Annotated in this window: 48 protein-coding genes (2 of these 48 cut by a window edge); 28 read left to right on the top strand and 20 right to left on the bottom strand. The window is 60.2% G+C overall.

The features are described from left to right. Positions 1-878, bottom strand: the 5' portion of a protein-coding gene (locus tag AC2A6O_RS23610; RefSeq protein ID WP_148581999.1) for an ABC transporter substrate-binding protein. The gene continues 358 nt to the left of window position 1, outside the view; 878 of the gene's 1236 nt are visible here — the first part of the coding sequence; the start codon lies at positions 876-878; its stop codon lies beyond the left edge, outside the window. Between the two features lie 230 nt (positions 879-1108). Here AC2A6O_RS23610 and AC2A6O_RS23605 point away from each other — a divergent pair, with 230 nt between their 5' ends. The 3 genes from AC2A6O_RS23605 (at position 1109) to AC2A6O_RS23595 (ending at position 6294) form a co-directional block, all read left to right on the top strand. Further along, positions 1109-2143 carry a LacI family DNA-binding transcriptional regulator gene (locus AC2A6O_RS23605; protein WP_498930759.1) on the top strand — a complete coding sequence of 345 codons (1035 nt, stop codon included), beginning with the start codon at positions 1109-1111 and terminating at the stop codon, positions 2141-2143. A 441-nt stretch (positions 2144-2584) separates the two neighbouring features. Next, entirely contained in the window at positions 2585-3388 is an 804-nt protein-coding gene (locus AC2A6O_RS23600) for a PstS family phosphate ABC transporter substrate-binding protein (protein WP_498930757.1), read from the top strand. Between the two features lie 14 nt (positions 3389-3402). Next, entirely contained in the window at positions 3403-6294 is a 2892-nt protein-coding gene (locus AC2A6O_RS23595; RefSeq protein ID WP_498930755.1) for a bifunctional diguanylate cyclase/phosphodiesterase, read from the top strand. Positions 6295-6442: 148 nt separating this feature from the next. Here the strand turns inward: AC2A6O_RS23595 and AC2A6O_RS23590 are convergent, their stop codons facing one another. After that, positions 6443-7459: a 2Fe-2S iron-sulfur cluster-binding protein gene (locus AC2A6O_RS23590; RefSeq protein WP_498930753.1), complete on the bottom strand. Its 1017-nt coding sequence runs from the start codon at positions 7457-7459 to the stop codon at positions 6443-6445. Positions 7460-7512: 53 nt separating this feature from the next. Then, the gene (locus AC2A6O_RS23585; RefSeq protein WP_498930751.1) at positions 7513-9291 is read right to left on the bottom strand and encodes an ethylbenzene dehydrogenase-related protein; all 1779 of its coding nucleotides are present in this window, start codon (positions 9289-9291) and stop codon (positions 7513-7515) included. Positions 9292-9964: 673 nt separating this feature from the next. Between AC2A6O_RS23585 and AC2A6O_RS23580 the strand changes: the two genes are divergently transcribed. The 7 genes from AC2A6O_RS23580 to AC2A6O_RS23550 are packed head-to-tail and all read left to right on the top strand — an operon-like array spanning position 9965 to position 17512. Next, a complete protein-coding gene (locus tag AC2A6O_RS23580; protein WP_498930749.1) occupies positions 9965-11332 on the top strand; it encodes a V-type ATP synthase subunit B in 1368 nt (455 codons plus the stop codon). Further along, positions 11332-11955, top strand: a complete 624-nt coding sequence (locus AC2A6O_RS23575; RefSeq protein ID WP_498930747.1) for a V-type ATP synthase subunit D — start codon at positions 11332-11334, stop codon at positions 11953-11955. Before AC2A6O_RS23580 ends, AC2A6O_RS23575 begins: the two co-directional genes overlap by 1 nt. Next, positions 11952-13745 carry a V-type ATP synthase subunit I gene (locus tag AC2A6O_RS23570; protein WP_498930745.1) on the top strand — a complete coding sequence of 598 codons (1794 nt, stop codon included), beginning with the start codon at positions 11952-11954 and terminating at the stop codon, positions 13743-13745. The genes AC2A6O_RS23575 and AC2A6O_RS23570 overlap by 4 nt, the downstream gene beginning before the upstream one ends. Next, positions 13742-14191: an ATP synthase subunit C gene (locus tag AC2A6O_RS23565; protein ID WP_498930743.1), complete on the top strand. Its 450-nt coding sequence runs from the start codon at positions 13742-13744 to the stop codon at positions 14189-14191. The genes AC2A6O_RS23570 and AC2A6O_RS23565 overlap by 4 nt, the downstream gene beginning before the upstream one ends. Positions 14192-14215: 24 nt before the next feature. Further along, positions 14216-14917: a hypothetical protein gene (locus AC2A6O_RS23560; protein ID WP_148582008.1), complete on the top strand. Its 702-nt coding sequence runs from the start codon at positions 14216-14218 to the stop codon at positions 14915-14917. A gap of 1 nt (position 14918) precedes the next feature. Beyond that, positions 14919-15680, top strand: coding sequence for a hypothetical protein (locus tag AC2A6O_RS23555; RefSeq protein WP_498930741.1), 762 nt, complete (start codon positions 14919-14921; stop codon positions 15678-15680). Then, positions 15677-17512, top strand: coding sequence for a V-type ATP synthase subunit A (locus AC2A6O_RS23550; RefSeq protein WP_498930739.1), 1836 nt, complete (start codon positions 15677-15679; stop codon positions 17510-17512). The genes AC2A6O_RS23555 and AC2A6O_RS23550 overlap by 4 nt, the downstream gene beginning before the upstream one ends. Positions 17513-17930: 418 nt before the next feature. Here AC2A6O_RS23550 and AC2A6O_RS23545 read toward each other — a convergent pair whose 3' ends face one another. After that, on the bottom strand, positions 17931-18632 hold the full coding sequence (locus AC2A6O_RS23545; RefSeq protein WP_498930737.1) for a nitroreductase family protein: 702 nt from the start codon (positions 18630-18632) through the stop codon (positions 17931-17933). A gap of 421 nt (positions 18633-19053) precedes the next feature. Between AC2A6O_RS23545 and AC2A6O_RS23540 the strand changes: the two genes are divergently transcribed. Next, positions 19054-20043, top strand: a complete 990-nt coding sequence (locus AC2A6O_RS23540; protein WP_148582012.1) for an ABC transporter substrate-binding protein — start codon at positions 19054-19056, stop codon at positions 20041-20043. A gap of 130 nt (positions 20044-20173) precedes the next feature. Then, positions 20174-22465 carry a putative bifunctional diguanylate cyclase/phosphodiesterase gene (locus tag AC2A6O_RS23535; protein WP_498930735.1) on the top strand — a complete coding sequence of 764 codons (2292 nt, stop codon included), beginning with the start codon at positions 20174-20176 and terminating at the stop codon, positions 22463-22465. Between the two features lie 84 nt (positions 22466-22549). Here the strand turns inward: AC2A6O_RS23535 and preA are convergent, their stop codons facing one another. From preA to AC2A6O_RS23520, 3 genes are all read right to left on the bottom strand, one after another. Further along, complete coding sequence (gene preA / locus AC2A6O_RS23530) at positions 22550-23863, bottom strand: NAD-dependent dihydropyrimidine dehydrogenase subunit PreA (RefSeq protein WP_498930733.1); 1314 nt, start codon at positions 23861-23863, stop codon at positions 22550-22552. Positions 23864-23938: 75 nt separating this feature from the next. Continuing rightward, a complete protein-coding gene (locus AC2A6O_RS23525; protein WP_498930858.1) occupies positions 23939-25285 on the bottom strand; it encodes an NAD(P)-dependent oxidoreductase in 1347 nt (448 codons plus the stop codon). Positions 25286-25658: 373 nt separating this feature from the next. After that, positions 25659-25913: a hypothetical protein gene (locus AC2A6O_RS23520; RefSeq protein WP_498930731.1), complete on the bottom strand. Its 255-nt coding sequence runs from the start codon at positions 25911-25913 to the stop codon at positions 25659-25661. A gap of 504 nt (positions 25914-26417) precedes the next feature. Here AC2A6O_RS23520 and AC2A6O_RS23515 point away from each other — a divergent pair. Further along, positions 26418-27215: a creatininase family protein gene (locus tag AC2A6O_RS23515; protein WP_498930729.1), complete on the top strand. Its 798-nt coding sequence runs from the start codon at positions 26418-26420 to the stop codon at positions 27213-27215. Between the two features lie 14 nt (positions 27216-27229). Here AC2A6O_RS23515 and AC2A6O_RS23510 read toward each other — a convergent pair whose 3' ends face one another. Further along, on the bottom strand, positions 27230-28165 hold the full coding sequence (locus AC2A6O_RS23510) for a LysR family transcriptional regulator (protein ID WP_498930856.1): 936 nt from the start codon (positions 28163-28165) through the stop codon (positions 27230-27232). A gap of 179 nt (positions 28166-28344) precedes the next feature. Here AC2A6O_RS23510 and AC2A6O_RS23505 point away from each other — a divergent pair, with 179 nt between their 5' ends. From AC2A6O_RS23505 to AC2A6O_RS23480, 6 genes are all read left to right on the top strand, one after another. Further along, on the top strand, positions 28345-29355 hold the full coding sequence (locus tag AC2A6O_RS23505; protein ID WP_148582017.1) for an ABC transporter substrate-binding protein: 1011 nt from the start codon (positions 28345-28347) through the stop codon (positions 29353-29355). 73 nt (positions 29356-29428) lie between these two features. Further along, positions 29429-30268 carry an ABC transporter ATP-binding protein gene (locus AC2A6O_RS23500; RefSeq protein WP_498930727.1) on the top strand — a complete coding sequence of 280 codons (840 nt, stop codon included), beginning with the start codon at positions 29429-29431 and terminating at the stop codon, positions 30266-30268. Next, positions 30268-31188: an ABC transporter permease gene (locus tag AC2A6O_RS23495; RefSeq protein WP_205513767.1), complete on the top strand. Its 921-nt coding sequence runs from the start codon at positions 30268-30270 to the stop codon at positions 31186-31188. Before AC2A6O_RS23500 ends, AC2A6O_RS23495 begins: the two co-directional genes overlap by 1 nt. Further along, on the top strand, positions 31188-32492 hold the full coding sequence (locus tag AC2A6O_RS23490; RefSeq protein WP_498930725.1) for a cytosine deaminase: 1305 nt from the start codon (positions 31188-31190) through the stop codon (positions 32490-32492). Before AC2A6O_RS23495 ends, AC2A6O_RS23490 begins: the two co-directional genes overlap by 1 nt. Before the next feature lie 2 nt (positions 32493-32494). Then, entirely contained in the window at positions 32495-33901 is a 1407-nt protein-coding gene (locus tag AC2A6O_RS23485) for an FAD-binding oxidoreductase (RefSeq protein ID WP_498930723.1), read from the top strand. Positions 33902-33905: 4 nt separating this feature from the next. Beyond that, positions 33906-34487 (top strand): NAD(P)H-dependent oxidoreductase, encoded by a 582-nt coding sequence (locus tag AC2A6O_RS23480; RefSeq protein WP_498930721.1) that lies wholly within the window; start codon positions 33906-33908, stop codon positions 34485-34487. A gap of 21 nt (positions 34488-34508) precedes the next feature. On the opposite strand, the gene AC2A6O_RS23475 is transcribed toward AC2A6O_RS23480, so the two are convergent. From AC2A6O_RS23475 to AC2A6O_RS23460, 4 genes are all read right to left on the bottom strand, one after another. Continuing rightward, a complete protein-coding gene (locus tag AC2A6O_RS23475; RefSeq protein WP_498930719.1) occupies positions 34509-34913 on the bottom strand; it encodes a RidA family protein in 405 nt (134 codons plus the stop codon). Between the two features lie 143 nt (positions 34914-35056). Continuing rightward, positions 35057-36715, bottom strand: a complete 1659-nt coding sequence (locus AC2A6O_RS23470) for a CRTAC1 family protein (RefSeq protein WP_498930717.1) — start codon at positions 36713-36715, stop codon at positions 35057-35059. Further along, positions 36712-38145 carry a di-heme oxidoredictase family protein gene (locus tag AC2A6O_RS23465; protein WP_498930715.1) on the bottom strand — a complete coding sequence of 478 codons (1434 nt, stop codon included), beginning with the start codon at positions 38143-38145 and terminating at the stop codon, positions 36712-36714. Before AC2A6O_RS23465 ends, AC2A6O_RS23470 begins: the two co-directional genes overlap by 4 nt. After that, on the bottom strand, positions 38142-39407 hold the full coding sequence (locus AC2A6O_RS23460) for an ROK family protein (RefSeq protein ID WP_498930713.1): 1266 nt from the start codon (positions 39405-39407) through the stop codon (positions 38142-38144). The genes AC2A6O_RS23465 and AC2A6O_RS23460 overlap by 4 nt, the downstream gene beginning before the upstream one ends. 269 nt (positions 39408-39676) lie before the next feature. Here AC2A6O_RS23460 and xylF point away from each other — a divergent pair, with 269 nt between their 5' ends. From xylF to xylA, 5 genes are all read left to right on the top strand, one after another. Further along, positions 39677-40708 (top strand): D-xylose ABC transporter substrate-binding protein, encoded by a 1032-nt coding sequence (xylF, locus tag AC2A6O_RS23455; RefSeq protein ID WP_148582025.1) that lies wholly within the window; start codon positions 39677-39679, stop codon positions 40706-40708. Positions 40709-40845: 137 nt separating this feature from the next. After that, positions 40846-42135 carry a sugar ABC transporter permease gene (locus AC2A6O_RS23450; RefSeq protein WP_498930710.1) on the top strand — a complete coding sequence of 430 codons (1290 nt, stop codon included), beginning with the start codon at positions 40846-40848 and terminating at the stop codon, positions 42133-42135. Between the two features lie 24 nt (positions 42136-42159). Continuing rightward, complete coding sequence (locus tag AC2A6O_RS23445) at positions 42160-42927, top strand: ATP-binding cassette domain-containing protein (protein WP_148582381.1); 768 nt, start codon at positions 42160-42162, stop codon at positions 42925-42927. A 150-nt stretch (positions 42928-43077) separates the two neighbouring features. After that, complete coding sequence (gene xylB, locus AC2A6O_RS23440; RefSeq protein WP_498930708.1) at positions 43078-44529, top strand: xylulokinase; 1452 nt, start codon at positions 43078-43080, stop codon at positions 44527-44529. A gap of 25 nt (positions 44530-44554) precedes the next feature. Next, a complete protein-coding gene (xylA, locus tag AC2A6O_RS23435; RefSeq protein WP_498930706.1) occupies positions 44555-45874 on the top strand; it encodes a xylose isomerase in 1320 nt (439 codons plus the stop codon). Between the two features lie 105 nt (positions 45875-45979). On the opposite strand, the gene AC2A6O_RS23430 is transcribed toward xylA, so the two are convergent. Continuing rightward, complete coding sequence (locus tag AC2A6O_RS23430) at positions 45980-46942, bottom strand: GlxA family transcriptional regulator (protein ID WP_498930704.1); 963 nt, start codon at positions 46940-46942, stop codon at positions 45980-45982. Between the two features lie 84 nt (positions 46943-47026). On the opposite strand from AC2A6O_RS23430, the gene AC2A6O_RS23425 reads away from it, so the two are divergent. Then, complete coding sequence (locus AC2A6O_RS23425) at positions 47027-48205, top strand: MFS transporter (RefSeq protein ID WP_498930702.1); 1179 nt, start codon at positions 47027-47029, stop codon at positions 48203-48205. A 14-nt stretch (positions 48206-48219) separates the two neighbouring features. Here the strand turns inward: AC2A6O_RS23425 and AC2A6O_RS23420 are convergent, their stop codons facing one another. Beyond that, positions 48220-48729, bottom strand: coding sequence for an MmcB family DNA repair protein (locus AC2A6O_RS23420; RefSeq protein ID WP_498930701.1), 510 nt, complete (start codon positions 48727-48729; stop codon positions 48220-48222). Positions 48730-48865: 136 nt separating this feature from the next. Between AC2A6O_RS23420 and AC2A6O_RS23415 the strand changes: the two genes are divergently transcribed. Then, entirely contained in the window at positions 48866-49348 is a 483-nt protein-coding gene (locus AC2A6O_RS23415) for a hypothetical protein (protein WP_498930699.1), read from the top strand. 225 nt (positions 49349-49573) lie between these two features. On the opposite strand, the gene AC2A6O_RS23410 is transcribed toward AC2A6O_RS23415, so the two are convergent. From AC2A6O_RS23410 to AC2A6O_RS23390, 5 genes are all read right to left on the bottom strand, one after another. After that, entirely contained in the window at positions 49574-51358 is a 1785-nt protein-coding gene (locus AC2A6O_RS23410) for a SulP family inorganic anion transporter (protein ID WP_498930697.1), read from the bottom strand. Between the two features lie 93 nt (positions 51359-51451). Continuing rightward, entirely contained in the window at positions 51452-53122 is a 1671-nt protein-coding gene (locus AC2A6O_RS23405; protein ID WP_498930695.1) for a bifunctional protein tyrosine phosphatase family protein/NAD(P)/FAD-dependent oxidoreductase, read from the bottom strand. 138 nt (positions 53123-53260) lie between these two features. Beyond that, positions 53261-54154, bottom strand: a complete 894-nt coding sequence (locus AC2A6O_RS23400; RefSeq protein WP_498930693.1) for an MBL fold metallo-hydrolase — start codon at positions 54152-54154, stop codon at positions 53261-53263. Between the two features lie 36 nt (positions 54155-54190). Beyond that, the gene (locus AC2A6O_RS23395) at positions 54191-54625 is read right to left on the bottom strand and encodes a DUF6691 family protein (protein WP_148582036.1); all 435 of its coding nucleotides are present in this window, start codon (positions 54623-54625) and stop codon (positions 54191-54193) included. A gap of 4 nt (positions 54626-54629) precedes the next feature. Continuing rightward, positions 54630-55058, bottom strand: a complete 429-nt coding sequence (locus tag AC2A6O_RS23390; RefSeq protein ID WP_498930690.1) for a YeeE/YedE family protein — start codon at positions 55056-55058, stop codon at positions 54630-54632. Positions 55059-55090: 32 nt separating this feature from the next. Between AC2A6O_RS23390 and AC2A6O_RS23385 the strand changes: the two genes are divergently transcribed. Beyond that, positions 55091-55339: a hypothetical protein gene (locus AC2A6O_RS23385; protein WP_498930688.1), complete on the top strand. Its 249-nt coding sequence runs from the start codon at positions 55091-55093 to the stop codon at positions 55337-55339. Between the two features lie 23 nt (positions 55340-55362). On the opposite strand, the gene AC2A6O_RS23380 is transcribed toward AC2A6O_RS23385, so the two are convergent. After that, entirely contained in the window at positions 55363-57441 is a 2079-nt protein-coding gene (locus AC2A6O_RS23380; RefSeq protein WP_498930686.1) for a bifunctional DedA family/phosphatase PAP2 family protein, read from the bottom strand. A 221-nt stretch (positions 57442-57662) separates the two neighbouring features. Here AC2A6O_RS23380 and pap point away from each other — a divergent pair, with 221 nt between their 5' ends. Further along, on the top strand, positions 57663-57671 hold the start of the coding sequence (pap, locus tag AC2A6O_RS23375) for a polyphosphate:AMP phosphotransferase (RefSeq protein ID WP_148582039.1). The gene runs 1458 nt beyond the window's last position; 9 of the gene's 1467 nt are visible here — the first part of the coding sequence; its start codon is at positions 57663-57665; the stop codon falls past the right edge of the window.

Below are 57671 nucleotides of genomic sequence, written 5' to 3'. Positions count from 1 at the left end.
ACCTCGTTGACACCGAGGCCGGGCAGGCAGGTGTAGTCCTTGCCGGCAACCTGATTGGCGACCTGGAACTCGCCCTGCGCCCAGTCACCCATGATCTGGCCTGCGGCCTTGCCGGTGATGACCATGGTTGTGGCATCGTTCCAGCCCTGGACGTTGGAGTCCTTGGACATGTCGCGCGCGGTCGCAGCGGCCTGGAAAACCTTTGCCAGTTCCTCGCTGCCGGCAAGTTCGGCATCTTTCTCGCCGAAGATCTTGGTATAGGCCTCCGGTCCGGCGAGCGCGGTGAGAAGCACCTGGAACGCCAGCGTCGTCTGCCAGGGTTGCTGGCCCATCGCGAGCGGAATGATGCCCGCCTCTTCAAGCTTCGGTGCGGCAGCAGCGTATTCGTCCCAGGTGGTTGGAACCGCCAGGCCGTTGTCCTCGAACACCTTGTTGTTGAGCCATAGCCACTGCTGCGAGTGGATGTTCACCGGCACGCAAAAGATCCGGCCGTCCAGCGTACAACTGTCGAGCAGACTGGAGGGATGGATGACTTCTTTCCAGTTGCCTTCCTCCGCAATGTCCGTGAGGTCGCGCATCAGGCCGGCTTCCACCAGTTCCTCGGCCTGGCGGCCGTGGTTGAACTGAGTTGCGCCCATCGGGTCGCCGCCGGTGATGCGGCTGATCATGATCGGCCGGGCCGTGCCGCCGGAGCCCGCAATGGCGCCGTCGACCCACTTGTTGCCGGTCGCGTCGAACGCCTTTGCAAATTCAGCAACCGCGGCCGCTTCGCCGCCGGAAGTCCACCAATGAGTGACTTCCAGGTCTGTCGCATTGGCGGCCGTTGCTGCGCAAAGGGCGGTGGTTGCTGCAAAAACTGCACGTAGTGCTTTCATCATTTCCTCCCATCGAACGTGGCGTGTTCGATTGTCCTCGTCATGCGGCCTCCACCGCATTTTTGTAATCGATTACATCTTGTTGTGTGCTATATGTAATCGATTACATTTCATCATTCTCGGGAAATGGTCTTGTGTCAACCCGGAATGTAGGGCCTGACAGCCTCAAGGATGAACAAGAGACGGCGGCGGAAACGGTCCAGGCGCTGACATGAGAAAAACCGGAGCAGGCCTTGGCCCAGAAAATTGCGCGAATTCAGGATGTTGCCCGCGAGGCGGGCGTATCGACGGCAACTGTAAGTCGTGCGCTCAGCAATCCCGAACTTTTGACGGAGGCTACCCGGCAAACCGTCTTTGCGGCGATCCGGTCGACAGGATACCGGGTCAACCGGGCAGCCCGCAATCTGCGCACCCAGCAGGCAGGCGCCATTCTCGTCCTGGTGCCGAACCTCGGTAATCCCTTCTTTTCCCAGATCCTGGCCGGCATCAGCGCGGAGTTTGGCAGCCGGGACTATTCCGTTCTGATTGCAGATACGAAGGATCACACCACCGGAGGCAAACACGTGGTCGACTACTTTCTGGATGCCCAGATCGACGGCATGATCTGTCTGGACGGCGCAATTTCGTCTGAGGAACTCCAGCTATTCGAGGACAACGGCGTTTCGGGAAAGATCGTTTTTGCCTGCGAATGGGTGCAGGATGTGGCGTTACCATCGGTGCGCAGCGACAATCTCCACGGCGCTCAGTTGGCCGTTCGGCATCTTTATGATCTCGGTCACCGCAAGATCGCCCATATCACGGGCCCGCAGGAAAATGTTCTCACCCACGCACGGCGCGAAGGCATGATGGCCGAGCGGACACGGCTGGAACTGCCTGCGCGGGAAGAATGGATCATCCGCGGCGACTTTTCATTGGAATCCGGCCGGATGGCAGGCCAGCGGATTCTGGCAATGAACGATCGCCCAACCGCGGTTTTCTGCGCCTCGGACCAGGTCGCCTTTGGCCTTATCTCCACCCTGACTGCAAACGGCTTGCGCGTCCCGGAGGACATTTCTGTCGTCGGTTTCGATGACATCGAACTTTCCGAGTTTTATGTCCCGGCTCTTACAACCGTGCGTCAGGACAGGCGGGCGCTTGGTGCCAGGGCTGTGTCCTTGCTGCTGGAGTGTCTGGAGGCGTCCACCGCCTCGCAGGCCTGTGCTGCCGAGCCTGTCATCGTTGATGTGGAACTGGTCGTGCGCACCAGTGCAGCCGCGCCAAATTGCTGATTCCCGGCGAATTCACGGGGGTCAGAGACGCGGAGAGATCACCCTGCCGCAAGCGGGTTGATCTCGGTTGTTCAGACGCGACCTTCGCGATTTAAGTGTAAGGAGCAGCCATACTTGAAATGTGTTTGCAGCTTTATTGGTACAACTTGACGTCGATGTAGGCGCAAAACCTAAGAGTAGACTGAATACATCTTGCCAGCTTTCAGTTGGGTTATCTGAACCCTTCACTTTGCTAGTCAAGTGAATGTGTTTGGTCGGTAAAATTTGCATACTAGGCAAATATTTCCCGGATGCGCCCTATGTTTGATTTCAAAATTATTTTATTTCTATTTGGAAAACATGATTTACTTACACTTTTATTGTAAATTATCGCGGAGGTTTAGCGATTAGTTAACTTCAGGATGTCACTCTAGATAGTATCGTCAATTTTGGGTGATAAAAATGCGTAGACTGGCGTTTGCCTTGGCGTTGTCCATTTGCACTTTCTTTCTACAGACGGGTGCGTCTTCGGCGCAATCTTCGCTCAAGGTTGTGGGTACGGGCGATGGACTTGAAATGCTTCAGGAAATTGGGGCTGGCTTCGCCGAAAAATACTCCGATATCGATCTTGAGATTCCACCGAGCATCGGCTCTGGTGGCGGCATCGCAGCCGTCAGCTCGGGCACGGAACGCCTGGGCCGGGTTGCGCGTCCGCTGAAGGACAGCGAGGTGGAATACGGCCTCGTGTATCTGCCGATTGCAAAAATCCCCAGCGCAATCTTCACCCATCCGTCAACCGGCGTGAAAGCTTTGACCAGCGAGGAGCTGGTCAGGCTGTATTCCGGCGACATCACGAACTGGTCTGAACTGGGCGGAGCGGATCTGCGCGTTCGCCTGGTTCGGCGTGAAGATGCCGACAGCACATTACAAGTTATGAAAGCCACGATGCCGGGCTGGTCGGAAATGGAATTCTCGCCACGCACCAAAACGGCCCTGACCACCCAGGACGCAATTTCCAGTGCCCGCGACGTCGAGGGAGCGATTGCTTTCGGTCCCTATTCCAAGCCACTGGAAGACGGTTTGAACATCGTGAAAATCGACGGTCACCATCCGACCGACCCGGGATACCCGAGTTCGGTGATCCTGGCGCTGATCTACAAGGAAGGCACGCTCGATGAGGACATGAAAGCCTTCATCGACTACGCGCAGTCCGATCAGGCTCACACTTTGATCAGCAATTACGGTGGCGTACCCGTCAGTAACTAACGCAATTGGTCCACATGATCCGTCACTCGTCCCTTCTCTGGCATTACACATATGGCGCCGTTTTCACGGCGGTGTGTGCTTTTGCCGGTTTTATCGGACTGGTTGCGTTTCAGCTTGAAGACAGCATGCAGCGGCAGGAAACCGAACTGCTCGAGCTGTCCCGGGCCCGGCTTCTGGAAACGCTGAATGCGGATGTGGAGCTTGCCGGAACCCGTATGGAGTTCCTGTTTCAGGACCGATTGCGCCGGATAGACGCCCTCTCGGAAAGGGTCGATACCGCCAAGGCTGTTCAGTCCCGTAACGTTGTGGCGATGTCGGAACTGCTCGGTCCGGCAGCGGAACTGGCGGATATGGACGGCATTGTCGTTCTGGATGAAGAGGGCCACGTGATCGGGGCGTCCTCATATTCAGCGGACCTTGTCGAGCTGGGCTCGACGATGCAGAACCTGAGCTTCTTCGACGAGGTTGCCAGATCGCTGAAAGACAGTTTTCCGGGACAGAAACTGACCTATTCCGGCGTTTTGCCACGGTCCGAAACGGGTGTCTTTGTGCCTGGTGACCAGGTCAATGAAGTATCGCAGATCGTGTTCGTCCCCGTTTTCGATGACTTCGGTTATGTGATCGGTGGTCTCGTCGGACAGCGCTGGCTGCGACCCGAAGAGCCGCTTCTGGTTGATCTGGCCAAGATCAATTCCTTCGAGATGGCAATTCTTTACGATAGCCAGATCATTTCCACCGCGAATTTCTCCGGCAAGATGCCCGATCTGGCCAGGTCGCCGGAAACGCCTAACATCACCGAAAATGGTGCCCATGTGATCGAATGCGGCGTGCCCGTCGTGCCGGTGACCGTCTGCGCGCTGACGCCAATTGAGGCGCTGACCGAAATTCAGCACAAACTGACGCGGATCGGTACGGAAGAAGAAGCCAAGCTGCTCAGGCGGCTGTTTTTGTTCGGGCTGATTGCGCTGGTAGCCTTCGCGGCGGTCGCCTTTCTGATGTCCCGGCAGATTACCAGGCCGCTGACCAAGATTACCCGGGTTCTGACCGGCATCGCTACGGGCGATTTCGAAAGCGAGGTCGTGGGTACGGAGCGTATGGATGAAGTCGGCGACATTGCCCGCTCCGTTGTTTCCCTGCAGCGATCGGTGAAAGAACGCGATGCGCTTCGCGAGCGCGTACACGAGAAAAACTCGATCCTGCGGTCACAGGAGGCCCAGTTGCGGGAGCAGAACGTCCTGTTTGACGCGGCGCTCAACAACATGTCGCATGGCCTGTGCATGTTCGATGCAAATGGCCGGTTGATCGTCTCTAACCAACGTTACGCCGAATTGTTCCAACTTGAGGCGGGCAAGGTCGTACCGGGCATGACGGCCGCCCAGCTTGCCACACTGCAAAAGGTGGAGGCCGTCGAAACCGAAGATAATGGGCTTTACGAGTCTCGCCTGCCGGATCACAGGTATGCAAGCGGCTCCCAAAGCACGGAAATGGTGAAGATCCGCTCTGGGCGGATCGTTCTGACCACCCGCCAGCCCTTGGCCGAAGGCGGCTGGGTCGCGATTTCAGAGGACGTCACCGAGCGGCAGGAAGCGCGTGACCGGCTGGCGTTCCTGGCGCGTCACGATCTTCTGACGCAACTGCCGAACCGCATCGAGTTTCGAGACCAGTTGGACATGCTGTTGAACCAGCAGCTGGTCAAAGGCGGCGAATTCGCCATTCTTTGCCTCGATCTGGACGAGTTCAAGACCGTCAACGATAGCCTGGGCCACCCCATTGGCGACGAATTGTTGCGCCAGGTGGCGGAACGACTGCGCAGGTTGATCGGCCGAAAGGACGTTGTGGTCCGGCTGGGGGGCGACGAATTCGCGATCCTCACCGGCCTGCCGTCCAGGTTGCAGGAAGTCGAGGAACTGGCGCAGTCCGTCATCTGGGAGCTTTCCCAGCCGTTCCAGATCGCGGACCATGAAATCGTCATCGGCGTCAGCATCGGCATTACCATTGCCAGGGCCGACGGCACCGCGGGTGACGAGCTGTTCAAGCAGGCGGATCTTGCACTTTACCGGGCCAAGGAAGACGGCCGTAACACCTACCGCTTCTTCGAGATGGACATGGGCACTGCCGTCAACGACAGGCGCGAGCTCATCACCGATCTCAGAACCGCGGTCGCCGACGGTGAGCTGGAGCTTTATTTCCAGCCGCAGTATACGCTCGCAGATGACCTGATTTCCGGATTCGAGGCGCTGGTGCGCTGGAACCATCCGACGCGGGGCATGGTCTCCCCGGCGGATTTCATTCCGCTTGCCGAGGATACGGGCCTGATCACCCAACTGGGCGAATGGGTTCTGATGGAAGCTTGCCGGATTGCAGCCAAATGGCCGGATCATCTGAGGATCGCGGTCAATCTGTCTCCCCGGCAACTACGCGGCCATGCCTTCGGCCCGGTGTTGATCGACGCCCTGACGCAAACGGGCCTCAAGGCCGAGCGGCTGGAGCTGGAAGTGACCGAAAGCGTGCTTCTGACAGATTCAGAAGACGTTCTGGACTCGCTGCACCAGGCCAAATCGCTGGGTGTGAAAGTGTCCATGGACGATTTCGGCACCGGCTATTCTTCGCTCAGCTACCTGCGCCGGTTCCCGTTCGACAAGATCAAGATCGACCAGTCCTTTGTCCGCTCGATGGCGTATTCGGAAGATTCCATTTCCATCGTGAAAGCGGTCATCGAACTTGCCAACAATCTCGACATGACCACCACCGCCGAAGGCGTGGAGACGAGAAAGCTTCTCGACATGTTGACCGAAATCGGCTGCACCGAGGCACAGGGCTACTATCTGGGCAGGCCCATGCCGGTCGACAGCACCGAAGAGTTGATTTTTGCCGGAACGCGGTCGCTCACCACGGCCGCCCAGTAGCTTAAGCTGCTTTCTCCGGCGACTTCTTTCCAGACCCTCCCAATACCCACCTGGGCGCGGCAAACGCCCGTGTGCTTGCAGGCCGATCAACGGTTGACGTGCCGATGTGTCCGGTTCTGGGTCAGGGGCCTGGCGCCATGGTCGTGGTTCAGCCGGCTGAGGCCGAACTGAAAGGAGCGGAGGCCTTGCGGAGGAGGTTGCCGGCCAGCGTCATCAGGCCCCTGTCTTCTTCCGCCACAAAGAACGGGTCGGCGTAGAATGTCGCCCCGGCGCTCAGCGCGATCTCCCGCATGGCATCGACATGGGACGGTGCGCCGGCCGAATAGACGACATGATCGGGCGTGAGCGGGCCGACAAGTTCGTGCGGGCGCGCGGTGCTGACCGTCTCGCCGTCCCCGTCGCTCGCTGTCAGGGTGATGGGAATGCCCCGGCTTTGCAGCCAGCGGACCGCGTCACGCATATAAATCCCGTCTCGTGACCTGGACCCGGCAATGATCCGGATGTCGCGGCCAGTCTGCGCCAGGCTCGCCGCAACGGCAATCGACCAGATCGGTGCGAAGCCGGTGCCTGTCGATGTGAGCAGGACCGGGTTCGGCTGCCGCCGCAGGAAAGCGTTGCCGAAAGGGCCGCGCAGCTTCATCGCATGTCCCTTGGCAATCTCCTTGCCCAGTTTCGAGGACACGGTGCTGTCCGGATACACCTTGATGTGAAACACAAGAATATTTTCTTCCGCATCCAGGTTGAGCGGGGTTGTCGGACTGTAGTCGCGCGGCGGATAACCGGCAAAGGTTGCGCGCAAATATTGACCGGGCAGCCAGGGCACCGGCCGCGCTGTCTTGACCCGCACTTCCAGATAGCCGTCCTTGATCGTCCGGATGCTTTCCACCGTGCCCTTGGTCGTCTTCACGAGCGGTACCGGGTCGTAGGCGATCTCGGCATCGCCTTCCAGAACAGACAGGCACCCCAGCACTGTGTCCTTTTCCCTCGTTCCCATGTCGTCGATCTGGCCGCTCAACACCCGTACACGGCAGGTTTCACATTGGCCGGAACAGCAGTCATGCGGAATGACAAGACGTCCGCCGAGGCCGGCATCGATCAGCGTGTCGCCGACATTGGCCTTGATGGCCTTCCCGTTGATGGTGACCGTGCAGGTGCTTTTCGACATGTCTGATTACATCCGTTGAAAGAAACGTCAGGGGAGGACGGGAAGGGCAGGGCTCAGTTGAAGGTCACCCGCACGGGCCGGGAATGACGGGTGTGGCGGGTCTGGTTGTGGTCGAACACGGAGACCCACATGAACAGGCCGTCCTTCATTGCAAGGTCCTGGTTCTGGCCGGTGTCCATGTCCCGGACAACTTCAAGCGTCCAGTAGCCGTCCTGCCACTTGGAGCCCCCCAGAAGATCCGCCCGGCTGCCGGAATATTCGCCCTGAATGAGAACACCGGGAATAATGGTGCCGACGGGAATTTCAGCGTCTTTTTCTGGCGAATAGGGCACGCTTTCGTTTTCGAACATCCACCACTGCGATCCTTCGTCCGCAATCGCATCGGGGGCGAGGTCGACGGAGCCCATCAGTCCGCTCATTTTCTTGTAGTCAGACGGAAGCCGGCGCACGCCGACCGTGCCGTGATAATGGGTCTCGGGATCACCGACGTAATTGTAGACGTAGAAGGCCTTGCCTTCATCGGGATTGTAGCCGGCACTGTACCGGCTCTTGCCGGCGGCCTGGGCTTCATTCGGTTCAACCGGTGTCGAAAAGTGCATGTCGTCGACACGTCCCAGCATGCCACCGCGCGAGGCTTTCCACTGCCACACGTCGACGAGGCTTCCATCGGTGGTGTAATGCAGGCCGCGGCCGTTGAAGGCAGCCGGTTTGTTCCCCAGTGGTTTTGGACCCATGTGGGTTGCTCCGCCGCCACCAAAGGTGTCGGTGGTCGAGAAGGCAACCGAGAACTTGTCCTCGTAATAGGCGGTCTCGTCCGAAAAATCGGCCCGGTTGTTCAGCATGTGCCAACCGTCTTCACGCTTGATCAGCGGATGCCGTTTCAAGGAGCGATTCTTGTCCTCCCAGCGGAAGGCAAAGGCGATCTTGTCACCCACCTGCACGGCACGAGCTTCGACCGTCGATTCACCCGTCCCGTTCAGGTTCGAGCCTTGCTGGGTCCTGATGAAGACCGGGGGCGCGGACTGCCAGACGGGGTCGTCCAGTTTGCCGTCAAGCACGGGCAGTGTGGCACCTTCGGCAACGAAAAGGTTGTCACGCGTTCCAAAATCGAGGCTGACGGCGCCAACCAGAACAATGGCGCCAAGGACAAGGGCAAGCGCAAGCGGATGGCGGCTCATGCCCGGGAACCGGCGCAGGGCCTGAGGACGGAACAGTCGCAGCAATTGGGCGACGCCGCCGTAGCAGTAGTGCAGCACCACATGGGCAACGATATAGGTCAGCACCACGAGCGCCGCAGTATAATGCACCGTCACCCAGATGCCGCCATGCCCGAGGTAGAGCAGCACGCCGGTTGTCGACAAGGTGAGTACGGCGCCGAAAAGAATCCAATAGGCAATGACGTTGACGGCGGCCAGGCGCAACTTCGTGCTGGCGGGAAGCGTCAGCACGACGATCTTCTTGGAAGAAATGCGGCGTTTCAGGCGAGCAAGCGTCATATAGGCCGCATAGGCGAAGATGAGCGCCAGTACGAACACGGCCGACACATAGTGCCAGGTCCAGATTTCGCCCTGTGGCAGGATCGGTTCGAACAGTTTCGAGAACCAGGCGTTTTCCGCATCGGCCGACAGGCGCATACCGGTCAACAGACTGGTGACAATCGTGACCACCAGCGTCCAGTGCAGGAGGATCGTTCCGATGTCGCTGCGCACCGGCGGAGAACGGTCTTCCGGCCGCCTGTTCGCGCCTTCCGACGACTTGCCGGAAATTGTTTGCCCGTCGGTCTTGGACGATGAAGGCAGTTCGAGGGCGTGATCTGTCACTTGGTCCGTCAACGTTTTCTCCAGGGCCGCCAGCGTCGCGACCGGGTTACCGGCACAGGTTGTGCAACCGGATGTCGGGATATTTCAAAGCTCTAAGCCAAAAAATATCACATTTTAACGAAAGTGAAGAAAAAATGGCAATTACAACCAGCTTTAAACCTATCCGGGCAGTCTGATGCATGCATTATATTATTACCTTTGGGAAGAGCTTGAGATAAAAAATATATTTTACTTTGATAAGGATGTAGATTTACTAATGTTTGTCTGAATATTCTCGAATTTTTCAAAATACCGAAAATATATTTAGAGGACTAGGCTAATCTTTAAGTGGTATTTAAGGATATGCTTGCGACGTCTCACCGCATGCCCCTCATCCGTCTCTCAAGAACTTGTCATCGCAAGATCTTTGCCTTTCCCGAAAGGCCTCGTCGTGGAGCCGTCATTGACCCGCGTTAATCAAATGAACGGCAACGCGCTTGGAATCCCGCCGTATTGTTCGGTGAGATTTTGATACAGGTCATACGAATGCGATCATATTTCTCTTAACTTCAATTCGGTTGAGGTGAGGCCGAAACGGTACATAGGGCCTGGTTGTGCAGGCTTGAAAAACCCGCCTAAGATGGTGTGCGTTGCAACAGAACGGGTCTGACCCGTTTGAATGACCTTCACTCCCAAGGGGGCATAAATGCTGGTCTCCCATACACGGATTGTCGACATCGTTGGCGACATCATTCGCATTCAGGTGTCTTCGACGAAGAGCGAGTCGGAGGGGCGTCCCTGTCTCGGCGATCTGGCTCTGGTCGATGCGGGCAATGGTGAGACGTCTCTCGCGCAGGTCATCAACATCGACCGGGACATGGTATCGCTGCAGGTCAACTCGGGCACCAAGGGTCTTGCAAACAACGCGTCGGTGCGCTTCCTGGGCGAACCGGCCAAGGTCACCTACTCGGACAATATCCTGGGCCGTGTGTTCGACGGCGCCGGTCAGCCGATCGATCGGGGCCCGGATCTGTCCAGCGACCCGTCGGTTCCGATCGGTGGCCCCTCGGCTAATCCGATGAAGCGCGTGCTTGCCTCACGCATGATCCGCACCGACGTGCCGATGATCGACATTTTCAACTGCCTCGTGGAAAGCCAGAAGATCCCGATCTTTTCGGTTTCCGGTGAGCCCTATAACCCGTTTCTGGCCCGGATCGGCATTCAGGCAGATGCCGACATCGTGGTGTTCGGCGGCCTGGGTCTGATCTTCGACGACTATGCCTTCTTCCGACAGCAGTTCGAGGATGCGGGCGTCTTCCCGCGCACGGTCATGTTCATCAACCAGGCGTCCGATCCGGTGGTCGAGCGTCTGCAGGTTCCGGATATGGCGCTTGCGGTTGCCGAAAAATTTGCCGTTGAGGAAGGCAAGCGCGTGCTGGTGCTGCTCACCGACATGACCGCCTTCGCCGATGCCATGAAGGAAGTTTCCATCGCCATGGAGCGGGTGCCCGCAAACCGGGGCTATCCGGGCGATCTTTATTCCCAGCTTGCCAGGCGCTACGAAAAGGCATGCGATTTCAAAGGCTCTGGCTCCGTCACCATCCTGACGGTCACCACGATGCCGGGCAATGATGTCACCCACCCGGTGCCGGACAACACCGGCTACATCACCGAAGGCCAGTTTTATCTGCACAGCGGTGTGCTGGATCCCTTCGGCTCGCTTTCTCGATTGAAGCAGCATGTGATCGGCAAGGTGACGCGTGAGGACCACAACCAGATCATGAACACCATGATCCGTTTCTATTCCGGAGCAAGGGACGCGGAACAGAAACAGTCGATGGCGTTCGAATTGTCGGAATACGACCGCCAGCTCCTGAAGTTCGGCGGACTGTTCCGGCAGCGCTTCATGGATATCAACGTCGCCATCCCTCTGGAGGAGGCGCTCGACCTGTGCTGGCAGACGCTTGCCGAATGCTTTCAGCCGGAACAGCTTCTGATGAAGCAGGGGCTGATCGACAAGTATTTTCCGAAACAGAAACCTGTCGGTGGGACTTCTGACGAGGAGGCTGCCTGATGGCAAGGCTCGCGCTCAACAAGTCGTCTCTGGCACGGGAAAGCGGACAGCTCTCGGAATACAAGCGCTTCCTGCCGTCGCTTGAGCTGAAGCGCCTCCAGATCATGGCCGAGCGCGCCAAGGCCAGGGAAACAGCCGTCCGGCTCGAGGCTGAATATGAAGAGCGCTTCAACGACCTTGCGCGTTCCCTGCCGATGCTTGCCAACCAGCATGTCCCTCTGGAAGGGCTCGTGGTGCTGCAGCAGGTCGTTGTGGGTGAACAGAATCTCTCCGGAACCCGGCTGCCGGTGCTGGAGGATATCGAAGTCGAGACGGAACCCTACTCCCGTCTGGCGCGGCCACATTGGGTCGACCCTTATGTCGAAGGCATGCGGGAACTTTTGCGGCTCAGCAAGGAAAGGGACATTGCCAGGGAGCGGATTGCCCGGCTGATTGAAGCCGAAGCGGTGATTTCGCGCAGGGTCAACCTGTTCGAGAAGGTGCTGATCCCGCAGGCGGAACGCAACATCAAGAAGATCCGCATGGCCCTTGCCGACGCGGAACGGGATGCCGTGGTCCGTGCCAAGATCTCCAAACGCAAGACGGCAGCCCGCGCTGCCGAACCCTCGGTGGCCGACCTATGACCATCGTCCCGCTCGTCAAGGTGAACCTGGTCGGCATCCTTGAAGACAAGGACAGGGTGCTGGAAGCCGCGCAGGAATTCGGTGCTTTCCATCTGATCCCCCTGACGTCAGCGCAAAAGGAACTGGAAGCCGTGCCGGCTGGCCGGGGGCGCGAGGCGAGCGAAGCCCTGCGCTGGCTCATGGACAGCAACGCGCAGCGTCGCCCCGTCACCCATCCTGACGGCTTCGACCTGGAAACGGTCGTCCAACAGACGCTTGCCAACCGCAAGGCCATCCGTGACTGCGAGGACCGGCTGGCACGCCTCGACCAGCGCATTCAGGACGTGGAACCCTGGGGCGAATTCAGCTTTTCCGACCTGGCCGAGATCGGCGACTACCGACTGTGGTTCTACGTGGTGCCCAATGCCAAGCTCAGGCAGGTCGATCCTGCCGGCAAGATCCTGGAAATCGTCCATCGCGACAAGTATCGCAGCTACATTGTGCTGTTGTCCCCGGATGAACCGGACGCAAAAGCCATGCCTGTACCCCGTGTTCACGTGGGGGCCGAGGCGCTTTCGGTGCTGCGGCGTCAATATGAAGATGCGGCCATTCAACAGGAAGAGCTGGAGCTGCAGCGACAGGCGCTCACCAAATGGCGGTTCGTGCTCGCCCAGAACCTTGCTGCGGCCAGAGACCATTCCGCCCGGCACAGGGTGGCGCTCGAAACTGCGGATACCGACAGGGTCTTCGTGCTTCAGGCCTGGGCGCGGCGGGATCAGCTTGCCGAGATCAGCAGGCTTGCGGACAGTCTCGGCATTGCCCTGCTGGTGACGGAGGTTGAAGAAGCCGACACGCCGCCCACGCTTCTTGAAAACAGGCCGGCACTGGAAGCGGGAGAGGACCTGGTGGAATTCTATCAGACCCCCGGCTACAGGGGATGGGACCCCTCGGCGATTGTCTATGTTTCCTTCGTGATCTTCTTTGGCATGATCATGACGGACGCAGGCTATGGCCTGCTCCTTCTCGTCTTGCTGTTTCTGTTCCGAAAACGCTTCACAGGGTCCGCGCTGGGCCGCCGCATGTTCCGCATGTCGGTCTGGCTGATGATCTCCACGGCGGCCTTCGGTGTGGCAACGGGCAGCTATTTCGGCGTCGCGCCTCCCGAGGGCTCGTTTCTGGCACACCTGAAGGTGCTTCACCTGAAGGATGTCAACACGATGATGAAGATCACGCTGGCCATCGGCGTGGTCCACATCGTCATCGCCAACCTGATGCGCGCCTGGCATGAACAGTCCCTAAGCGGACGCATGCAGCCTGCCGGCTGGTGTCTGGTGGCACTTGGCGGTCTGGCAACCTTTCTGGGGCAGGGCTCCGTCCTGGATGTCGCCGGTCCGGTCGCAGTGGTTGCAGGGCTTCTGCTGGTCGGTATCTTCGGCAGCGACCGCAAGGTGACCTCGCTCAGGACCGGTGGCCTCAGGGTCTTCGACGGGCTCGCGTCCCTGGCCCGTGTCGTCAACATCTTTTCCGATGTTCTCAGCTACATGCGCCTGTTTGCGCTGGGCCTTGCGGCAGCCTCGCTCGCCGAAACCATCAATTCTCTGTCGGGCCAGCTCAATCACGCGGTCCCGGGCGTGGGCCTCCTGATCGCCATCGCGGTCCTGGTGCTTGGGCACGCCATCAACATCGGGCTGGGGCTGATCGCCGGCTGTGTGCATGGTCTGCGCCTGAATGTCATTGAATTTTTCAATTGGGGTTTGAAGGACGAGGGCACGCCCTTCCGTCCCTTCAGGAAAGAGGAGACACGCCTGTGAACGAATTCGTTGTGGCGCTCGGCTGGTTTGGACTGTTCGCGCCGGTCGCCCTCGGCGCCATCGGCAGCGCCTGGGGCTGCGCCCTTGGCGGCTGCGCCGCCATTGGCGCCATGCTGGACAGCGACGGTGGCTATGGTCGGTTCATCGGCGTCTCGCTGATGCCGTCTTCCCAGGTGATCTACGGCATCGTCATCATGTTCTCGCTGCAGCAGCCCACCATCGACGCGGCCAATGGCGCAGCGCTGTTCGGCATTGGGCTCTTGTCAGGCGTCACCATGCTCTTCACCGGCATTCGCCAGGGAGAGGTTCTCGCCTCGGCCATTCACGCATCCAAGGCCAAACCGGAAATTTTCGGCATCTCGCTCGCTCCGGCAGCGGTGCTGGAGGGCTTCTCGGTCTTTGCTCTTGTCTTCGCACTGGTCCTGTCCGGTTCGATCCCCGCTTAGGACCAGAAGGAAGAGGAGGCGCTTATGTCCAAACATGACGCAGCAGATGATCTGGAGAATGCCGCCGGCGCCGGTGTCCAAGCCCTGATCGAGCGGTTGAAGTCCGAAGGCGTGGCCGCTGGCCAGTCGGAAGGCGATGCCATCCTGGCCAAGGCCCGGGAAAAGGCGGAGGCGATTGTCGCGGAGGCACGGCAGAAGGCGGACAGCCTGCTGGCCGAAGCAAGGGCGGAGGCGGCCCGGGAAAAGGCGGCAACGGAAGACGGGCTGAAGGTTGCCGCGCGTGATCTTGTCCTCAGCATGCGCAACGAGCTTGGCGACCGCATCCAGCAGGAAGCCGGGCGGCTGGTGGCAACCACGCTTGCCGACCAGGAATTTTTGAAGAACCTCATTCTGGCGATGGCCGCCAACGCAAAGGACAACGCCTCGGTCGGCAACGCCGAGCCGATGGAGATCGTCCTGCCCGAGAAGGTCGTCACCTTCGAGGAACTCAAGCAATCGCCGGAGGCGGTTGAACCGGGAACGCTCACCCACTTTGTCATCGCGCTGGCGGGCGAGGTGTTGCGGCAAGGGGTCACCTTCTCCACCGCGCCGGGCTTCGATGGTATCAAGGTGAAACTGACCGACAGGGACGTTTCCATTGACCTGACCGAAGAGGCGATTGCGACACTTTTGAAGCGGCACCTGCAACCGCGCCTTCGGGCGGTGATGGAAGGGGTGCTGCGCTGACATGAGCGGGCCTCACCAATATATCGCGCTGGTCTCCAGCTTGCCCCATCTCGGCAAGCTGTTCTCGCGCAAGGGAGTGCCGATCTCCGGGTTCCGGCTGAAACAGCGGCTGTCGATGCTGGAACCGGCGCACGCGAGCCTGCTGCGCGAGATGGTGGAAGTCACAGCCTGGGCGGGCGTTGCCGGTTTTGACCGAGACATCGATGTGATCCGGCGGGCAAACAAGGTCCTCGCCGACCTCCAGGCCTATCCGGATCTGCAGCATCTGCTCGGTGCGCGCATGGAAACCCGCACGCTGATTGCAGCGCTGCGTCGCCGCCGGGATGGACAGGAAAACGCCGCCGACATCGAAAACTGGGGCATGGGCCGATGGTGCGCGCAGATCAAGGCGAACTGGAGCGATCCGGCCTTCGGTCTCGGACACTTCATGCCTTGGGTGGGCGAGGCGCACCGGTTGATGCAGGCAGGCGATCACATTGCCATGGAACGCCTTGTGCTGACCCAGGTGTTCGATCAACTGGGGCACTATGGCAATCTCCATGAGTTCGATTTCGAAGCAGTCGCGATCTACGTGCTGCGCTGGGTGATCGTCGAACGCTGGTCGCGCTACGACGAGGCCGATGCCCGTGACCGGCTGGCAACGCTTGTGGCGGCCGCCCTTGCAGGGCAGACGGAGGACGGCAAGACGAATGGCGGCAGCCAGGTCGGCCGGCAGGATCTTTTCTCAGACTTCACATCTGCCCTTGAGGGAGCCCCTTCATGACGAGCCATGTTCAGTTGCCGGAACCGACCGCGGAAATCGTCGCCGTTCAGGACGATCTCGTCACGCTGTCGCCGCTCGGGTCTGCCCCCCTCATCAAGAACGAGGTGGTCTATATCATTCCGCACGGCCCGGAGCGGGACGGCAAGCCGCGTGAATATCTGAAGGCCGAGGTTCTGCGCGTGCGCGGCAAGTCGGCGGAAGCACAGGTGTTCGAAAGCACTGCGGGCGTGCGGATCGGCGACAAGGTGATCCAGAGCGGCGAGATGCTGTCGGTTGCCCTTGGACCGGGCCTGCTCAGCACCGTCTTCGACGGCCTGCAAAACCCGCTTGCCGACATTGCCGCCGAGCATGGTTTTTTCCTGCCGCGCGGTGTGCTCACCAACGCTCTTGACCAGAACCGCAAATGGTCATTCGAACCCAAGGTGAAGTCCGGTGACGTGGTGAAGGCCGGTGACACGCTCGGCACGGTTCCCGAAGGCCGGTTCGAACACCGGATCATGGTTCCCTTCGTCACCACCGGTCCCTGGACGGTGGACCGGATCCGCGAAGGCACCTTCACCATCAACGAGGTGGTGGCGACGCTGAAAAACGAACACGGCGAAACCCGTGACCTGACCATGGTCCAGCATTGGCCGGTTCGCCGGGCAATCCCCGAAGGCCTGGTCAGGGCCGGTCAGAGCGAGCGGCTCTACCCCAGCGAACCGCTGATCACCACCTTGCGTCTGATCGACACCTTCTTCCCCATAGCCCGCGGTGGCATGGGCTGTATTCCCGGTCCGTTCGGTGCGGGCAAGACGGTGCTGCAATCGCTGATTTCGCGCTTTTCGGCGGTCAACATCGTGATCGTGGTCGCCTGCGGCGAACGCGCAGGCGAGGTGGTGGAAACGATCACCGAATTTCCGCACCAGCCGGATCCGTCCGGAGACGGCACACTGATGGACCGCACGGTCATCATCTGCAATACCTCTTCCATGCCGGTCGCAGCGCGTGAAGCCTCGATCTACACCGGCATCACCCTTGGCGAATATTACCGTCAGATGGGCTATGACGTCCTCCTGATCGCCGACAGTACCTCCCGCTGGGCCCAGGCGATGCGCGAAACCTCCGGCCGGCTGGAGGAAATTCCCGGAGAGGAAGCCTTTCCTGCCTATCTCGACAGCGCCATCAAGGGCATCTACGAACGGGCAGGCGTGTTGCGCCTGGCCAGCGGCGAGACCGGTAGCCTCACCATGATCGGCACGGTGTCTCCGGCCGGCGGCAATTTTGAGGAACCGGTCACCCAATCGACCCTTGGCACGGTCAAGACCTTCCTCGGCCTGTCGTCCGAGCGGGCCTACAAGCGCTTTTATCCGGCGGTCGACCCGCTGCTGTCCTGGTCGCGGTATCACATTCAGCTCAACGACTGGTACCGCAAGAACATCGGCCCGGACTGGGTTCCCCGTGTTTCGGAGATGATCGAACTCCTGCGCAAGGGCGATGAGATCACCCGCATGATGCAGGTAACCGGCGAAGAAGGCGTCTCCACCGAGGACTTCGTCCTTCAGCAGAAGGCGCTGTTCCTGGATATGGTCTATCTGCAGCAGGACGCGTTTGACGATGTTGACGTGTCGGCCCCGCTCAAGCGCCAGCAGGAAACTTTCGACCTCGTCTACCGCATCGCCGGCACCGACTTCGCCTTCGATGACAAGGAAGCCGTCCGCAAGTTCTTCACCGAGCAGACGTCCCTCTTCAAGAACCTCAATTACGCCGCCGACGGCAGCCCGGACCGCAAGGAGCTTCTGGAGAAGATCAAGGCAAATGTCCGCGCCGCCCCGACCCATGTAACGGGGTGATTGGTCAGGTTTCGGGTTATTCGGATGCCCTGATCCTGAGGCAGCGCGAATGCACTGTGTCGAAGGATGGGCAGCACACTCGGGCGCAAGTTGCCATCCTTCGAGACGGACCTGCCGGTCCTCCTCAGGATGAGGATTGCTGTGCTTTGGGGGCGTATCGACGCAACGGGCAGTGTGTTGAATTTCCCTACCGAGGTGAAGCCGGGTCCATCAAGTTATTTGGCCTGAGGACGCGCACCAATGTCACCCCGGACAAGCGAAGCGCCAATCCGGGGCCTACTCGCAGCGTCGCTTGATGGAGCAGCGGAAATGCGATGTGAGGCTTGCCGCCGCATCAGCAATCTGGAAATGAGCACGTCTCTGGTCTCATGCCGCTCCCCCAGGGGTGACACATTGGAAGCCTGCCTCGGCGCGGCTGTCAGGCCTGCTCGTCGAACACGCTCAAGATCTTATCCAGTGGCTTCTTGATTTTGGCGACGGCCGGAACCGTTGCGTCTTCAGCCGGGTGGCCGACAGCGAGGATCATCACCGGTTTTTCAGCTTCCGGACGGTTCAGGATCTCGTTCAGAAACCTCATCGGATTGGGCGTATGCGTCAGCGCCGAAAGGCCTGCATGGTGTAGCGCGGTGATCAGCACGCCGGTGGCGATGCCGACACTTTCCGGCACATAGTAGTGTTTGTAGCGGGTGCCATCTTCAAAGGTGCCCCAACGCTGTGCGAAGATCACGATCAGCCAGGGTGCTATGTCCAGATGCGGTTTGTCCGCGTTGGTGCCGATCGGCTCCAGCGCCTTGATCCATTCGTCGCCCGCGCCGCCATCATAGAACTTGCGCTCTTCTTCCTCTGCGGCGAGGCGGATCTTGTGCTTCAACCCGGCATTGGAAATTGCCACGAAATGCCATGGCTGGTGGTTGGCTCCGCTCGGCGCTGTTCCGGCTGCGCGGATGCAGAGTTCGATGACGGAACGGTCCACCGGCCTGTCGGAAAAATGTCGTATCGTGTGACGGGTGCGCACCCCGTCATAAAAGTCCTGCGCACGCAGCAGCATTTCGTCGTCGTCATACTTCCGCCGGTCAGGCAGCGGCAAAGGCTGGTAATCCAGGGCTGATTTGGAAATCATGTTTTTTGCATCCACTCGCATTGCCGGCCCGCGGGTACATAAGGAATCCCGGCCGCGCAATCTCCTCCCAACACGTGGTTGGAAGTATGGACCGTCTAACCGGACGTCACGCAACTAAAAACCGGTCGACCCGCTTCACAACCGGAACCGGGGGCGCCTATGCTCACTCTGGAAACACCAAATGGCCTTGATCAAAAAATAACCTTGACCAGAGACGGGGCACCTTTCTAGATTTTCTTGACCATTTGGTCAGCGCGGTTCGTTGAGAAGGCAAAATGCCCTAACGTGCAGGTGCGACCGAACTGCCGGATGCGGGCAAGGCGGCCGGGAACCGCTCGAAAGTCCGCATAGGCAGGGGTTTGATGTTCCAGAGAAGGGCAGGACCGATACCGGTTCGCCCATAACCAATAGGGGAATGGCAATGAAGGCATTGAAAAGTCTGGCGCTCGCGTCCGTCCTGGGCGTAAGCCTTGCGTCAGGCGCGGCCAACGCCGCGGACGAGCTGACACTGCAGCTCAAGTGGGTCACTCAGGGCCAGTTTGCCGGCTATTACGTGGCCAAGGACAAGGGCTTCTATGAGGAAGAAGATCTTGATGTAACGATCAAGCCGGGCGGTCCGGACATTGCGCCGCCGCAGGTCATCGCCGGGGGCGGTGCAGATGTGATTGTCGACTGGATGCCATCCGCCCTCGCGTCGCGCGAAAAGGGTGTGCCGCTCGTCAACATCGCTCAGCCGTTCAAGAAATCCGGCATGATGCTGACCTGCCTGAAGGAAACCGGCATCACCTCACCGGAAGACTTCAAGGGCCGGACACTTGGCGTCTGGTTCTTCGGGAACGAGTATCCGTTCCTGTCCTGGATGAGCCAGCTCGGCATTCCGACTGATGGCGGTGAGGAAGGCGTGACTGTCCTCAAGCAGGGCTTCAACGTCGATCCGCTGCTGCAGAAGCAGGCCGACTGCATCTCCACCATGACCTACAATGAATACTGGCAGGTGATCGATGCGGGCATTCCGGCGGAAGACCTGATCGTCTTCAAATACGAAGATCAGGGCGTCGCCACGCTGGAAGACGGTCTTTACGTTCTGGAATCGAGCCTGGACGACCCGGCAATGGTCGACAAGCTCGCCCGCTTCGTGAAGGCTTCCATGAAAGGCTGGGCCTACTCCGCCGAGCACCCGGAAGAAGCTGCTGAAATCGTTCTGGAAAACGACGCGACTGGCGCGCAGACCGAAAAGCATCAGATCCGCATGGTCGGCGAAATCAACAAGCTGGTTGATGGTTCCGACGGCAAGCTGGACATGTCTGCCTACGAGCGCACCGTGAAGTCCTTGCTCTCCGGTGGGTCCGATCCGGTCATCACCAAGGAGCCGGAAGGCGCAACCACCACGGTCGTCACCGACAAGATGTAAAACGTCAATCGGGCAGCCGGAGCACTCCAGTGTTCCGGCTGCCTCGGCGATATGCCTGACAAGGCACTAAAAATTAAAGGTTTCAACCCAGACTGCTGCGCTGACAAAGCTTTGGGATTTTGAAAGCGCAATGCACGATCTGTCTGGGGAATCAGGCAAATTCGATTCGGGTCATTCAGCGTCGGCAACGGCGCCCGACGAACTGCGCCCGACGCACTCAAGCCTGTTCGGCATTTCTTCCAGCCTTGTCATCATCCTGATGTTCTGCGCCCTCATTTTTTCCTTCGGTGCCGTGCTGTTCAAGGTCGTGGTGGCTGAACACGAAGCCGAGGCGCGGGAAACACGGTCAGTCGCTCGCGTTTTTGAAAACCACAAGCAATTGCTGCTGCGCGAGATGGAGCGCTACGCCGCATCCAACGCGGCCTATCAGAACATCGATACCAATCTGTCTCTGGACTGGATCAAGGCACGTTTCGGCGTCGACATGGCGTGGGATTTTGCCCACGACTACACGGTGCTTCTGGGCCGTGATGGTAAGATCGTCTTCTCTTCAAACGCCGGTGGCAACGAGATTGCCGAAGACTTTTCCACGCGGCTCCGGACGCGTATCAACGACACGCTGGAAAGCATCCGTGGCAACTACGTCAAAGCTCTGGTCCGGCGGGGATCGGGCGAGATCCGTTTTGCCGGTGCCCTTGCCGATATCTCCGCCATCGACGTTGTCGAGATCGACAAGCTCCCGTACATCGTTGCGGCCTTCGCGGTCGTGCCGGATCCCGGCGGCATCGAGATGTCCTTCGGCCCCCCCAACGTTCTCGTGACAGCCTTTGAGATCGACCCGGCGCATCTCAGCAATCTTCTGTCCAGCCTGGCCCTCGACAATCTGCAGCTGGCGTCTGAAATCCCGGACGGCATGATCGGCATTCCGGTGAAAAATGGCGCTGGGTCGGTGCTTGGCTACCTTGTCTGGCATCCGATGAGCCAGGCTTCAAGGATCATCCTGTCCTCGCTTCCGGTCCTGTTGCTGTCTCTCGGCGTCATTCTGACCTTTGCCCTGATCGCGCTGCGGCAGAACGCCAACGCCAAGGCGCGGCTGGCAGCGCGTGAGCAGGAAGCCAGATATGCCGCCGATCATGATTCTCTGACCGGCTTCGTCACACGGCGGTATTTCCACGCCGCGGCCACCAAAAGGCTGACCGTGAGCGAGTATCAGCATCGTGGTGTCTGGCTGGTTTATCTTGATGTCGACAATCTCAAGCAGGTGAACGACATTCACGGTCATACCGTGGGCGACGCCCTGGTGGTTGCTCAGGCGGAACGCATCAGGTCCGTTCTCGGCCCGTCCGATCTTGTCGCCCGCAGCGGTGGCGACGAATTCCTGATCTTGACGGATCGCTGGCAAACCGCGGAACAGGCCGTTCAGGAAGCGGAAAAGCTGTTCGAGAAGCTGCGTCAGCCTTTCAAGTATGAAGGAAAGCGTATCGAGACGTCTGTCAGCGCCGGCATTGCCAACTTCCCCGACAACAGCCAGACGTTGACGGGCCTGATCCGGGCGTCCGATATCGCGCTTCAGCGCTGCAAGATGGAGCAGAAAAGCTCGTTTCGTATCTACGACGAGCGGATGGACCATCACCTGCGCCAAAGGCGCGAAATCCGGGTGGAGCTGGATTCAGCGTTGCGCGAAGCGCAGTTCGAACTGTTTTACCAGCCGATCGTCGACGCACGGTCAGGTCAACTGGCTTTCTACGAGGCTTTGATCCGCTGGCGGCATCCGTATCGGGGTCTGGTGCAACCGACCCTGTTTCTGCCAATTGCCCAGGACGCCGGGCTCATGCCGGCTATCGGAGCCTGGGTTCTGGAGCGGGCACTTTGCGATGCCAGTAGCTGGACGAAGACCGGCGTGTCCGTCAACGTCTGTTCAAGCCAGATTCAAAGACCGGGTTTCGAGAAGAAAGTCGCCTTATTGCTGAAGAAATACGATTTTCCGCCGGATCGCCTCATTCTGGAAATCACCGAAGACCTGATGTTGGAAGAATGCGCGCAGACACGGGAGACCATTGGCAAGCTGCGCGAGATGGGTGTTGGCCTTGCCATTGACGATTTCGGCACCGGATTTTCCAGCCTGAGCTACCTGCACAAATACAGCTTCGACAAGATGAAGATCGATCAGAGCTTCGTATCGCGCATTGGTGAGGATGAGGAGGCCGACATGGTCGTCCGCTCCATGTTGAGCCTTGCCAAGGTGATGCACATGCAAAGCGTCGGCGAGGGCGTGGAGACGGAAGCACAGCGAGATTTCCTGGCAGAGGCGGGCTGCGATTTCCTCCAGGGCTATCTGTTCGACAGGCCGCAGCCCCTTTCGGAGTTGAGACCGCACGTTCCCTTTCAGGTGGCAAAGGCGCTACGCTCCGCAAGGGGGTGAGCTGCAGTCTCCGGCAATTCCCCGAAAAAAAACGCGGGCGAGGAAGGATCCTGCCCGCGCTTGAGGTGACCGCCGAAACCTTGCCTATTCGGCAGCTTCCGTTACGGCCATCGGGTTATTGGGATGCGTCGTCCAGTTGGCGTAGTCTTTTTCAACCGGCTTCTTGGTGCGCGGGTCGATGCTGCCGGCGGCCATGGGTTCCATGGTGATGCAGCCCTCGATCGGGCAGACATTGACGCACAGATTGCAGCCGACGCATTCCTCGTCGATCACCTCGAACTTGCGCACCCCGTCCACCATGTTGGTGATCGCCTGGTGGGATGTGTCCTCGCAGGCGATGTGACAGCGGCCACATTCGATGCACTGATCCTGATCGATCTTGGCCTTGGCGATGTAGTTCAGATTGAGATATTGCCAGTCGGACACATTGGGCACCGCACTGCCGACGAACTGGTCGACGGACGTGTAGCCCTTGGTGTCCATCCAGTCGCTGAGCCCTTCGATCATGTCTTCGACAACCCGGAACCCATAGGTCATTGCGGCCGTACAGACCTGCACCGAGCCTGCGCCGAGCGCCATGAACTCGGCTGCGTCGCGCCAGGTGGTCACGCCGCCGATGCCGGAGATCGGCAATCCGTGGGTTGCCGGGTCACGGGCGATTTCAGCGACCATGTTGAGCGCGATCGGCTTCACGGCCGGTCCGCAATAGCCGCCATGGGCACCCTTGCCGTCGACGGCGGGTGACGGCGACATGATGTCGAGATCGACACCCATGATGGAGTTGATGGTATTGATCAGCGAGACAGCATCGGCACCGCCCGCCTTGGCGGCCTGGGCCGGCTTGCGGACATCGGTGATGTTCGGTGTCAGCTTGACGATGCAGGGCATGCGCGAATGCTGTTTCACCCAGCGGGTGACCATCTCGATATATTCCGGCACCTGGCCAACGGCGGAGCCCATGCCGCGCTCGCTCATGCCATGCGGGCAGCCGAAGTTCAGCTCGACACCATCGGCTCCGGTCTCTTCGACCCTCTTCAGGATGTCGATCCAGTTCTGCTCCTCGCAGGGCACCATCAGCGAGACGACAAGCGCCCGGTCCGGCCAGTCGCGCTTCACCTGCTTGATTTCGCGCAGGTTCACTTCCAGCGGCCGGTCGGTGATCAGCTCGATGTTGTTGAGGCCGATCAACTGGCGGTCCTTGCCGTGGATCGCCCCATAGCGCGGCCCGTTGACGTTTACGACCGGCGGATCTTCCCCAAGCGTCTTCCAGACGACGCCGCCCCAACCGGCCTTGAAGGCCCGGACGACGTTGTATTCCTTGTCCGTCGGCGGCGCGGACGCCAGCCAGAACGGGTTCGGCGATTTGATGCCGATAAAATCAGTACGCAAGTCAGCCATGGTGGCTCTCCCTCAAATCGGTGGCGCCGAGCGCGTCAGCTGCTGTCGGGCGCTCAGGTTCCAGGCGCGCAAGTCTCAGGCGGTCAGGGCAGCGTTGATGCTCTCGGCGGCAATCTTGCCGTCCTCGACAGCCGCAACCGTCAGGTCTTCACCGCCCTGCACGCAGTCACCGCCTGCCCACACATCGGCGAGGCTGGTCTTGCGGTCCGCATCGACAACGATCCGCCCTCTTTCAAGGGTCAGGGCATCGCCAAGCTCCGTTTGCACCAGCGTCTGTCCAACGGCCTTGAACACCATGTCCGCGGGCAGGGTGTTGACCTCGCCTGTGCCGGTCAGAGCGCCGTCCTGATCCTGGGTCCGTTCCAGCTCAATCGCTGTAATTGCCCCGTTTTCACCGACAAGTCCCTTGGGCTGGGCCCAGGTCATGATGTGGACGCCGCTGGTCTGGGCCAGCTGTTGTTCGTACTCGGAGGCATTCATCCGGTCCTGGCCACGGCGATACGCGATCGTGACCTCTTCCGCGCCCAGCAGTTTGGTCTGGACAGCAATGTCGACCGCAGTCATGCCGCCGCCGATGACCACGATGCGCCGGCCAACCGGCAATTCGGAAAGATCTTTCGCCTGACGCAGGTCGGCGATGTAGTCGACTGCGTCGATAGCGCCGCTCTTGTCCTCGCCTTCCAGACCGAGCGCATTGACCCCGCCAAGACCGATACCGAGGAAGACGGCATCATATTCGGCGCGCAGGGTGGCCAAGTCCAGATTGCTGCCGAGCCGCATGCCTGTGCGCACGTCGATGCCGCCGATGGACAGGATGAAATCCACTTCTTTCGCGGCGAAGTCATCGACCGACTTGTAGGAGGCAATGCCGTATTCGTTCAGGCCGCCGGCCTTCTCGCGGGCATCGAACAGCGTGACGTTGTGTCCATGCACGGCCAGCCGGTGTGCGCAGGAAAGGCCTGCGGGTCCGGCGCCGACAACGGCGATCTTCTTGCCGGTCTCGGCCGCACGCGTGAAGGGCGTGGAGCTGAATTCCGACATGAAGTGATCTGTCGAATACCGCTGAAGCTGGCCGATCTTCACCGGCTTGCCTTCGGCAACCTCCCGCACGCAGACCTCTTCGCAAAGCGTCTCGGTCGGGCAAACGCGGGCACACATGCCGCCCAGGATGTTCTGCGCGAAAATGGTTTTCGCGGCCCCGGTCGGGTTCCCGGTCGAGATCTGTCGGATGAACTGGGGTATGTCGATGCTGGTCGGGCAAGCCTGCATGCAAGGCGCGTCGTAGCAGAAATAGCAGCGGTCAGCCTCGACCTGAGCTTCGTGCTGGTCCAGCAGCGGGTGCAGGTCGCTGAAATTCTCAGCGTATGCGTCCTCAGGCAAGCGCCCGGCGGCGATGTCCGGGCCGGCTTTGGTCTGGGTCATGTAGATCTCCGGAAGGTTGGCGATCGTTTTCAAGGCGGCTTCCTTCGTTTGGTGAGGAAGCTCAGGAATGCATTGGAGGAAAATTTGAACAGGTAGTCAAATTTTTTTTGGAATGATTAAAAACTTGAGCTAAAAAATCAGCAATAAAATTACCGGAAAAACAGCGGCTTAAGGTGAAAAGTGCCCTGTGATGAAATTTACGCCATGGCGCAAAATCCGGCCTGTTGGCCGAAGTCAACGGTGATTTCATAGGGAGAAGGGTGCCCGGATCAGCACAAGCGCATGCGCAAGAGGCCCCGCGCACAGACATGCGTCGGGGCTGAGGTGTCAGCCGAGCGGACTGAAAGCCAGTGTTTGCCGAACAGTGTCCGGTTCAGTGTGACCGATGCGACAAGTGCAGCGGCACTGTCTGCCGGGGGCGATGCAAGCGCCCAGATGCATTCTGGAAACCAAGCGCAAGACTGACTGCGACCAGGGTCGCCGGCCAGAAGACCGAAGTGACCAGAACACCGAACAGTCGGCTTGGTGTGCTCACTCCGCTATCGACCAGTTCCGAAGACGACAGGATCAGAAACACCAGTGTGACGGCGCCATAAGCGATGGCTCCCAAGAAGAACAGGAGATACATGTCGGTTACCCACCTTACATTGAACCCAATGCCGCATCCCGAGCCTCAATGCGGCGTCCTACCACCTGCATCACAGAGCAAATATTTGGTGTAAATGTGACCATTTCTCTTCATGGTAGATAAAACTTTGCTCAAACTTTTGGCGTTTTGAGCGAATTGGACACGCTTCCCAGGCGTCCATTGTGCCTGAAAACCGGGTTAGTCTTTTGGTTTTTCTATGGTTTTAGTTTTTGAAATTGTGACACTGAGGTCTTTTTCATCACTGCTATATCGGCAATGGAGCCTGTGGGTAGATTTGTGGAAATGACGGCGCCTGGTCTGTTCTTCCGGGGTGCCCAAGCCTGCAACGTCCGGCAGGCGCCTTTTTTGGGGGACGCAAGGCAAGTCAGATCTACTGCGCACAAAAAGGCAGCGGCCTGAAGACATAATGATGCTTTTCAAGTGTCGCGGACTTGCCTACCCCAAACAGGTAAGCATCACCGCAACAGACTTGGGGCAGCGCCAATGGCCAAGTATTTCTTCTGGAACGAATTGAATGCCTCCGATTTTGCGGCACTCGATCCCGACCGGGTTATTGCCATCCTGCCGACTGCCTCGACAGAGCAGCATGGGCCGCATCTGCCGATTGCGACCGACGTCGCCATCGCCCAGGGCATGCTGGCCGAAACGCGCAAACAATTGCCGGAAGATCTCGATATTCTTGTTCTGCCTGTGCAGGAGATCGGCAAGGCGAATGAGCACATTTATGGCCCGGGAACGCTTTCCCTTGCGGCCGAGCTTCTGATTCCGGTCTGGACCGCCATCGGCCAGAAAGTGTCGGAAGCCGGTATCCGCAAGATGGTGATCGTCAACTCCCATGGCGGCAACAATGACATCATCAGCATCGTCTCGCGAGAAATGCGCGTACGCTACGAGATGGCTGTGCTGGTGACCCATTGGAGCCGCTTCGGCCACCCGGACGGAATGATTTCAGCACATGAGTCCAAATTCGGCATCCATGGCGGCGAGGTCGAGACCTCTTTGATGCTGCATTTCCGGCCAGACCTTGTGCGCATGGACAAGGCGGAGAACTTCGTCTCCAGAGCAGAGGAAATGCTGGAGAACTCGAAATACATCCAGCCGACACCGCCTCACGCTCTGGCCTGGATCGCGCATGACCTCAATCCGGCCGGTGTTGTTGGCGACGCTTCCAAGGGGACAGCCGAAAAAGGCGCGGCCATCAGCGCGCATCAAGCCGCCGGTTTCATTGAAATGCTGCGCGACTTTACTGCCTATCCGCTGGCCAACCTGTATAAGCCATAACCTTCTCCCGTTGTTCAGACGGGCAAGCTTCCTTCCCGCTGCAATTCTTCCACCTGGGCAACGAGTTCCTGAAGCAGGAACTCGATGAAAAGGCTCGTCGCCGCGTCCATCGAGGCTCTTGCCCGCGTGAACAGCTTCATCGGCTGATGGTGCGTTCGCGCGGCGTTCAGCGGGCGGAAGACCAGCTCGCCCCGCCTGCATTCTTCCAGAACGTCGAGTGGATTGAGCAAGCTGATGCCGATGCCGCGCCGGACAAGCTGGCGAACCGTCTCCGAGGAATTCGTTTCCAGGATCGGCTCGACAGGGATCGGCACGGAAGACAGCACCAGGTTGATCACGTCCCGCAGGCTTGTGCCCGACTGGGCCAGGACAAGACGCTCCTGAACCACATCCACCAGATCGACCGGACCGGTTTCCTGCGCCAGCTTGTGATCCGGTGGAACCACCGCACCTATGGGGATGTCGAAGGTGGCCAGTGTCCGCAGGCCCGGCGTCGCGGCGATGTTGAAGCCGAGACCGATGTCGACTTCGCCGGTGAGGACCGGATTGATCGTGGTCGTGCCGCCATCGCTGCGCAGCTTGATATGGACGCGCGGGTTCTTCTCGATGAACTTGGCAATGATTTCCGATAATGGCCCGGAGGCAAGGCCGACAGTCGTCACCAGCGAGACCTGACCTGCCTGCGGCATCTTCAACGCCCTGATTCTGGTCTCAAGCCTGGCATAGTCCTTCAGGACGCCGCGGATATGCTCCACGCACAGCTCTCCGGCTGCGGTCAGCCGCAGTCCGCGCGGCAGGCGCTCGAACAGGGGCACGCCGAATTCTTCTTCCAATGCAAGGATTTGCCGGTTGATGGCAGAGGATGATACGTTGAGCCGGTCAGCGGCCTTCCGGATAGAGCCGCAGCGCGCGATCTCGTCCAGATACAGCAGTTTGCGGGAATGCAGCAGGGCCAACTTGTGCCTCCTTTTTGTGCACGCGGCACAATTGATCGCCAGAAATGGTAGCGATGACTATAAGGCATCGCTGCAGGCGAATTTTGATGCTTTTCAACGTGCGCTGCAAGAGATCAAATATTTTCGGAAATGTGCGGTTTCACGGCAGTTTTGTTTTATCTGGAGGGTACGAAATGACAGTTTTCCCATCTGCGAAGACGCTTCTCGCAGCGGTTCTTCTCACCGGAACCGCCACTCACCAGGCAATGGCGCTGGATGAGGTGAGTTACGGCACCAATTGGCTTGCCCAAGCGGAACACGGCGGTTTCTACCAGGCTGTGGCCGATGGCACCTACGAAAAATACGGCCTGAAGGTCACCGTCGTACCGGGCGGCCCGCAGGCTGCCAACGATGCGCTGCTGATCTCCGGCAAGATCGATTTCTACATGGGCGGAACGCTGAAGGGCTTCGACTACGTCAAGGAAGGAATTCCGCTGATCAACGTCGCCAGCATCTTCCAGAAGGATCCGCAGATCCTGGCCGCTCATCCGGACCAGGGCATCGACAAGTTCACGGACCTTGCCAAGCTTGAAACCATCTACATGGGCAAGGACGGCTACGTCACTTACTTCGAGTGGATGAAGAAGAACTTCGAAGGCTTCTCCGACGCCCAGTTCAAGCCCTACACCTTCAATCCGGCACCGTTCATCGTCGATCCCAAGTCCGCGCAGCAGGGCTACCTGACGTCCGAGCCGTATGAGATCGAAAACCAGGCCGGTTGGGCGCCGAAAGTGTTTCTTTTGGCCGACGAGGGCTGGACGCCCTATTCGACCATGATCACCACGTCCACGAAACTGGTCGAGGAAAACCCGGATCTGGTGCAGCGCTTCGTCGATGCCTCCATCGAGGGCTGGTACAACTACCTGTATGGCGACAACACCGCGGCAAACGAGCTGATCAAGAAAGACAACCCGGAGATGACCGACGGTCAGCTCGCCTATTCCCTCAAGAAGATGAAGGAATACGGCATCGTCGATTCCGGCGACACGGAAGAAAAAGGCATCGGCTGCATGACGGACGAGCATTTCAAGGGGTTCTTCGATACGCTCGCGTCGATCGACGTCGTGGATGCTTCCCTTGATTACAAGAAGTCCTACACCACCGAGTTCGTGTGCAAGGGCGTCGGCCTCGATCTGAAGAAATAAGCCGGTTCCGGCACACCCATTCCGCTTCGCACGGCAGCGTGCGGAGCGGCCGCCTCCAGATACAGAGTTGAGTATGGTCATCGCCGAACAGGGCAGCGCAGAAACGAAGACGCCGTCGGCCCGCAGTCTGAAATCGTCTCGCCCGCTGGTGGCGATGGACAATGTTTCGAAGGTTTTCTCCAACGGGACGCTGGCCTTGTCCGGTATGTCCATGACGGTCCGTCCCGGAGAGTTCATCAGCCTTCTGGGTCCCTCCGGCTGCGGCAAGTCGACCGCACTCAGGATCATCGCGGGCCTCGGTGGAGTATCGGAAGGCGAAATCGACTGGCCGAGCTTCCGGATCAACTCCAGGGGTCTTCCTGACGGCGAAATCAGCTTCGTGTTTCAGGAACCGACGCTGATGCCCTGGCAGACCGTGTTCGGCAACGTCTATCTGCCCTTGCGCCTCAAGGGCGTTTCGAAAAAAGCGGCATCGGAGCGGATCCTGAACGCGCTGGAAAGCGTGGGTCTGCAGGACTTTGCCGGTGCCTATCCGCGCGAATTGTCCGGCGGCATGAAGATGCGCGTCTCCATCGCTCGCGCGCTGGTAACCGAGCCCAAGCTGCTGCTGATGGACGAACCTTTCGCGGCGCTTGACGAGATCACGCGGCAGAAACTCAATGACGACGTGCTGGCGCTTTGGAAGGCCACCGGCATCACGGTGATCTTCGTGACCCACTCCGTCTATGAATCCGCCTATCTGGCGAACCGCATCGTGGTGATGAAAGCGCGGCCGGGCCGCGTTCATTCGGATTTTCCCCTGCACACCAGCCTGGAGCGGGATGTTCAATACCGCACCTCCGAGGAATACAGGCAGGCCTGTGCGGAAGTCTCCACCATGCTGTTGGAAGCCATGGGAGGCGAGGAGCACTGATGTCCACAACCGCAAATGAAACGCTGACATCCCCCGACTTGCCAAAGGAAACGGATGGCAAGGCGCAAGCCCTTGGCAAAAAGCAGTCATCGGCCCTCAAATTGCCGACAAAGGAAAGCGCTGCGGCGGCCAAGCGTCGGGAGCGTATACTGACGGTGCTGGTTCCGATCTGCGTCATCGCCATCCTCATCGCCCTTTGGCAGATCCTGGTCACGGTGAACGATATTCCTCACTACATCCTTCCCGGTCCGGGGCTGGTGGTGAAATCGCTGATGTCGGACTGGCCTATCCTTCTGCCAGCCTTGTGGGTGACGACCAAAATCACCCTTGCCTCTCTCGCCCTGGCGCTGATCGGCGGTGGCGGCATGGCGATCCTGCTTGTGCAGTCCCGCTGGATCGAGACGGCGCTTTATCCGATCACGGTTATCCTGCAGGTCACGCCGATCATCGCCATCGCGCCGCTGATCCTGATTTACGCACCGTCGACGCAATCAGCGCTTCTGATCTGCGCCTTTGTCGTCGCCTTCTTTCCGATCCTGTCCAACATGGTGCAGGGGCTGAAGAGTGTCGATCATAACCTTCTGAATCTGTTTGAGCTTTACGGCGCTTCGCGCTGGCAGACGCTGATCTATCTGAAGCTGCCCGCCTCCCTGCCGTATTTCATGACCGGCCTGCGGATCGGCGGCGGCCTGGCGCTGATCGCCGCGGTGGTCGCGGAATTCGCGGCCGGATCGGCCGGGGCAGGGTCGGGCCTTGCCTTCCGTCTTCTGGAATCCCAGTTCCGTCTCAATATTTCGCGGCTGTTCGCGGCGCTGTTCCTGCTTGCCAGCCTGGGTGTGCTGATCTTCGCTTTGACGTCCTTCATCTCCTGGTGGACGCTGCATCGCTGGCACGAAAGCAGCCTGAAGCGGGAAAACTGATGATGTTCAATCTTCCCAAAACCGGCCGGTTCGCACTGCGCACCGCAACCCTGCCCGCCGCTGTCACGCAAGGGGCAACGCTGCCTGCGCACGAAGGCTTGTCTTCCGCCGATCTGATCATCGCGGATGGCCGGATCGAGGCCATTCTTGCCGCCGGCGAAGCGCCTGCGGATCTCGAAAGCGTGGATCTGCAAAGGCGCATGGTCTGGCCCTGTTTTGCCGACATGCACACTCACATCGACAAAGGCCATATCTGGGACCGGCAACCCAACCCAACAGGCGATTTCGACGGCGCGCTTGCCGCCGTCCGGGCTGACCGGGAGGCGAACTGGACGGCCAGAGACGTTGAAACGCGCATGGATTTTTCTCTGCGCTGTGCCTATGCCCACGGCACCAGCCTCCTGCGCACCCACCTCGACAGTCTGGCGCCGCAGCACCGGATATCCTTCGAGGTTTTCGCCGACATGCGCGACCGCTGGAAAGATCGGATCGCCCTGCAGGCTGCCGCCCTGTTCCCGATAGACGCCATCGATGACGAAGCTTACTTCTCCGATCTGGTGGAAGTCGTCGTGGCGACCGGTGGTCTGCTCGGCGGTGTCACCTTCCCGATGCCGGATCTCGCGCGCAGGCTCGATATCCTGTTTCGCACGGCCGCGGACAACGGTCTCGATATCGACCTGCATGTGGACGAGACCCAGGATGCCAACGTCCTGACGCTGCTCACCATTGCGGAAGCCAAGCTGCGCAACGGGTTTGAAGGTGCCGTTACGGTTGGCCATTGCTGCTCCCTCGCGCGGCAGGACGACGACAAGGCCAAGGCGACAATCGACAAGGTGCGGGAGGCGGGCCTGTCCGTCGTGTCCTTGCCCATGTGCAATATGTATCTGCAGGACAGGCACCCGGGCCGCACACCACGCTCGCGCGGTATCACGCTGTTGCATGAGCTGCGCACGGCAGGCGTGCCTGTGGCCGTCGCATCCGACAACACCCGCGATCCCTTCTATGCCTATGGCGATCTCGACATGGTGGAAGTGTTCCGCGAGGCGGTGCGCATCGCACATCTGGATCATCCGCTCGATGATGCGGCCAGGGTGGTCACCAGCCTTCCGGCGGACATTCTGCAAGTGCCCGAAGCCGGACGGATTGCCGAGGGGCTGGGTGCCGACTTCGTTATTTTCAACGCTCGAACGTGGAGCGAATTTCTGTCCCGTCCGCAGGCGGACCGCATTGTTATGCGGAATGGCATGGGCATCGACCGCTGCCTGCCGGATTATTCTGAACTTGACCCTCTGACGAAAGGCTGACGATGGCCGACTACGAGACAATCAAGGCCGAACTTGACGGCATTGCGGTTGAGGACAATCCGCGTCTGGTTCAGGCGAAAAGCCGCGATTTCTACTGGTATTCGCCGGTTCTGAAGGCGCAGCTCGACAATGTCACCGGAGATCTTCTGGTCTCGCCGAAAAACGAGGCTGAAGTCATCAAGGTGCTGAAAACGGCGTTCGCCCATGGTGTGCCGGTCACGCCGCGCGGTGCGGGCACGGGCAACTACGGCCAGGCGATGCCGCTCTCCGGTGGCATCGTGCTCGACATGTCGAAGATGGACGAGGTCAAGGAAATCGCGCCGGGCCGGGTCGTCTGCGGACCGGGCATCGTCATTGCCAAGCTGGACAAGATCACGAAGGAGCATTCCGGCCAGGAGCTGCGCTTCCACCCTTCAACGGCGCAGACCGCGACCATCGGCGGCTTCATCGCCGGCGGGTCGGGCGGTGTCGGTTCGGTGCATTGGGGCGGCTTGCGCGATCTTGGCAACATCCTGCGCCTGCGGATCGTCACCATGGAAGCCGAGCCCAGGGTGATCGAACTTTCCACCTGGGACCTGCAGAAGGTCAGCCATGCCTATGGCACCAACGGCATCATCACAGAAGTCGAAATGCCGCTGACGACAGCCCACGACTGGGTGGATGTGATTGTCGGCCATGAAACCTTCATGGATGCGGTGGTCTTTTCCGACAAGCTGGCACGCAGCAACGGGCTTCTCTTGAAGGAAGTCGCGCCGATTGCAGCGCCCATCCCGTTCGAATATTTCACCCGGCACAAGCCCTGGCTGAAGGAAGGCGAGGCCGTTACCGTGTTGATGGTGGCGCCGCATTCCATGTCGGCAATGCTGGCCCTTGCCGAACGGATGAAGGGCGAGGTCCGCTTCCGCTCGGACGAGTTGGACAGCATGAAGGGCATTCCCCACGCCTATGAGCTTGCCTGGAACCACACGACGCTTCGGGCGCTGAAGTTCGACAACTCCTTCACCTATCTGCAGACCCAGTATCCCGGGCCGGACCATGTGGAGCTGGTGCGCAAGACGACCGAAATGTTCCCGGGCGAGATCTTCGGCCATCTGGAGTTCCTGCGTTTTGACGGCCAGGTCCAATGTTCCGGCTTGCCGCTGGTCCGCTACACGACGGAAGAACGGCTGGACGAGATCATTCGCCTGCACGAGGAAAACGGCTGCCGGGTCTTCAACCCTCATCGCTATACGCTGGAAGAGGGCGGCATGAAGCAGACCGACCAGGTTCAGCTTGCCTTCAAGAAGGAGACCGACCCCAAGGGATTGCTCAATCCGGGCAAGATGATCGCCTGGGACAATCCGGACTTCGACTTCGACGCGGGCAAGAACTACCTCTTCCCGGGCCTCCAGGCCTTTGCCGAGGCTTGATCCCATGCGCGTACTGGTTCTTCATTCCCACCCGCAGGAGCAGAGCTTCGGCCGGGCGCTCTATCACAAGACGTGCGAAAGTCTCGCGAAGGCAGGGCACGAGGTTGATGGCTGTAATCTCTACGAGGAAGGCTTCGACCCTGTCCTGTCCGCTCACGACAGGGACATCTATCACACCGTTCCCGAAAACCGGGAGCTGGTCGACAGCTACTGTCAGCGCCTGCTGGCGGCCGAGGGTCTGGTCATCTGCACGCCGGTCTGGAACTTCGGCTTCCCGGCCATGCTGAAAGGCTACTTCGACCGGGTCTGGCTGCCGGGTGTTTCGTTCCATCTGGAAGACGGCACATTGACGCCAACCCTGCGCCACATCCGCAAGATGGCGGCTGTCATGACCTATGGCGGCAGTCGGTGGCGGGCGTTTCTGGTCGGCGATCCGCCGCGCAAGATAGTCAAACGGGTCATCCGGGCACAGATCAAGATCGGCGCGCCGGTGAAGTATCTGGCCCATTACGACATGAACAACTGCACGCCGGCCTCGACCGGCGCATTTCTGGAGAAGGTCGGCGGGGAAATGGAGCGGTTCTGATACCGCTCCGGGCGGCTCTGGCTAAAAGACCTTCGCCGCCGTCACTTCCACTTCCACCAGAAAGTCCGGGCGCGTGAAGCCGCCGACCACCAAAAGGGTCGAGACCGGTTTCAGCGCTCCGGTGTAGCGGTCGCGGACGGCCATATAGTCGGCGAAATCTTCTCGCCGCGTGACGAAGCCGGAAATGCGGATAACATCGTCAAAGCTCATGTCCGCCTCTTTCAAGATCGCGGTGATGGCTTCAAAGCAGATTTCGGCCTGACCTGTCACGTCCGGCGGGATTGTGTCATCAGGCGCGATACCGAGCTGGCCGGACGTCACCAGCAGGCTGGCGCCCGGCGGCACGTAAAGGCCATGATTATACTGTCCGAAGGGCGTGCGGACGGAAGGCGGATTGAAGGGTTTCTTGTCGGTTGGACCGGCCATGATCGCGGAAACTCCGGAAGTTGCATCTGTCCCATATGTTCCGGCAAAAAGACCGGAAAGTCATTGAAAAAATGCAACTTTTCTGAGTTTGTGCTCGCCGTGAAGCAAAGCGGCGCGCACCCGGAATGATCTTGTGCCGGGATCTATTCCGGGTACCAGAGTTTTGCCTTTTCCGCACCGCGTTCGATGATCACGTGACCGTTGGCAAAGACGCGGTAGCCGTGGCTCCAGTCGCCATCGGGCCACTTGATGCGCACATTGGCGCGCTCCGCCACGCCCAGGCCGAAATGAACGAAGCCCATCTGGCCGGATGCATGGCCCGCCCCCACCTGAATGTCCTTGGTGACCGTGCGGTTACCCGTTTTGACGCTGATCTTGGCACCGACAGCGCGGGCATTGGGCTTGCCCGGCTGGCGCACCTCGACGGCCAGCCAGTTGCCTAGCTGCTTTGGTTCGTCAGCCGTACCCTGGCCAACGTTCCGGAACAGGCTGACCGGACCGGAGCGGTTCACGACCACCAGATCCATCAATCCATCCGCGTTGAAGTCTGCAAGTCCCGCGCCGCGGCCGCGCCGGTTCAGTGCGATCCCGGCTGTATCGCCGGTCTCCACAAACTGCTCGTCCCATTGGCCGAGCAGCAGATTGTCCGGATCATAAGCGGCAAAGTCAGGCATCGCTTCCACGTTGCCCTTGGCGATGAACAGATCCCAGAGCCCGTCGTTGTTGACGTCCTGAAACTCCGAGTGCCAGCCGGTAGAAGGTTTCAGGTCTTCTCCCGCATAGGGCCTGTGAGCGGTGACGCCGAGATCGAAGGCAATGTCCTGATAGACCGGCACCGTCTCGTCCGATTCCGGATCGAGCTTCTGCAGCTTGGTGTCGCCCATGCTGGTGAGCGCATATTCGGGAAACCCGTCGACGTCGAGGTCGATGGAGGCAATGCCCATGCCCCAGATCTTCAGGTGTTGCCAGCCATCGGACTTGCGATAGGGGCGAGGCGGGCGGCCGGGTGGAACGGCCCAGAGCTGCTCTTCACCCCCGCGATAGTATTGCCGGTCATTGGAGATTCTGAGCGACGGCTCGCCGGAACGGTTCCAGTCGGTAAACAGCATCGACAAGCTGCAATAGCCGGGCGTGAGGCGGGTTGCCTCCGGATAGCGCACGCTGCCGTCTTCCGCCTTTTCCGGCCGGAACAGGAAGTTGTCGTGGCAGGTGCCCCAGGGCGAGCCGGGGGCGGAGCGGTCGACATAATTGCCGAAGGCGAGCGTCGGGTAGTCGAGCCCGGGTTCGTAGGTGGCGGAAAAGGCGGTGCTCCATTCGCGGCCGCCGTCAAACCTGAGTGCGCGGTTGGCAACCTCGAAGGTGCAGGCGCCCTTGCCTTCCAGGATCAGGTTTTCCCCCAGACGCAGGACGACAAGATCCAGAAGGCCATCGTTGTTGACGTCCAGCGGATAGGCGCCGAGCACGCCCTTCGCCTGCTTGTCGCTGAGGCCGGTGTCCAGAGCTGTGAACGTCAGCGGCCCCGCGACGCGGCTTTCATTACGGTAAAGCTGCGCCGGGTTCTTGCCGCCAGCAAAGAACAGATCCGGCTTGCGGTCGCCATCGCAATCGAAAATCGCGGTGCCGCCACCGACGAAGAATTCCCAAGCACCGTCATAACTGTGTTCGATGCCCGCAGCGGCGGCCTCTTCCACAAACGTGGGAACGGGCGCAACGGACGTCTGCCGGGTATCGTCTGCCAGAGCGGGCGCAGCAGCGGACACCCCCAGCAACACGCCGGATACGGAAAGAGCGAACCGTTTCATTCGGCGATCTCCAGACTGCGCAGGAAGGCGATGATCGTCTGCTGTTCGGTTTCCGTCAGATCGGCATAGGCCTTGCGGCTGTCGGTCGCCTCGCCGCCATGGGCGAGAATGGCCTCTTGCAGCGTCGTGAGATCGCCTCGGTGTCCATAGGGGGCGGTGCTGCCGATCCCCCACAGCTCGGAGGTGAGGAACACGTCGCGGGCAACGAAGCGTTGGGCCAAAAGTTCGTTTCCGAAAGTGTCGTTGGCCGCATCGGCAATCGTGTGGCGCTTCAGGTCGCCATAAAGGGGAACCAACACGCGGCCCTGGTCGTCCCGCGGCAGGGCCTTGACCCAGTCCAGCGTGCCGAGATCAAGGTCCAACGGCGCTGTCACATCACTCTGGCGCAAGGTGCCGGCGGTGTCGAACGGACCCGGATCCTGAAAGATGAGGCTTTCAAGCGGCAGTTCGGGAATGTGGCACGCGCTGCAGCCAATTGCTCCAAAGAGCGTCTCGCCTTTGTCTGCGGCGTCCTGCCAGACATCCGGCAGATCCTGCTTTCGCGTCGGGGCTGGAAGGGTCGCCTGAAAGGCAACCAGCGCCGAGATCTGGCCGGGCGTTATTTCGTTCGTATGGCCGTCACCGTCGAAATCGTCCGTACCCGTCCACTCGGCGCCGAACCGCTCGGCGGCCTGCATGCCGTGGTGATCGTTGCTGGCATTCACCGTGAACTGGCGAAGAGAGGCAAAGACGCCCTTCTGGCTGAAGGGCCGTACGGTCAGGTCATCGTCGATCCCGTCGAGGCGGGAAACGTCCAGGGTTCCGTCCGGAAAAGCGGTCAGCTGGCCGAAGGAAACACCTTTTGTCTTCAGGCTGACGGTTTCTTCCTGGCCGCTCGCCCGTGCCCGGCCCAGCAACTCGGTCCGCTGTCGGCGCAGGTCCGTGGTCATTTCCCGGGCAAGCAGCTCAATCAGTCCGGCCCCCTGAACCGCAACCGTGTTGCGCTCGTTGGAAAACTGCGGATCGATCGTGTCGAAGTCAGCGCTTTCGAACCCTTCAGACACGAACACATTGGCGGTGAACGCACCGGAGCCACCGATGACAGGTTCATTGTGGCAAGACGAACAGGAATTGGCGTCCATTCCAGCAAGGCGTTGGAACGCCTGCGGGGACTTGCGGCGCACCTTCGTGGGCACGATGGCCGCCGTCGCCTCCGGGCGGCCCGCGCCATCCAGTGTGGTGAACTTGGCCTTGAAAAGCTCTTTGCCGAGCGGCTGCAGCACCGCAATTGCATCCTCGCCGGATTGCGCCAGCGCATCGATGTCGAAATCTTCTTTGATCGCCCGTTCACTCCACGGCGCAGGGTCGGCGTGCGTGGCAGCGGAAAGGGCGAGGCCGAAGCAAAGGCTGAGGGCAAGGGTGGAAACCGCCGGACGGAACAGGCCGGTCATGCGGTCGCCTCCTTGCCGTCAAGCCGGGCGATACGGTCTGAAAGCGATGTCGCGTTGCCCCGAAAATCCTTGTCGAGACGCTCCATGGACTGGGCAATCAGACCACTGCGGATGAAATCCTCGTTCCACGGCATCACATCCAGGGAGAAATTGTTTCTCAGGTCGGCGACCAGAGCTTCCTCCAGACCTTCCCACATGCCCTTTTCCATGAAGCAGAAGGCGCGCATGGCCGCACCGGTCAGTACAATGCGCTTGGGGTCGATCATCGCGATCACCCGTGCAAGGCCGTAGCCAAGAACCCGGCCAGCCTCATGAAAGGCACCGCAGGCGTCCTTGTCACCGGAGCTGGCCAGTTCGATCAGTCGGGCAAGGCCGCTAACGCCTGCCTTGATGGTGCCCGGATCCGTGTTTTCCGGCAGGTGCGAGGCCGCGCGCACCAGCGCATAGTCGGACAGATAGGCCTCGAGGCACCCCTTCTTGCCGCAGCGGCAGAGCGCGCCGCCGGGCAGATGGTTGGCATGGCCAAATTCCGCTGCCGTGCCGCTTGCACCGGAAAACAGCCGATTGTCGAGGTAAAGACCCATGCCGACACCGTAATCGAGCATGATGACCGCGAAGGTGCCGCTGTAGCGTGCCGGATCCGACCAGTGCAGCGCTTCGGTGATCATGTTGGTGTCGTTGGAAATGTAGCAATCCGCGCCAAAGGCTTCGTGCAATGGTACGACGACCGGGATCTTGCGTCCAGCGAAGGCGGGGCTCCAGGCCACGACACCTGTTTCCGTTTCAACGACGCCCTGCGCCGCAACGCCAATCTCCCGGACCCGCGAGGAACTTATCCCGGCTTCATCGAGGAACTGCCGAATTGTGCCAATCAGCGTTTCGGGAAAGCTGTCGGCATCTTCCGTGGCGCTGTCGAAATGGCAGCGCTCGCTGCGCACCACCTCGCCGGCGAAATTCACCAGGGCAAGGTCGATGTTGTTGACCGAAAGACGCACGCCAATCGTGTAAACGACGTCCGGATTGAGTTTCAAAAGGGTGCGTGGCCGGCCGCGCGCCTGTGGCGTTTTCGGCTCCTCGCTCTCCAGGCTCAGGATCAGTTCCTGCTCAAGAAGGTCGGAGGTAATGGCCGTCACTGTCGCCGGACTCAGCCGCGTCGTCTGGCCGAGATCTATCCGGGCCATAGGGCCGTTCCGGCGCAGGGCCTGTAGAACAATACTTCTGTTTTGCCGCCGGATCTGATCCCGGTCCGCCTTGCGTTTCATGCTCGCTCAGCTCTTCCCACGGTGTTTCCTCTGCCCCGGGTTTCTCCCGGTTTTCCTGGTTCTCACCGGGTGTTTCAAACCCTGCGGAACAGTGTTTTGCAAAACCATGTTGACAGGAGCAACGCTTTCCTGCAACTTTTTTTCGGGTACCAAAAAAAATAACAATAAGGCTGTCCTATCTAAAGGCGTCTCGAAAAGGCGCTTCGACATCGACGCATTTCTGGCACATCCGTCCGACGTGGGATGTGCCGACTGGAGGAAACATCGCAATGCGTAAAATCACCACTTTGCTGGCGGGTGTTCTGCTGTCCGCAACCGCACTGAACCTTGCCCATGCAGAAGACATTGTTGTCGGCGTGAGCTGGTCCAACTTCCAGGAAGAACGCTGGAAGACCGACGAAGCCGCCATCAAGGGCGCACTGGAAGCTGCCGGCGCGAAGTATATTTCCGCCGATGCCCAGAGCTCTTCCGCAAAACAGCTTTCCGACGTTGAGGCGCTGATCGCACAGGGTGCGAACGCCCTTATCATCCTGGCTCAGGATTCCCAGGCAATCGGCCCGGCTGTGCAGGCTGCCGCCGATGAAGGCATTCCGGTCGTCGGTTACGACCGTCTCATCGACGATCCGCGCGCCTTCTACCTGACCTTCGACAACGTCGAAGTCGGCCGCATGCAGGCCCGCGCCGTTCTGGCCGCCGCGCCGAAGGGCAACTACGTCATGATCAAGGGATCGCCGACTGACCCGAACGCGGACTTCCTCCGCGGTGGTCAGCAGGAAATCCTGCAGCCCGCAATCGACGCTGGTGACGTGACGATCGTTGGCGAAGCCTATACCGATGGCTGGCTGCCGGCGAACGCGCAGCGCAACATGGAACAGATCCTGACTGCAAACGACAACAAGGTCGATGCAGTTGTTGCCTCCAACGACGGCACGGCCGGCGGTGTTGTTGCCGCTCTGACTGCGCAGGGCATGGACGGCATTCCGGTCTCCGGTCAGGACGGCGATCATGCCGCGCTGAACCGTGTTGCAAAGGGCACCCAGACCGTTTCCGTATGGAAAGACGCTCGTGAACTCGGCAAGGCAGCCGGTGAAATCGCCGTTTCGCTGGCTGATGGCACCGAAATGTCCGCCGTCGACGGCGCGCAGACCTGGACGTCTCCGGACGGCACCGAGCTGACCGCCAAGTTCCTGGCACCGCTCCCGGTCACCAAGGACAACCTGACGGCTGTGGTGGATGCAGGCTGGATTTCCAAGGACGATCTGTGCCAGGGCGTTGAAAACGGCCCGGCTCCCTGTAACTAATAACACTACGCTTAATGTGCGGCCCTGGTTATTCTAAACCGGGGCCGTAACAACAAGGACTGCCGCTGAAGAAGCCGCACCCCGGGATGGGCCACCCGATGCGTAAGCGTAATGGTCTCCAAGCAGGAGTAACCTCTATGTCTGACACCGCTCTGTCAGGGCAGAAAAGCCCGACAGCACGAAACTTGTTTGCCGCATTGCAGCTCGACACCCGGCTTCTCGGCATGATCGGGGCGTTCATCGTCCTGTGCCTGGTGTTCAATGTGATCACCGATGGCCGGTTCCTGACGCCGCGCAACATCTTCAACCTCACGATCCAGACCGTGTCCGTCGCCATCATGGCCACCGGCATGGTGTTCGTGATCGTCACCCGCCACATCGATTTGTCGGTCGGCTCCGTGCTGGCAACCGTTGCGGCTGTCATGGCGGTGGTCCAGACCGATGTCCTGCCGCCGCTCCTGGGGCTCGGCAATCCGACCATCTGGATCCTGGCCATTCTGGCCGGTGTGGTCGTCGGTGTGCTGATCGGCGCGTTTCAGGGCTGGATGATCGGTTATCTCGGCATTCCGGCTTTCATCGTTACGCTCGGCGGCCTGCTGGTCTGGCGCAACGTTGCCTGGTTCATTACCTCCGGCCAGACGATCGGCCCGCTCGACGAAACCTTCACCAAGATCGGCGGCATTGGCGGCACCATGGGGGAAACGGGATCGTGGATCTTCGGTATTCTGGCCGTGGCCGCAGCCTTGTGGATGCAGGTCTCCTCGCGCCGCCGCAAGGCCGCGCACGGCTTCCCGGTCAAACCCGGTTGGGCCGAGATCACCATGGGCGTCATCACGACCGGAGCCATTCTTGGGTTCGTCTGGGTGCTGAATTCCTATGACATTCCCACGGCGCGCCTCAAACGCATCTTCCAGGCTAACGGCGAAACCATGCCGGAAGGTCTGGTCATGGGCTACGGCATTCCCTATTCGGTGCTGCTTCTGATCGTGGTCACCGTGATCATGACCATTGTTGCCCGCCGCACGCGCCTTGGACGCTACATCTTCGCAACCGGTGGCAATCCGGATGCTGCGGAGCTGTCCGGCATCAACACCCGGTTCCTGACGGTCAAGGTGTTTGCCATCATGGGCGGCCTCAGCGCGCTCGCCGCGGCCGTCGCGGCTGCGCGCCTCGGCTTTTCGACCAATGACATCGGCACGCTGGACGAACTGCGGGTCATCGCCGCGGCGGTGATCGGCGGCACGGCGCTTGCCGGCGGTGTCGGCACGATCTATGGCGCCATTCTGGGCGCGCTGATCATGCAGTCGCTACAATCAGGCATGGCCATGGTCGGTGTCGATGCTCCGTTGCAGAACATCGTCGTCGGCACGGTGCTCGTTATCGCCGTCCTCGTCGACATCATCTATCGCAAGCGCACGGGAGACTAAGACATGGACGCGCCTCTCGTAGAAATGAAAGACATGTGCATCTCCTTTGGTGGGGTGCAGGCCGTGGATCATGTCACCGTCGATCTTTATCCGGGTGAAGTTGTGGGCCTGCTTGGCCACAATGGCGCCGGCAAGTCGACCTTGATCAAGATCCTCTCCGGCGCCTACAAGGCCGACAGCGGCGAGATCCGCATCAACGGCAAGGAAGTGCACATTCACTCGCCGCGCGACGCGCGGGCGCAGAACATCGAGACCATCTACCAGACACTCGCTCTGGCGGACAATCTCGACGCCGCGTCCAACCTGTTTCTCGGCCGTGAACTGACCTCGCCGCTCGGCTTTGTCGATGACGATGCCATGGAAGCGGAAACCCGCAAGATCATGGGCCGGCTCAATCCGAACTTTAAAAAGTTCCATGCGCCGGTGAAAGCCCTGTCGGGCGGTCAGCGCCAGTCGGTGGCCATTGCCCGTGCGGTCTATTTCAATGCCAAGATCCTGATCATGGACGAACCGACTGCCGCGCTCGGTGTGCATGAAACGCAGATGGTGGCCGAACTCATCCAGGAACTGAAGAAACAGGGCCTCGGCATCTTCCTGATCAGCCACGACATCCACGACGTCTTCCAGCTTTGCGACCGTATCGCGGTCATGAAGAACGGTCAGCTTGTCGGCACCGCCCGCACCACCGACGTCACCGACGATGACGTGCTCGGCATGATCATCCTCGGCAAGTGCCCGGAAGGGGCGACCCCGGGTCCTGGTGCCCTTGTGGACGACACAGTGGTCGGATAAACCGGCCGGACCCGCGGGCTCTTGCCCGCGGGGCTTCCTCATGGTTTGAACAGATGGCCTGGCCCCTGTTCAAACGGTGTGGAACCTCATGCCGAAGCCCGTTCAGGGGTCATCGGCATTCTTTTTGGTTCATTCTGAGGAACGCACCTCATGTATATCGGTCTCGATATCGGTACGAGTTCGGTCAAAGCCATTCTTCTTGGCGAGGACCAGTCCCTGATCGCATCGGCAACTGCGGAGCTGACGGTCGAGCGACCGCATCCGGGCTGGTCGGAACAGGATCCGGACAGCTGGTGGCACGCTTGCGAAACCGTTCTGGACGCGCTCAAGGCGGAAGCGCCGCAGGCCATGGCGGCGGTGCGCGGGATCGGCCTGTCCGGCCATATGCACGGCGCCACGCTTCTGGATTCCTCCGGTACACCACTGCGCCCGTGCATTCTGTGGAACGACGGCAGATCGGGCCAGCAATGCGCGGAGCTGGAAGAGGCCGAACCGAAATTCCTGACACTTGGCGGCAACCGGGTCATGCCGGGCTTCACCGCGCCCAAGCTGCAATGGGTGCGCGAGAACGAGCCGGATATCTTCGCCAGGACCAAGATGGTTCTGCTGCCCAAAGACTATGTCCGCTTCAAGCTGACCGGCGAATACGTCGGCGAAATGTCGGATGCGGCCGGAACGCTCTGGCTGGATGTCGCAAAGCGCGACTGGAGCGACGCACTTCTGGCCGCTACGGGCCTGACCCGCGAGAACATGCCGCGCCTTGTCGAGGGCTCTGAAAGCTCGGGCACGCTCAAGGCAGAGCTGTGTGGCCGCTGGGGCATCGATGCCGCGCCGGTGGTGGCCGGTGGCGGCGGCGACAATGCCGCCTCGGCCTGCGGGGTCGGCGCGGTCGATCCGGGGTCGGCCTTCGTCTCGCTCGGTACCTCCGGCGTGCTGTTCGTGACCAACGACCGTTTCTCGCCCAACGTGGACAGCGCGGTGCACGCCTTCTGCCATGCCGTGCCGGACACCTGGCACCAGATGGGCGTGATCCTGTCGGCCACCGACAGTCTCAACTGGCTGGCAAAGGTGCTGAAGCGCAGCCCGGGAGACCTCACGGGTCTGGTCGGCAGGGTGGAAGGGCCTTCGCCGGTGTCCTTCATGCCTTATCTCGGCGGTGAACGGACACCGCACAACGATGTCGACATTCGCGCAGGTTTCTTCGGCATTTCGCACGCAACCGACGATGCCGAGCTCTGTCACGCGGTGCTGGATGGTGTCGCCTTTGCGCTCAAGGATTGTCTGGAAGCGCTCAGCGTTGCCGGCACCAGCATCGATCGCGTTCTGGCGGTCGGCGGCGGATCACGGTCCACGGTCTGGCTGGAGATCATCGCCAGCCTGCTCAATGTGCCGGTCGACGTTCCGGTGGATGGCGATTTTGGCGGCTCGCTGGGGGCGGCAAGGCTCGGCCAGGCGGCCGCGCTCGGAACCACCGAGGGGATATTCTCAAAACCCGCTCTCAAGACCAGCATCGATCCGGTCCCGGCCCTCACACAAAGATACGCCGAAGGTTACGAGCGCTGGCGCAAGCTTTATCCGGCGCTCAAACAAGCCGGCTTTTAGGAAACACTTTCAAGGAGATGACAATATGAGCACTGGGTTTTTCGGCGATCTGCAGCCGATCCAATACGCCGGTCCTTCCAGCACCGAGCCGCTGAGCTACCGTCACTACAACAAGGATGAAGTCGTCTTCGGCAAGCGCATGGAAGACCATCTGCGCCTTGCTGTCTGCTACTGGCACAGCTTCTGCTGGCCTGGGTCCGACCCGTTCGGTGGCGAGACCTTCAACCGCTCCTGGATGGCGGCCGGCGGCGACCCGATGGAACAGGCGAAACTGAAGGCGGATGTTGCCTTCGAGATGTTCCAGATCCTGGGCATGCCCTTCTTCACCTTCCACGACCGCGATATCGCGCCGGAAGGCCGGACGCTTGCTGAAAGCAATGCCAACGTCAACGCGATTGCAGACATCTTCGAAAAGAAGATGTCGGATACAGGCATCAAGCTCCTGTGGGGCACGGCCAACATGTTCTCCAACCGCCGCTTCATGTCGGGGGCGGCCACCAACCCGGATCCGGACGTCTTTGCCTATGCCGCAGCGCAGGTGAAGAACGCGATGGACGTCACCTGTCGCCTCGGTGGTGAGAACTATGTGCTCTGGGGTGGCCGTGAAGGCTACGAGACCCTGCTCAACACCAATATCAAACAGGAGCTGGACCAGTTCGGCCGCTTCCTCAACATGGTGGTCGAGTACAAGCACAAGATCGGCTTCAAGGGCACGATCCTGATCGAGCCGAAGCCGCAGGAGCCGTCCAAGCACCAGTATGATTATGATGTCGCCACTGTCTATGGCTTCCTGAAGGCCTACGGACTGGAAAACGACGTCAAGATGAACATCGAGCAGGGCCATGCCATCCTGGCCGGTCACTCGTTCGAGCACGAGCTGCACATGGCCCGTTCGCTTGGCATCTTCGGCTCGGTCGACATGAACCGCAACGACTACCAGTGCGGCTGGGACACCGACCACTTCGGCATGAACGTGCCGGAACTGGCGCTTGCCTACTACGAGATCCTCATGGCGGGCGGTTTCACCACCGGCGGCACCAACTTCGACGCCAAGCTGCGCCGCCAGTCTCTCGACCCGGTCGACCTGATCCAGGCGCACGTCGGCTCTGCCGACGCGATTGCCCGGGGCCTGAAGGGGGCCGCAGCCATGATCGAGGACGGCCGTCTCAAAGGCTTCGTCGACGACCGTTATGCCGGCTGGCAGAAACCGGAAAACGCCGACATCCTCAAGGGTGGTTCCTCGCTCGAGGCCCTGGCCGAACGCGTTCACAAGGCCGATCTGGAACCGCAGCCGAAATCCGGCAAGCAGGAATACCTGGAGAGCCTGGTCAACCTGTTCGTCTGATCCGATCTGCATCCGGAGCGCCGCGATTGGTGCTCCGGATGCAGGCCTTATGTGCGTTCCTTCCGGGCTGCCCGCAGGCAATCGGCGGTTTGCCTCTACCGGTTTTCAGCCGTCCGCGAACTTTTCGCGGTACTCCCCGACTGTGGTGTTGAGATGTCGCTTGAACGCCCGCTGCATCTGCTGAAAATCGGTGAACCCGGAAACGCGGATTGCGCTTCCCACCGGCGCACCGCCGGACAGGACATCCGCCGCCCGCTTGAGCCGATAGCGTTCGAGATATTTCACGGGCGATAGTCCCGCACTTGCCGAAAACCGCCGGGTCAGGGTCCTTGGCGTCAGGCCGGCAACCTCAGCCATCAGTTCCAGTGTCCAGTCGCGTTCGGGATTGTACCGCAAGGCGTCCAGCAGCCGGCCGAGTTCACGGTCGCTGGAAAACTGCGCTTCAAGCAGGTCGGCAAACTGGGCCTGGCCGCCGGCTCGTTTCAGATAGACGACCAGCTCGCGGGCAACGGCAAGGGCGAGGGGGCTACCGTGGTCGATCTTGATGACTTCCAGTGCCAGATCTATGCCTGACGCGACGCCCGCGGATGTCATCACCTGGCCGTCGATGTGGTAGAGCTCGTCGGTGGACCACCGCACGTCCGCAAACTGCTGCCGAACCTGTTGGGCGCGCCGCCAATGGGTCGTGGCTTTCCGGCCCCTCAACAGACCCGCATTGGCCAGGATCAGCGCGCCGGAACAGATCGAGATAATCCGTCCGGCCTTCGATGCGGAAGACCGTTTCGCCAGGAAATCCAGGATACTCCTGTCGTGCATGGCACGATCGACACCGGTTCCGCCCGGAATCAGGAGATCACGGTCGCCTTCGATGGCCGCGGCCGCATCCGCCTGCACGCGAAGCCCGCAGGAGGACGTAATCCCCGCACCGTCCATGGTGACGAAGCGCAGCTGATAGCGTTCGGTACCGTCCTCATTTGCGGAACTGAAAACCTGAACAGGGCCCGCCACATCCAGAATGTTGAGGCCGTCGAAAAGCAATACGTCGATCAGGCGTAGTGATTTGTCCATAATTGACGATACTATGTCGTTATAGACAGGCAGTTCAACCGGTAAACAGGAGCAATCCCTAGCGTAACCGGTTTGGACTGCGACATGTTCACGAGAAACTTTCTGCTTATCCTTCTTGCAAATATCGTGCTCGGGTCGGCAATGCCGATGCTGATCATCCTCGGAGGACTGGCCGGTGGCTGGCTTGCCCCTCGGGAGTGGCTCGCGACCGCACCGCCATCGACGCAGATGCTGATCGGGATCATCGTGGCAACGCCGGTTTCTCTTTTCATGGGCAGGTTCGGCAGGCGCGCAGGTTTCCTGCTGGGCGCCATGTGTCTGGTCGTCGGCGGTGTCACCGCGGCATTGGCGCTCGTTCTGCAGAATTTCCTCCTGCTCTGCCTCGCCCATGCGGCTCTCGGTGCCGCCTTGATCAGCGTGAACTATTTCCGGTTTGCCGCATCCGAGGCTGTTCCCGCAGGCCATCGGGCACAGGCGATTTCCTTCACGCTGGCGTCTGGACTGGTGGCCGCATTGCTGGGGCCGCAACTGTTCAACGAAGCAAAGGATATCCTGGCGCCAACTCCGCTTGCCGGGGCTTACCTGGCAATCGCCGCTCTCGGAATTCTGGGGGCGTTGCCGGTCTGCTGGCTCAGGATGCCTGCATCGCGGGTAAAAGCGGCCCGCAGCGGAGCCGGTAGTGCGATACGGATCCTGAGGCAAAACCCCAAAGCCACCTGGGCAATCGGCCTTGCCGCGCTGTCACAGGCGATGATGGTGCTCCTGATGACCCCGACGCCGCTGGCCATGATCGGGTGTGGCTTCGCCGAGGGCCAGGCCGCAGATGTCATTCGCTGGCATGTGGTGGCAATGTTCGCTCCGGGCTTTTTTACAGGCTCTTTGATCCGCCGCTTCGGCGGAACCAGAATTGCGGTTCTGGGGCTGGTCTTTCTGTTCGGGTCTGCGGTGACCGCTTGGTCCGGCATCGATTTGTTCGAATTCTACGCAGCGCTCGTGCTGCTGGGTGTGGGGTGGAACTTCGGTTTCATCGGCGGAACGCATCTGTTGCAGGCCGCCTTGAGCGATGAGGAAAGGCCGCTGGTTCAAGGCGTAAATGATACGCTTCTTGCGATTTCATCTTCCGGAGCCTCACTTCTCGCCGGTCTGCTGTACGCCGGGACAGGCTGGACGGGCCTGGCTGCGGTGTCCGCGCCGGTGCTGGCCCTGCTCGCATTGATCCTGGCCCTCCGCTTTCGGGTTCGGCAAGCCCCCGCAAGGGCTTGAGATAAAGCCTCTCCCTAGTAACTCTGGAACAGCCGCACACCGTCCGGATCGGACAGATTGTGCAGCCGGTGTGCGGCATGGCGAGCGAAGCGGAGCGTCACGGATTTTCGGGTGGCTGCCGCCAGTTTGTGTTCCGGCGCATCGCGCAGGATCTCGGCTCCATACCCGTCAGAAACAATCAGCCCGGCGTCCTCGGGAAAGATCTCCAGCGGAACATCCGGATGGGTCGCGAAATAGAGGCGGTCGCAATGAAGCCGGTAGTCCGGCCACTTGGTGTCGGCCCGGAAGTCTGCAATCGAGGATTTGACCTCGACAATCCAGAGTTCGTTTTTCGGCCCGAGCGCCAGAAGGTCGGCCCGGCGGGCGGATGCCAGGGTGACTTCCGGCAGGCACGCGAAATCGAGCTGCCGCAAAAGACGCGCGGCTCCGCGCCAGACCTTCAGTGCGGTTTCCGACTGACGTCCATCCGTGAGCGGGTCATCCAGCTGGATCCGCCCCGCAATTGGCTGATGATCGGGTTTCATACGAATTTTGTTCCACATTTGTTCGTTTTTTGCAAGTTTCGCCGCCAGCAACATTGACCTTTCCTGCCAACATGCGCGATCTTGCGGCGCATTGGATACTCCGGACAGATCTTGTCACTCCGAGAGGGGGTAGCGGTTGAACGGTTTCAAACGAAGTGCCTTTGTGGGCATTGCATTGGCGATGGCATGCGGGTCTGCGCTGGCAGGCAAGGGCGACCTGATGTTCAAGGTGCCGAAATCTGCACCCTTGATGCAGGGCCGCGCTCTGGATCTGCGTTTCGCGGATTTCGCACAAGGCATCTGGGTTCGCGATCAGCAGGACTGCCCGGCGCCGAGGATCGACCGGAGCCCGCCGGGCTCGACGCTTGCCATCTATCGCGGCCTTCTGGAAACCCCGGGCCGCATCTGCCAGGTCTATGGCGCCGAGAAGAGCGGCAAGACGACCCAGCGCGCAGCCATCAATTGCCTGCTGACGGATGGCGGCGAGGCGATCGAACTGGTCACGGTGCAGCCAAGAGGCGCGGAAGGATTGATCGTTCAGGAAGGCGAGAAACCGCCGGTCCATTTCCGTTTCTGCGAAAAGATCGTGCCGATCCTGCGATCGTCAAACAGCAACTGATCTTCTTTTCCTGCCTAATTTGGAAACCGGAAGCCCTGAGCACAACACCCTCATTCTGAGGTGCTGCAAAGCGGCGTCTCGAAGGATGGGCCACTTGCTCCGGAATATGCCGCCCATCCTTCGAGACAGCGCTGGCGCGCTTCCTCAGGATGAGGAGCGGTGGGTCATACTGAAATGCGGGAACACCCGGTACGGCCCTCTCACATCAAAATAGCCAGGGCCGGATCAGATCTCCGGTCCGCTCCAAAGGTTCGATTTCGCGGCCTTCTTGGGCGTGCGGCTTTCCGAGATATGCGCCGTCAGCGGGTCGAGCGTGCACAGCGCGTCATACTGGCTGAGAAACACCTGTCCGCTCAGATGCTCCAGGAAATCGGTTCGCTTCAGCCGGTCCATCACAGGTCCCTTCACTTCCGACAGGTGGAAGGAAACGCCGGAGTCCTGCAGGCGATGGTTGATTTCCTCAAGACTTTCCAGGGCGCTTGCGTCGATCTCGTTCACGGCCGGGCACATCAGCACAACGTGCTCGATGTCGGGCTTTTCGGCTACCAGCGCATAGATCCGGTCTTCCAGGAACCGCGAATTGGCGAAGAACAGGCTTTCATCCACCCGAAGCGTCAGCACCCGGTCGCCGGTCGCCACGGTGTGCCGGTCGACGTTCCGGAAATGCTCGGTTCCCGGCACCACGCCGACAATGGCCATGTGCGGACGGCTGCTGCGGTAGAGATAAAGCGCGATCGACAGGGCAACGCCGGTCACCACACCCGGCTCGACGCCAAAGAACAACGTGATCAGGATCGTCGCCGCCATCGCGGTAAAATCGCTCTTCGAATAGGCGAACGTCCGCTTGATCGCGTCAAGGTCGACCAGAGACAGAACGGCTACGATGATGGTGGCGGCCAGCGTCGCCTGCGGCAGATAGGTCAGCAGCGGGGTCAGGAACAAGGTGGCCAGCGCAATGCCGACAGCGGTGAAGGCGCCCGCGGCGGGTGTTGCAGCCCCAGCGTCGAAGTTGACGACCGAGCGCGCGAACCCGCCGGTCACCGGATAGCCGCCGGAAATGGCGGAAGCGATGTTGGAGGCCCCGAGGCCGATCAGCTCCTGGTCGGGCTCAATCCGCTGACGCTTCTTGGCGGCCAGCGTCTGGGCAACCGAAACGGATTCCACAAAACCGATGACCGAAATCAGCAACGCGGGAGTGGCAAGGGCAAGCCACAGCTCGCTGTCGAAACCGGGCAGATGTGGCACCGGCAGACCGGAGGGAATGTCGCCGATGATGCGCACCCCCTTGTCGCCAAGCTGAAAGGCGGCGGAGATAATCGTGGTCACGGCAACGGCCGCCACCGGCCCGGCCTTGGTCAGGATATCGGCAAAAAATGGTTTCATTCCCATGCCGAGCAACAGTTTCTTCAAGCCCTTGCGAACCCAGAAGAGAAAAGCGGTGGCAGAAACGCCAATTGCGAGGGTGATCCAGTTGATCTCGCCCAGATGCTGAAAGATCGACCCCAGGTTTTCGTAGAGCGTATGCCCGCTCGCCCTGACCCCGAGGATATGCTTGAGCTGACTGGACGCGATCAGCAGACCCGACGCGGTGATGAAGCCTGAAATCACCGGATGGCTCAGGAGGTTTGCCAGAAAGCCGAGCCGGAAAAACCCCATGGCGATCAGCATCAGGCCGGACAGGAAAGCAAGAATGATCGCCGCGCCCAGATATTCCGGGGTACCCTGTTTGGCGAGTTCGCCAACGGCCGACGCCGTCATGAGCGAGACCACGGCAACCGGTCCGACCGCCAGCGCGCGGCTGGTGCCGAAAAGGGCATAGGCGACAAGCGGGAGAATGGACGCGTAAAGCCCGACTTCCGGCGGCAGACCTGCCAGCAGCGCATAAGCAAGAGACTGCGGGATCAGCATGATCGTCACGATCAAGGCGGCGACGAGGTCGTTTGTCGCTGTTTCCTTGTCATAGCTTTTGCCCCAGTCGAGAATGGGCAGGTAGCGCTTGAGGCGGATCATTTTTCTTGGCCTTTGTCGGGGCTGGTAGAAACACGAGCCGGGAAGCCGGCTCGTGTTGAAGGTTGGTGTATCGGGGCCCGTATGCCGGGCTTCTTATGCTGCCGTTACTTTTTCAGGCTTGGCCAGCCATTCCTTGCCACGCAGCATGGCGCGCCAATAGATGGGAGGCAGGATGCGCTCCTTCAGGAGCCATGCAGTGCGCGTTGGCCTTGTTCCGTCCACCAGCCAACGCGGGAAGCTCGGCAACAGCGTTCCGCCATAGCCGAACTCGGCCAGGACAATCTTGCCGCGCTCCACTGTGAGCGGACAGGAGCCATAACCGTCATATTGCGCTGTTGCGCTGTGACCTGCGATATCGGAGACGATGTTCTCGGCAACCACCGGTGCCTGTTTGCGCGCGGCCGCGGCCGTCTTGGCGTTCGGCGCGTTCATGACATCACCAAGGGACCAGATGTTATCGAAGGTCTTGTGGCGCAGTGTGGTCTGGTCGACGTCGACCCAGCCGGCGGCATCCGCCAGCGGCGAGACGCGGATGAAGTCAGGCGCCGTCTGCGGCGGCGTGACATGCATCATGTCGAAGTCGACCTCCACCTGACGCGCGTCCTTTTCCGGTTCCTTCACCTCGAACACGGCCTTTTTGGCAGGGCCGTCGACGGCAATCAGATTGTGGAAGAAGTTGAGGTCGGCATCATAGCGCTTCACGTATTCCATCAGCGCGGGCACATAGTCCTTCACGCCGAACAGGACACCGCCAGCATTCATGAACTGAATGTCGATCTTGTCGAGCGTGCCGGATTTCAGCCAGTGGTCGGCTGAGAGATACATGGCTTTCTGCGGTGCACCTGCGCATTTGATCGGCATCGGCGGCTGGGTGAACAGCGCTTTGCCCTGCTTCATGTCCTTCACCAGTTGCCAGGTGTAGGGCGCCATGTCGTAGCGATAATTGGAGGTCACACCGTTCTTGCCGAGCGTGTCGACCAGGCCCTCCACCTTGTGCCAGTCGAGCTTCAGCCCGGGGCACACCACCAGACGCCCGTATTTGACCACCCGGCAACCGTCCAGAACGACGGCATTGTCCTTCGGTTCGAAGGCGGCGACGGCGGACTTGATCCAGTGAACGCCCTTGGGAATAAGGGATCCCATGGTCTTGGCAGTGTCAGGCGCGTTGAAGATGCCGCCGCCGACCATCGTCCAGCCCGGCTGATAGTAGTGGACGTCCGCCGGATCGATGATGGCGATCTCCAGATCCGACTTGCGGGCAAGCAGACTGGAGGCCACCGAGATCCCGGCTGCGCCGGCCCCCACGATGACGATGTCGAAACGAGCATCCTCGGTAGTCTCGGTCGGCGTGCGTCCGCCATTGGCGATGCGCCGCACCACCCCCGCCATGTCGTAGCCGGCGGCCTTGGTTTTCGTGAGGATATCCGAAAGTGGCAGTTTTTCGGCCTGCGACAGCGACCAGAGCGTTGCCGAGCGCGTGCCGGTCCGGCAATAGGCCAGGATCGGTTTCGGCAGGCTCTCCATCAACCGGCCGAACTCTTCTGCGTCCTCATCGCCGACCTTGCCTGCGACGATGGGCAGGTAGCGCGCCTCAAGGCCGAGCTTTTTGGCAGCAACCTCGATTTCCTCGAACGAAGGCTGGTCGGCGCCTTCCCCGTCCGGGCGGTTGCAGATCACCGAGCGAAAGCCCTGCTGTGCAAAGTCGGCCACGTCCTCGGGTTTTACCTGGGGAGCTACCGATATCTGAGAATTGATTGCTTTCATGGGTCCTGTCCGCCTCCTCCCGGCGATGAAGTCGAGACCGGGTTATGCAGGGGCCCGCCCCGTGTTTGATACGGGGCTCTGGCCGACTGCTCCGGTTCTGTTAGAGGGCCCGCAGGAAGGCCCTGTTGAAGACCTCGATCAGAGACCGTTCACCGGCACTTTCAGGAAGGTCTTGCCGCTATTGTCCGCGGGCGGCAGTTTGCCGGCGCGCATATTCACCTGCAGCGAGGGGATGATCAGCTTCGGCATATCGAGCTGGGCATCGCGTTCTGTCCGGAACTTGACGAATTCTTCCTTGGTCTTGCCGCCGCCAACATGGATGTTGTGTTCCTTTTCGGCGCCCACGGTGGTCTCCCACTGGATGTCGCGGCCATTCGGGCCGTAGTCGTGGCACATGAACAGGCGCATATCGTCCGGCAGCGCCAACACCTTCTGGATGCTGTCGTAAAGTGTTGCCGCGTCGCCGCCCGGGAAATCGGCACGGGCCGACCCGCCGTCGGGCATGAACAGCGTGTCGCCGACAAAGGCCGCATCGCCCATCACATGCACCATGCAGGCCGGGGTATGGCCGGGCGTATACATGGCAAAGGCTGTCATCTCGCCAATCTGATAGACGTCGCCGTCAACAAACAGACGGTCGAACTGGCTGCCGTCGCGCTGGAACTCGGTGCCTTCGTTGAAGACCTTGCCGAAGGTCTCCTGAACCACGGTGATCTTGTCGCCAATGCCCAGCTTGCCGCCCAGCTTCTGCTGGATATACGGCGCGGCCGACAGGTGATCGGCGTGGACATGGGTCTCGATCAGCCATTCCAGCTTGAGATCCTTCTCGCGGATATAGGCGATGATCTGATCCGCATGGTCATAGGTGATGCGGCCGGCGGCGTAGTCGATATCCATCACGCTGTCGACAACGGCGCAGGCGTTGGAGGCCGGGTCCTTGACCACGTAGCTGATGGTGTTGGTGGCCGGGTCGAAGAAGGGGGTGACGTCAGGTTTGACATCCATGTCGACCGGATAGTTCGAATTGCTCATATCAGTCTCCCGTTTGTTTTTGCCGGCAGAGCCGGGTCAGGCCTTTGCGGGTTGCTGGCGATGGCCGAGGGTGATCATCCATCTTGCGGTCAAAATGCCCGCGACGATAGCACCGGCCGTCAGCACAGGCTCCATGCCGAGGCCGAGCACCGGCACGAGGCCGCCCGGGCAGAAGCCGCTGAGGCCCCAGCCGATGCCGAAAACCGCCGAACCGCCGATCAGCTTGGCGTCAAGGTCGGTTGTTGTGGGCAGGGTGAAACCCTGAGCCAGCAGCGGTGTGTGCATCCGGAAGACCAAACGATAGCCGATGGCCGTAACAAGAAGCGCACCTCCCATCACGAAGGCAAGGCTCGGGTCCCAGGTACCCGCTACATCGAAGAAGTTCAACACCTTGGCAGGGTCGCCCATGCCGGAAATCAGGATGCCGCAGCCGAAGAGGAGGCCAATGGCAAAAGCGGAAAGCAGTTTCATGCCGTTATCCTCCAAAGACGTGTCGTGTCAGGTAGACGGTCACACCCGCAGTGATCATGAAGGTCACGGTGGCCACGATGGACCGTGCCGAGAGGCGCGAGATACCGCAGACACCGTGCCCGCTTGTGCAGCCGGAGCCATAGGTGGTGCCGATACCGGTCAGAAAACCGCCGACAACCAGCAGAAGCGGTGAGGACGGGACGGTGATTTCCGGCAACTGGCCCGTCACACCCAGCATGATCAGCGGGCTGGCAACCATGCCGGCCAGAAAGGCGGCGCGCCACGCCCAGTCCTGATTGAGCTGGGTCGTCAGAAATCCGCTGGCAATGCCGTTGATGCCGGCAATGCGCCCGAGCACAGCCATCAGGGCAACCGTGGCAACGCCGATCAGCGTTCCGCCGAGGAAACTCATAAGGGGTGTAAAGTCAGTCATGATGCGCCCTTGATTACGATATATTCAAATATATGAATATAAGAAAAAAGTATCAAGGGGTATTTTTAAAGGGCCGCTGGAAAGGGAAGAAGCTAACCCCTCAGGAAACTGGCGGCTACACAAGCTTCTGGACACAAGATTGGCCAGTACAGCCGAAAGTCGCATTCGCAGAAACTGAAAAGGCTTTGGGCGACCTGATGAAGCTGTTCAATAGCCAGCCCACCCGCAATCTCGACCCGCGTGCGGTTGCTTGCGGTCGTCTGAGTGCGTCTCTTCCGTGAACAGAGTGACTGTGACGAGACGGTCACCGGGCCCGAGGATTGGTCCGTGACTTATCGGTCGGATTGACGTCGGACGGAGGCGTTGCAGGCACCGGCCCATAGTCAAAGCCGAGCACGACTTCGGTGCCGTCCGCCCGCGTTCGCGTTACCGAGCCGGGCAGCAGATGGGCCGGGTTGTCGGTCGACGCCGGCGTTTCGATATCCGTCTTGGGACCGGAAAATTCGCCCATCGGACGCAGGATGTCCTCATGCACCACGCTGCCAAGGTAAAGCGGATGCAGGTGTCCCGCATTCAGGATCGCATACTGGCTCGGCCAGAGCCGCAGCACCCAGCGGCCGCTTTTTTCCGCGTCCGCAGACTGGTCCTTGCGGATCAGCATGAGCTCCGGTTGCCGCCCGTTCTGGCTGCGCGGCAGGATCGGCAGGGAATCCGGCGGTGTCTTGCCTTCCACGAAACCGTTTGCGCTCGAGAGGGACCATTTGGGTGGGATCTGCCAGCCATTGGCTTCCGAGATCTTGGCAAAGCGGTCCAGTGACCCGGAATACTGGATCACCAGCGGTTCTTCCGTATCGCCGTTCAGTTCGATGCGCTCCGCGGGCAAGGCCCGCCAGCCCGCCGCGAGCCAGCCTGCCGAGGTCAGCACTTCCTTGTGGGACCGCGGGTGATAGATTTGGAGGGCCTTCTCATAGCTATTCGACAGGTGCCAGGCACCAAAGATGCCGAGCGTCGCCACAACGATGGCGGCAAGCGTCGTCCGGCCGATTTTCTCGTTGTGGATCGGGCCGAACACGAAGGCAAACGCCGAGACCATGCCGATGCCGAACAACAGACCCGCCAGCACGTCCGACATCCAGTGAGCGCCGAGGTAGACGCGCGAAAAGCCGATGGTGATCACCAGCGTTGCGGCAACGGTAAAAATGCTGGCCTTGGCCCAGCGGCTGAGATCATGCGCGATCAGCACGGCGCAGATACCGTAGAGCACCGCGTTCAGCGTCGCATGGCCGCTCGGAAAGCTGTAGGCGTCGGCCCCTGCATAAAGCTCGATCGGCCGCGACCGGTGCAGCATCATCTTGACCAGGGGTACGAACAGGGCGGTGCCGGCCATGGCGATGACGAAACCGATGCCGCGCCGCCAGGCTTTCCGCAGGAACAGATAGGCGGCAACCGCAATGGAGACAGCGGTCACCACGATGCCGTCTCCGAGAGAGGTCACAAAGATCATGATCCTGTCACCGACGGGGGTGCGCAGGCTGTCGAACAGGTTCAGGATGGCAAGGTCTGCCCGTACCATCGGTTCGCCGGGAGCGATTTCGCCGACGATCCAGAAGAAAGCCGGCAGGGAAATCAGCAGGATCAGCGCCGAGGCCAGCATACCGGCTGAACGCGGATGCATGGGATCGAAATTGAGTGCGATCCACCTCGAGACGCGGTCCTGGCGCCGGGCGATGCGTTTGATGATGGCCGCATGAGTGTTGGGAAACAGCGGCAGAACGATCAGGATCAGCCAGCGGCCAAGCATCACCGCCAGAAAGACGATAACCAGCAATGCCCCGAGCACCAGCGCCAGCCGTCCGCTGATCTGGCCGATGGCGCCTAGTGCCGAACCGGCGATGATGCCAGGAGCGATATGGGCAACCGTCCAGGCAAAGGCGGAGGTAATGTTGACCACCGAAAACCGGGTGAAATTCATGCCGGCCATGCCGGCGATGCCTGGAACCACCGATTTCACGCCGGGCACGAAACGGCCGATAAAGACGCTCTTGCCGCCGTGCCTCTTGAAGAAATTCTCGCCGCTTTCCACGATCTCCGTGTATTTGTTCAGCGGCCACATCGTCTTGAGCTTGTCTTTGAAGGTGTAACCGATCCAGTAGGAGATCGCATCGCCTGCGGTCGCGCCCAGGGTTGTCCAGATGAACAGAGGCACGGGATCCAGCTTGCCAAGCCCGACCAGCGTACCTGCACCCACCAGAACCACTGTCGTCGGCACGAACAGGCCGATCAGGAACAGTGCTTCGCCCATGGCGGCCAGGAAACAGATCAGACCTGCCAGGGATGGGTTGTCCGCGATGAAGGTCAGGACGGGATCAAGGTATTCGGTCACAGGGTCGGTCGTACTGATCGAGAAAAGTCAAAAACAGTCAAATGTCAGGCCCTTTCGAAGATACGAATGAACCTGTTAGCGCTTCATATAGGCGCGCTGCTTCTCATCCGATAGCGAAAAATTAAAATCCGCCTTCTTTCGGCAAGAATGGAGCAAGAGATGGTTTTTTGTCCGCCGCTGTTTCAAGATGTCACCAATGTGTCTTTTCTATTGAGGTATTCATGTTCGAA

The organism is Labrenzia sp. ATLA3 (assembly GCF_057180185.1).
This window is presented reverse-complemented; position numbering and strand designations above follow the sequence as displayed.

What these genes read in the sequence shown, in the direction of transcription:
- AC2A6O_RS23600 (WP_498930757.1), top strand. Translation starts at nt 2,585, where the DNA reads ATGCGTAGACTGGCGTTTGCCTTGGCGTTGTCCATTTGCACTTTCTTT.
- AC2A6O_RS23595 (WP_498930755.1), top strand. Translation starts at nt 3,403, where the DNA reads ATGATCCGTCACTCGTCCCTTCTCTGGCATTACACATATGGCGCCGTT.
- AC2A6O_RS23590 (WP_498930753.1), bottom strand. Translation starts at nt 7,459, where the DNA reads ATGTCGAAAAGCACCTGCACGGTCACCATCAACGGGAAGGCCATCAAG.
- AC2A6O_RS23580 (WP_498930749.1), top strand. Translation starts at nt 9,965, where the DNA reads ATGCTGGTCTCCCATACACGGATTGTCGACATCGTTGGCGACATCATT.
- AC2A6O_RS23575 (WP_498930747.1), top strand. Translation starts at nt 11,332, where the DNA reads ATGGCAAGGCTCGCGCTCAACAAGTCGTCTCTGGCACGGGAAAGCGGA.
- AC2A6O_RS23570 (WP_498930745.1), top strand. Translation starts at nt 11,952, where the DNA reads ATGACCATCGTCCCGCTCGTCAAGGTGAACCTGGTCGGCATCCTTGAA.
- AC2A6O_RS23560 (WP_148582008.1), top strand. Translation starts at nt 14,216, where the DNA reads ATGTCCAAACATGACGCAGCAGATGATCTGGAGAATGCCGCCGGCGCC.
- AC2A6O_RS23555 (WP_498930741.1), top strand. Translation starts at nt 14,919, where the DNA reads ATGAGCGGGCCTCACCAATATATCGCGCTGGTCTCCAGCTTGCCCCAT.
- AC2A6O_RS23550 (WP_498930739.1), top strand. Translation starts at nt 15,677, where the DNA reads ATGACGAGCCATGTTCAGTTGCCGGAACCGACCGCGGAAATCGTCGCC.
- AC2A6O_RS23545 (WP_498930737.1), bottom strand. Translation starts at nt 18,632, where the DNA reads ATGATTTCCAAATCAGCCCTGGATTACCAGCCTTTGCCGCTGCCTGAC.
- AC2A6O_RS23540 (WP_148582012.1), top strand. Translation starts at nt 19,054, where the DNA reads ATGAAGGCATTGAAAAGTCTGGCGCTCGCGTCCGTCCTGGGCGTAAGC.
- AC2A6O_RS23535 (WP_498930735.1), top strand. Translation starts at nt 20,174, where the DNA reads ATGCACGATCTGTCTGGGGAATCAGGCAAATTCGATTCGGGTCATTCA.
- preA (WP_498930733.1), bottom strand. Translation starts at nt 23,863, where the DNA reads ATGGCTGACTTGCGTACTGATTTTATCGGCATCAAATCGCCGAACCCG.
- AC2A6O_RS23525 (WP_498930858.1), bottom strand. Translation starts at nt 25,285, where the DNA reads ATGACCCAGACCAAAGCCGGCCCGGACATCGCCGCCGGGCGCTTGCCT.
- AC2A6O_RS23520 (WP_498930731.1), bottom strand. Translation starts at nt 25,913, where the DNA reads ATGTATCTCCTGTTCTTCTTGGGAGCCATCGCTTATGGCGCCGTCACA.
- AC2A6O_RS23515 (WP_498930729.1), top strand. Translation starts at nt 26,418, where the DNA reads ATGGCCAAGTATTTCTTCTGGAACGAATTGAATGCCTCCGATTTTGCG.
- AC2A6O_RS23505 (WP_148582017.1), top strand. Translation starts at nt 28,345, where the DNA reads ATGACAGTTTTCCCATCTGCGAAGACGCTTCTCGCAGCGGTTCTTCTC.
- AC2A6O_RS23500 (WP_498930727.1), top strand. Translation starts at nt 29,429, where the DNA reads ATGGTCATCGCCGAACAGGGCAGCGCAGAAACGAAGACGCCGTCGGCC.
- AC2A6O_RS23495 (WP_205513767.1), top strand. Translation starts at nt 30,268, where the DNA reads ATGTCCACAACCGCAAATGAAACGCTGACATCCCCCGACTTGCCAAAG.
- AC2A6O_RS23490 (WP_498930725.1), top strand. Translation starts at nt 31,188, where the DNA reads ATGATGTTCAATCTTCCCAAAACCGGCCGGTTCGCACTGCGCACCGCA.
- AC2A6O_RS23485 (WP_498930723.1), top strand. Translation starts at nt 32,495, where the DNA reads ATGGCCGACTACGAGACAATCAAGGCCGAACTTGACGGCATTGCGGTT.
- AC2A6O_RS23480 (WP_498930721.1), top strand. Translation starts at nt 33,906, where the DNA reads ATGCGCGTACTGGTTCTTCATTCCCACCCGCAGGAGCAGAGCTTCGGC.
- AC2A6O_RS23475 (WP_498930719.1), bottom strand. Translation starts at nt 34,913, where the DNA reads ATGGCCGGTCCAACCGACAAGAAACCCTTCAATCCGCCTTCCGTCCGC.
- AC2A6O_RS23470 (WP_498930717.1), bottom strand. Translation starts at nt 36,715, where the DNA reads ATGAAACGGTTCGCTCTTTCCGTATCCGGCGTGTTGCTGGGGGTGTCC.
- AC2A6O_RS23465 (WP_498930715.1), bottom strand. Translation starts at nt 38,145, where the DNA reads ATGACCGGCCTGTTCCGTCCGGCGGTTTCCACCCTTGCCCTCAGCCTT.
- AC2A6O_RS23460 (WP_498930713.1), bottom strand. Translation starts at nt 39,407, where the DNA reads ATGAAACGCAAGGCGGACCGGGATCAGATCCGGCGGCAAAACAGAAGT.
- xylF (WP_148582025.1), top strand. Translation starts at nt 39,677, where the DNA reads ATGCGTAAAATCACCACTTTGCTGGCGGGTGTTCTGCTGTCCGCAACC.
- AC2A6O_RS23450 (WP_498930710.1), top strand. Translation starts at nt 40,846, where the DNA reads ATGTCTGACACCGCTCTGTCAGGGCAGAAAAGCCCGACAGCACGAAAC.
- AC2A6O_RS23445 (WP_148582381.1), top strand. Translation starts at nt 42,160, where the DNA reads ATGAAAGACATGTGCATCTCCTTTGGTGGGGTGCAGGCCGTGGATCAT.
- xylB (WP_498930708.1), top strand. Translation starts at nt 43,078, where the DNA reads ATGTATATCGGTCTCGATATCGGTACGAGTTCGGTCAAAGCCATTCTT.
- xylA (WP_498930706.1), top strand. Translation starts at nt 44,555, where the DNA reads ATGAGCACTGGGTTTTTCGGCGATCTGCAGCCGATCCAATACGCCGGT.
- AC2A6O_RS23430 (WP_498930704.1), bottom strand. Translation starts at nt 46,942, where the DNA reads ATGGACAAATCACTACGCCTGATCGACGTATTGCTTTTCGACGGCCTC.
- AC2A6O_RS23425 (WP_498930702.1), top strand. Translation starts at nt 47,027, where the DNA reads ATGTTCACGAGAAACTTTCTGCTTATCCTTCTTGCAAATATCGTGCTC.
- AC2A6O_RS23420 (WP_498930701.1), bottom strand. Translation starts at nt 48,729, where the DNA reads ATGAAACCCGATCATCAGCCAATTGCGGGGCGGATCCAGCTGGATGAC.
- AC2A6O_RS23410 (WP_498930697.1), bottom strand. Translation starts at nt 51,358, where the DNA reads ATGATCCGCCTCAAGCGCTACCTGCCCATTCTCGACTGGGGCAAAAGC.
- AC2A6O_RS23405 (WP_498930695.1), bottom strand. Translation starts at nt 53,122, where the DNA reads ATGAAAGCAATCAATTCTCAGATATCGGTAGCTCCCCAGGTAAAACCC.
- AC2A6O_RS23400 (WP_498930693.1), bottom strand. Translation starts at nt 54,154, where the DNA reads ATGAGCAATTCGAACTATCCGGTCGACATGGATGTCAAACCTGACGTC.
- AC2A6O_RS23395 (WP_148582036.1), bottom strand. Translation starts at nt 54,625, where the DNA reads ATGAAACTGCTTTCCGCTTTTGCCATTGGCCTCCTCTTCGGCTGCGGC.
- AC2A6O_RS23390 (WP_498930690.1), bottom strand. Translation starts at nt 55,058, where the DNA reads ATGACTGACTTTACACCCCTTATGAGTTTCCTCGGCGGAACGCTGATC.
- AC2A6O_RS23385 (WP_498930688.1), top strand. Translation starts at nt 55,091, where the DNA reads ATGAATATAAGAAAAAAGTATCAAGGGGTATTTTTAAAGGGCCGCTGG.